Here is a 54,575-nt window from a genome sequence, read left to right as displayed (position 1 = left end):
CGGTGCGGCTGGACGGCGGCCAGTTCGCCGCGATGCTGGTCGACCTGCACCACGCCGACGAGGCCACGCTGGTCGCCAACAAGATCGCGCAAGCCCTCTCGGCGCCAGTCAACGTGGGCGTGGCCCGCATTCCGCTGAGCGCCCGCATTGGCGTGGCCTGGTTCCCGTCGCATGGCGACCAGCTGCTGCCGCTGCTGCAAGCTGCCGAGGCGGCGCTGGCCAGCGTCAGCAGCGAAGCGGGCGGCGTGGCCTGCGCACCGCTGGCCGGGGACTGAGGCCCAAACGACCCGGAGGCTGAGCGCTGCTCAGCCTCTCAGTGGAATTCGCCCTCGCGCAGCCACTTGGTCGCGACCCACTTTTCGCCGGCCAGCACCGGCGCGCCGCCGTGCAGCGTGCGGGTGGCCGGGCTGGGCCGGGAATAGCTGAAGAACACCGCGTTGCCCTTGATCGGGGCGACCTCCAGCCCGACGTCGGGGAAGGTCGTCGAGCCGCCGCGCTCGGGCGTGTTCAGGTACATCAGCAAGGTGCCCAGGCGCTGGCCGCCGCGCGACAGGATGGTCGGCGCGCCGGGCTGGGCCGGGTCGAAATAGTCGTGGTGCGGCAGGTACTGGGCGCCGGGACGGTAGCGCAACACCTGCAGGCCTTCGCCATTGATCACCGGCCAGCGCAGCAGGTCCGCAATGCGCTGCTCGATGCGGGCACACAGCGCGTGTTCGCCGCGGCCGAAGAACATGCCGTCGCTGGTGCGGGCACTGTTGACCTCGCTGCCGCCGGTCGCGTTGACCACGGTTTCCGAGCGCGACAGCCGCGGGTTGGCCAGCGCCACCAGCGCGTCGCACTCTTCGTGTGACAGGAAGCCGCCCAGCACCACCACGCGCGGCAGCGCCATCTGCGCCAGCACCTCGACCTTGCGGTCCGGCAACTGCAGCATGGTGGCGCCGGCTTCCAACGCCGGCTCGGGCAGGCGCTGCGGCTGGGCCAGCTGCGCGGCCACCGCGCCAGGCGCCAGGCGCTGTTGCAGCGCCTCCACTGCCGGCCGGCCGAGGTGGGCCTCCAGGGTGTCTTCCAATGCCGCCATGGCGACCTGCTCGTCCCAGCCGCTGGCGCGCATCGCGTTCAGCACATCGGCCGGCTGGCAGCCGGCTTGCGCCTGGGCCACGATCCAGGCGCGCAGTTCAGGGGTGATGGTCTGCTGCACGTTCATGCCGGCGATTTTGTCATTGCCTCGCGGCCGGGCGCCAGCGCCCGGCGCCGCACTCCGGTTTCAGGCTTCCACGCGGCGACGGAAGACCAGGCGGTCCGGCTCGGAATCCTGGGCGTCGAAGCGATAGCCCTCGGCGTCGAAGGCCGCGAGCGGTTCGACCTGTTGCAGTTCGTGTTCGATCGCGTAGCGCGCCATCAGCCCGCGCGCGCGCTTGGCAAAGAAGCTGATGATCTTGTACTCGCCGTTTTTCCAGTCCTCGAACACGCAGTCCACCACACGTGCCTTCAAGACCTTGCGGCGCGCGGCGCGGAAGTACTCCTGCGAGGCCAGGTTCACGATCACCGGCGCCTTGTCGCGCGCCTGCTGGGTGTTCAGGTAGCGGGCGAGCGTGTCGCCCCAGTAGCCGTAGAGATCGTTCGCCTCGGCGGTGGCCAGCCGCGTGCCCATTTCCAGCCGGTAAGGCTGCAGCCGGTCCAGCGGCCGCAGCACGCCATACAGGCCGGAGAGGATCACCACATGCTGCTGCGCCCAGTCCAGCTGGTCCTCGCTCAGCGTGGTCGCCTTCAGGCCTTCGTAGACGTCCCCGTTGAAAGCGAGCACCGCCGGCTTGCTGTTGTGCGCGGTGAAGCGGTTCGACCAGGCTGCGTAGCGTTTCGCATTCAGCTCGGCCAGCGGCTCGGACAGGTCCATCAGCCCGGCAATGTCCGACACCGTTTGCGTCTTCAGCACCGCGATGAGCGCGGCCGCCTCGGCGACGAACAGCGGCCGCGTGGCGCGTGCGAGCACCGGGGCCGGCACGGGGGTTTCGTAGTCCAGGGACTTGGCGGGGGAAAGCAGGAACAGCATCAGGCGCAGCGCTCGCTCAGTCTTCCTGGTCTTCGGCAGGCAGGCGGCCGGCGAGGCCCGGCACCACGCCCATCGCCGCGGCCCAGGAGCGGTGCGGAATGTGGCTGCGCAGGCGCAGGATGGCGCACTGCAGCAGGTGGCCGTTGATTTCGTGGCCCACGCCTTCGGCGATGTCGATGGTCGCATCACCATGCAGCTCGCCCAGGCGCTCCATGGCGGCGCGGGCGTAGGCCTCGGGAATCACCGCGTCGGCGCTGCCATGGAAGAAGTGCAGCGTGGTGTGCTGCGGCGCCACGTCCGGCAGCGCCGGGTAGCGGCCGGCAAAGGCCAGCACCCGGCCGGCAATGCCGTCATGCGCCTGCACCAGCGAGAGCGCCATGATGCTGCCCTGCGAAAAGCCCCACAGCGCCGTCGCGGCCGGGCCCACGCCGGTTTCCTGCTGCATCGCGTGCACCCAGGCGGCCAGCGCCGGCACCACCTCGGCCACACGCGTCGCGCGGTTCTCCTCGGTCACGCCCTGGACCGAGAACCACTGCCGCGCCTGGCCGCTTGGGTCGCCGTCGAACGGCGAGAAGCCATCCGGCGCGACGATGGCCGCCTGCGGGAACTCCTTCTGCACCAGCCGCGCCAGCGGCGCCATGCCGGCCGCGCTGCTGCCCACGCCGTGCAACAGCACCATCAACTGTTCGGGCCGCCCTTCGGCGGGCAGCCATGTCATAGCCTTGTTCATGGCCCGGATTGTCCTTCGACTCCGGCCCGGCCTGCCAGCCGTCGCGCCGACAACCCTGTACCGCGGCCCGAACCTGCCTCTCCCGGCCCAACACTTCGGCCCGTCTCCCGAATGCGAGCCCGTGGGCACTTCGCTCATCGAAGCCATCCGGCTGCACTACACTTTTTGCGCCCACCTCTCAATGTGCTGACCACCCGAATGCAGTCCTGGCCACGCTTGGCCGCGCTCGCAGCCATCCGCGGCTACCAGCGCTTCATTTCCCCGCACAAGGGTTTTGCCTGCGCCTGGCAAGTGCCCGCTGGACCTCGGTGACTGCTGCGACCTCAGCGGCTGCTGCGATGGCTGCGGCGACTGCGACCGGTCGAGCCGCCGCGAGAAACGCAAGCGAAGGGACAAGATGCAACATGTGCACATCCCGCCAAAACGCCGAAGCCGCTCTCAACCCGACGTGACCGCCCGTCCGACGCCACCATGAACCGCCTGCAAGCCGAATACCTCCGCCTCTACGCACCGCAACCGTCCGCCCTGCCCGCAGGCAACACGACCGCCGCCGACCTGGTGGACCCGCAGGGCCGCGTGCGCGCGCTGGTGCTGGCGCTGGGTCGGCCGGCCGACTGGGGCCTGCTGTCCCAGGTCTGGCGCGGCGTGCAGGCCGACCTGGGCTGGCCCGCGCCGGCCATCGCGGTCTCCGGGGTCGATGCCTTCCAGCTCTGGTTCTCGCTGGCCGAACCGATGCCGGCCGACCAGGCCCACGCGCTGCTGCAAGGCCTTTGCGCCCGCTACCTGCCCGGCGTGCCGGCGCAGCGCCTGGACCAGTGGCCAGCGCCTGCAGCCGGCACCAGCCACCCGCAACACACAGCCCCCGTGCCCGCCGAGCAGGCCGAAACCGGCCTGTGGTCCGCCTTTGTGTCGCAAGACCTGGCGGCCGTCTTTGTCGAAGCGCCGTGGCTGGACATTCCGCCCGGCGAGGAAGGCCAGCTGACGTTGCTGCGCGGCATGCAAAGCGTGTCGCCGCCCGCACTGGTTTCGGCGATGGCTGAACTGCACGCCCCACCGGCCACGGCCCAGGCGGCATCCCCAGGCTTCGCCGGCCCGCCCGTCGCCTGCACAGACCCCCGCCAGTTCCTGCTGGCCGTGATGAACGACGCCAGCGTGCCGCTCGCCTTGCGCATCGACGCCGCCAAGGCCCTGCTGCCCCAGCTCGCCAGGCCCGCATGACGCCCGTCCTGCAGCGCCTCGCGCCGGCGCACGCCGCGGCCTATCGCCAGCTGATGCTGCAGGCCTACACGCTGCATCCCGAAGCCTTCACGTCGACCGCCGCCGAGCGTGCCGCATTGCCGCTGGGCTGGTGGGAGGCCCGGCTGGCGCAAGGCGACGCGCCAGGTGAACTCGTCATCGGCGCCTTCGTCGACGGCCAGCTCGCAGGCGTGGCCGGCCTGGCCTTCGAGGCGCGCGAGAAAACCCGCCACAAGGCCACGCTGTATGGCATGTACGTGCCCGCCGCGGCCCGCCAGCGCGGCCTGGGCCGGCAGCTGGTCGAGGCGGTGTTGGCCCAGGCCCGCGCGCGACCGGGCGTGCGCCAGGTTCAGCTCACCGTCAGCGAGGGCAATGCGGCCGCGCAGGCGCTCTACCGGCGCTGCGGCTTCGTGCCGTTTGGCACCGAGCCGATGGCCGTCTCGGTGGCCGGCGGCTTTGTCGCCAAAGTCCACATGGCCGCCACGCTGCAGCAGGAGCAGGACCCGCCACGCATCGCCACCACCTGCCTGCGCCCGCTGCCGCCCGAGCACTTCGCCAGTTACCGCGAAGCCGCGATTGCCAACTACGCCGAGCAGAACCTGCGCGCCGGCCGCGTCACGCCGGAGCAGGCGCTGCCGCAAGCCCAGGCCGATTTCGCGCTGCTGCTGCCGCAAGGCCTGGCCACGCCGGACCACTTCTTCCTCGAAATCCTCGCCACCGAAAACGGCCCGCTGGCCGGCTGGTTGTGGTGGGCCATCGAAGACCGCGGCAGCAGCCGCAGCGCCTTTGTCTACGATCTGATGATCCTGCCGCCAGCGCGCCGCCGCGGCCATGCCAAGGCGGCATTGAAGGCACTGGAAGCGGTGGTGCAGGCCCACGGGCGGGACCGCATCGGCCTGCACGTCTTCGGCTTCAACCGCGGCGCGCAGGCCTTGTATGCGGCGCTGGGCTATGGCGTCACCGGGCTGAACATGGCCAAGCAGCTTTGCGCCTGAGCCGGCCGCAAGGGATGGCGGCCGGCTCGCCTGCGCCGTACGATGCGCAGCGCCGGTCGCCCCATGCCCCCTGAGCCTGGCCCGGCGTTCATTGACTCCGCGATCGAGACCCGCATGCCCCCTTCATTCCCGTCGCCCCGCCGCACCTGGCTTCTCGCGCTCGGCCTCGCGGCCCTGTCCGGCGCGGCTGCCGCCGCCGATGCCGCCCCGTCACTCGATGCGCCGAATGTCGTGCCCATCACCCCGCGCCTGGTCAGCGCCGGCCAGCCCACCGCCGCCGCGCTGGGCAAGCTCGGTGCGCAAGGCTTTGGCGCGGTGATCTACCTTGCGCCGCCCACCTCGTCCGACGCGGTCAAGGGCGAGGCCGAGATCGTGCGCCGCCAGGGCCTGCAGTTCACCAACATCCCGATCGAGTTCAACAAGCCCGGCGCGCAGGACTTCGCGGATTTCGAAAAAGCCATGGCCGCAGCGGGCGACCGCAAGGTGCTGGTGCACTGCCAGGTCAACATGCGCGGCTCGTCGATGGTCTTTTTGCACCGGGCGATCACCGGCAAGGAAGACCCGGAAGTGGCCTATGCCTCCGTCACCAAGGTCTGGGCGCCCAGCGGCGTGTGGCGCGAGTTCATCGTCAACACCTTGCGCGCCCACAACGTGGACTTCGAGCCATATTGATGTCGACCCCAAGGTCCGGGCTTTGCCCGGTCCGTCCCCCGAGGGGATCAAGGAAACTTGGGGCGGCCCGGCGTTTCCTTGGGCCGCCCCTTCCAAACGAAAACGCTCCGCGATGACACTGGATGCCTTCCTCCGCACCGCCTGGGACGAACACGCCGACGCACCGCAGGCCGTGGCCGAGCGCCTGCCCGGCGCGCTCGAACTGCTGCAGGTGCCGGCCGATGTGAACCCGCTGGTGCGGCTGGCCACGCATGTCTACGGCGAGCACCTGGGCGCGTGGCAGGCGGGCCTGGCGCTGCTGGACCGCATGGGCGCGTTGCCGCTGTGCGCGCAAGACCCTGCGGCCATGCTCGCGGTGCTGCGCGGCCAGGCGGCGTTGCGCGTGGCTTCGGGCGAGCCAGCGGCCGACGCACTCGCCACGCTGCCGGTCAGCGAACATGTCAACGTGCTGGCCCAGGTCGCCGCCATGCACACCGGCCGCGAGAACCTGCCCGCGGCCATCCAGGCGCTGGAAGGCGCGCTGCAGGCCGAGGCCAAGGCCAGCCCGGAAGAAGATGCCAGCGCCGCCCGCCCCGGCTGGCGCGCGATGGCCGTCGCCGGCAACAACCTGGCCGCCGCACTCGAAGGCCACTCCGGCCGCAGCGCCACCGAAACCGAGGCCATGCTGCGCGCGGCCCGCATCGGCCTGACCTACTGGCGCCTGGCCGGTGGCTGGCTGGAAGAAGAACGCGCCCACTACCAGCTCGCCCGCTGTGAACTGGCCGCCGGCCAGCCCGAGGCTGCGGCCGCCAGCGCGATGCAGTGCGTGACGATTTGCGAACGCGAAACCGCGCCTGCCTTCGAGCTGTTCTTCGGCCACGCGGTGCACGCGCTGGCCCTGCGCGCCGCAGGCGACGCCAACGGCCATGCCGCAGCCCGCGTGCTGGCCCTCTCGGCCTACGCCCAGCTCAGCGCGGACGAACAGCCCTGGTGCAGACGCGAACACGCCGAGCTGACCAGCTGAAAGTCCCCGCACGGCTGGCAGGGCCGGCCGCACTGGGAAATACTGCCAGGGCTTGCCGTGAAAGGCCTTGCCATGTCCGCTGCCGCGCCCAAGACCGTACGTCCCTCCGCCCTCACCTCCGCCCAGCTGCATGCCGCGCTGGCCCAGCTGCCCGGCTGGGAGGTGGTGCACACGCCGGCCACCAGCGCCGAGTCCCCCGCCACGCGCGAGCTGTTCCGCAGCTACCGCTTCGCGGCCTTCGAGGACGCGATGGCCTTCATGGCCGCCGCGGTGCCGTTCATCTCGGCGCAGGACCACCACCCACGCTGGGAAAACAGCTGGCGCAGCGTCAGCGTCTGGCTCTGCACCCATGACGCCGGCCACCAGCCCACGCAGCTGGACATCACGCTCGCCGAACACCTGGACAGCCTGCGCCAGGGCTTTGCGCCCGCTCGCAACTGACATTGCCGGGCGCGTCACTACAATCCCGGCTCGGTGCGGTTTCCGCCGTGCCGGTGCGTTCTCAGGGCGGGGTGAAAGTCCCCACCGGCGGTATCCGCGCAAGGGCCTCCCGGCCCGAGTGCGGGAGCCCGCGAGCGCCTGCGGCCTCACGGCGGCAGGGTCAGCAGATCTGGTGCGATGCCAGAGCCGACGGTCACAGTCCGGATGAAAGAGACCGCAACATCCCGGCCGCCAGGCCTGGGCAGCCGCTGCGTTGTCCCGGGCTAGGAGGCCGTGTGGTGGCGCGCGCCCTGATTCTGGCCAACCCCTCATTTTCGAGGTTTCCCATGAATCAGCCTGCTTCTGCTTCTTCCCTCTCCACGTCGCTAGCCAACGCCGGGCCGACCCGCGTCGCGGTCATCTCGGCCGGCTGGCATGCCGACATCGTCGGCCAGGCCCGCGAATCCGCGCTGGCCGAGTTCGAGCGACAAGGCCTGCCGCGCTCGCAGGTCGAGCTGTTCGAGGTGCCCGGCGCCTTCGAGATTCCGCTGCATGCGCAAGCGCTGGCCCGCAGCGGCCGCTTCGACGCGGTCGTCGCCTGCGCACTGGTGGTCAACGGCGGCATCTACCGCCACGAGTTCGTCACCACGGCCGTCATCGACGGACTGATGCGCGTGCAGCTGGACACCGGCGTGCCGGTCTTCTCGGCCGTGCTCACGCCGCGCGACTTCCACGACCACGAAGAGCACCGCCAGTTCTTCCACGCCCACTTCGCCAAGAAGGGCACCGAAGTCGCCCAGGCCTGCCTGCGCACCCTCGCCAGCCTGAACTCGCTGGCGCAACTGCAGCGCTGACGGCAACAGGCGTTTGGCAGGCCCGGTCTACCATCGAGTTTTCCGCCCTGCCAACGCCATGCCGACTGCCCCGGACCCTGCAACGCCCGCCATCCGCGCCCAGCGCCGCCCGTGGCGTCTGACAGCCTTCATGGTCCTGGCGCTGCTGCTGGTCTGGCTGCGGCCGATGGACCAGCTCGCCGAGCGCTACACCGACCAGGGCTGGAAGCGCGCGCTGACCACCTTTGCCGCCGCGCGCCTGCTCAACGGCGCGCTCAGCCTCGCCCGCGAGGTCGAGGTCACCGGCACCGTGCTCGGCGTGGGCGGCTCGTTCCATCCGGGCGCGGTGCTGGCGCCGGTGGACGAACTGGTCGAGCAGTTCTCCTCCCTGATGCTGGGCGCCACGCTGTCGTTTGCGCTGCAGCGCCTGGTGCAGCAGATCTTCAGCGCCTGGCCGCTGTGCCTGGCCCTCAGCGTGCTGCTGCTCGCCTGGCTGGCCTGGGCCTGGCGGCGCCCGGCCGCGCCGCCGCGACTGCTGGCCGGCGCGGCGCTGGGCCTGCTGTGCCTGCGCCTGCTGGTGCCGCTGACCGCGCTTGGCAGCGAGGCCGTCTACCAGGGCTTCCTCGCGCCCGAATACGAGCAGGCCCAGGCCCGCATCAGCGCCGTGAAGACACCCGAGCTGCCGCCCGCCACGGCCGGCGAAGGCTGGACCGACCGTGCCCGCGCATGGCTGGGCCAGGCGCCCGAGCTGGCGCGGCAGCTGGGCGAGATCAAGGCACAGGCCGAGGGCCTCGTCGAGCACCTGGTGCGCCTGGCCGCGGTGTTCCTGCTGCAGACCCTGGTGCTGCCGCTGGCCTTCCTGTGGGCAGCATGGCGCGGCCTGCGGCTGCTGATGCCGCTGGGCCGCAACAGCAAGGGCTGACCATGCTGTCCTCCGTCTTCGTCGAACTGCGGTTCTGGTTGCTGGTGCTGTTCTCGCTGATGGCGGGCGTGGGCATCTACCTGGCGATGCTGCGGCGCAGCGTTTCGCGGCTGGCGGTGCTGGTTTTCGGGCTGGCGCTGGTGCTGATTGCCGGCATCGACGTCTACCTGCTGCAAAGCCTCAGCAACCTGGCCCGCCACACGCCATCGCTGACCGACGACACGGTCTTCCTGTCCGAGCTGTCGATCGGGCTCTATGTGCTGCCTGCGCTGTTTGCCGGCATTGGCATCAACGTCGTCTCGCATGTGCTGATCCAGCACCTCAGCGCAGCCGAGCGCCGCTTCGACCGGGCGCATCCGGCGGTGGATCCTGAAGACCGCCCCTGAAGAGGCACCTCCATTTCCGAGCTTGGGCGTCACTCCGGCTCGATCTTGGCCGCGCGGATCACCGCACCCCAGCGCCTGATCTCGCTGTCCAGCAGCTGAGCGTATTCGGCCGGCGAGCTGGCCGCTGGGCGCATGCCGAGCTTGACCAGCTTCTGCCGCAGCGCGGGCCTGTCCAGTGCATCCCGCACGGCCTTGTTCAACGTCTCGATCACCGCTGCAGGCGTGCCCGCCGGCGCGGCCAGCGCGTTCCACGAGGCCACCTCGTAGCCGGCCACGCCAGCCTCGATGGCCGTGGGCGCCGCGGGCAGCGCCGGGTTGCGCCGGTCCGACGACACCGCCAGCGCCTTCACCGCGCCGGCCTGCACCTGCGGCAGCATCGGCGCAAGGATCTCGACCGCCAGGTCGATCTCGCCGGCCCGCAGCGCCGTCAGCACCGCCGGGCTGGCCTTGTAGGGCACGACCAGCAGGTCCAGCCCGGCGACCGTCTCGAACAGCTTGGCCGCGAGGTGCTGGGTGCTGCCCACCGCGATGGTGCCAACATTGAGCTTGCCCGGATTCGCCTTGGCATGCGCGATCACGTCCTTCAGCGAATTGAAGCGGCCACCCGCCTGCACGAAGAAGCCCAGGTCGAAATAGCCAAAGGTGCTGATGGGCGCGAAGGCCTTCACCGGGTCGTAGGGCAGCTTGTTGAACAGCGCCACGCTGACGGCGTGGGCATTGCTCATCAGCAGCAGCGTGTGGCCGTCGGGCCTGGCCGCGGCCACCGCCTGGCTGGCGACGATGCTGCCGGCGCTGGGACGGTTGTCGATCACGAAGGGCTGGCCCAGCCGCTGGCCCATCACTTCGGCAACGGTGCGGGCGGTGATGTCGGCAATGCCGCCGGGGCCGAAGGGCACGACCAGCTGGATAGGCTTGTCCGGGAAACCTGCCTGGGCCCGCACTGCGCCAGGCAGCAGCGCAACGCCAAGGCAGGCCACCAGTTGGCGGCGGCGCAGGAGGACGGAGGGAGGCATGGCGCCAGTGTGCGACAAGAATACCGCTCGCGCCGCGGGCGCCGCCGCATCCGGCAAACAAGGAAGGTGGCGAGCGCCTACCTCGAAATCCTGACCACCTCTTGAAACCTGTTCATGGCTGCTCCCTGGTACCGGAATGGCGGCACCTGCCGGTAGGATTTCAGGCGGAACCGGGGACCGGATCCTCCCCCTATTCCGAACAATTCCTACGGAAGGTCACGAAACGGCGAGCAGGCCGGGAGCCCGAGCAATGAAACAAGCGTTGGCAGCCGCAGCAGATGAAGAACTCCGGCCTTCCGGCCCGCGGTTGTGGTCTTTCGGAAACTGCACTTTCGACGAGCGCCGGCTGGCGCTCAGCGTGGGTGGCGAGGTGGTGGCCGCCGAGGCCCGGCCGCTGCAATTGCTGGTGCACCTGCTGCATCACGCCGGCGAACTGGTGACCAAGGACGAACTGATCGAGGCGGTGTGGCCCGGCCGCATCCCGTCGGAATCGGTGCTGACCAAGACGGTGGCCAAGCTGCGCCAGGCGCTGCGCGATGAGGACCAGGCGCTGATCCGCACCGTCTACGGCCAGGGCTATCGGCTGGTCGCGCCGGTGTCGGTGAAGGCCCAGGCCGGCGCCGCGCCGGTGGACACGCCTGACTTTGCGCCCGGCCTGGCCGCCGGCGAAACGCCGCCGCTGCGCCCGCACTGGGTGCTGCGCGAGAAGCTCAGCAGCGGCGGACGCAACGAGGTCTGGCTGGCCCGCCATGCCAAGACCGGGCAGCCGCGCGTGTTCAAGTTCGCGCGCGATGCCGACGGCCTGCGCGCCCTGAAGCGCGAAGTCACCGTGTTCCGCCTGCTGCGCGAGGCGCCCGGCGCCGGCGAGCACCTGCTGGAAATCCTCGACTGGAACCTCGACGAACCGCCCTGGTTCATCGAATGCCCCTTCATCGCCGGCGGCAACCTGGCCCATTGGTGCGAACAGGGCGGCGGCATCGCGGCCATCGACCTGTCCCTGCGCCTGGCGCTGATCGCGCAGGCCGCCGACACGCTGGCCGCCGCGCACGACACCGGCGTGCTGCACAAGGACGTCAAGCCCGGCAACGTGCTGGTCGACCTGGACGCCCAGGGCCGGCCGCTGGTGCGCCTGGCGGATTTCGGCAGCGGCCGGCTGATCGACCTGGAGCGGCTGGCGCGCCTGGAGATCACCCGGCTGGGCTTCACCCAGTCGCTGGACCTCCCGGGCGACGACAGCAGCGGCACGCCGCTGTACCTGGCGCCGGAACTGCTCGCCGGCCAGCCGCCCACGCTGCGCTCGGACATCTACGCGCTGGGCGTGATGCTCTACCAGATCGTGGCCGGCGACTTCCGCCGGCCGCTGGCGCCCGGCTGGGAGCGCGACGTGACGGACCCGCTGCTTTGCGAGGACATCCGGGCCTGCGCCGACGTGGACCCCGCCCGCCGGCTGGCCGATGCCCGCGTGCTCGCCCAGCGCCTGCGCGACCTGGCCGCACGCCGCGAGCAGCAGGCACGCGCCCAGGCCGAACAGGCCCGCACCCAGCAACTGCAGGCCCGCCTGGACCGCCTGCGCACACGGCGGCCCTGGCTGGTGGCCAGCATGCTGCTGCTGCTGCTGGGCCTGGCCGTGTCCACCCAGCAATGGCTGCGCGCCAACCGCGCCAACCAGCTCGCGCTGCGCGAATCCGCCCTCGCCGCAGCCGTCAACCGCTTTCTCACCGACGACCTGCTGGCCGGGGCCGACCCGCTGCACGCAGGCCGGCGCGACGTGCGCGTGTCTGAAGTGCTGGCCCGCGCGCAGCAGCAGGCGGCCACCCGCTTCGCGGGCCGGCCCGAGCAGGAGGCAGCCGTGCGCGAAGCCGTCGGCAAAGCCTACGCGGGCCTGAGCGACTACGACACCGCCGAGCGCGAACTGCGGCAGGCCATGAAGCTGCTCGACGGATTGCCGCAAGCCCGCGCGCGACGCGACCAACAGCAACTGGCCTTGATCGAGCTGCTGCTGGCAGCTGAACACATGGACGTGGCCAGCCGGGAAGCCGATGCGCTGGCCGCGCGTGGGCCGCTGGCCGCGGACACCGCGCTGGGCCTGGACACGGCCCGCGCCTGGCTGGACTTTCGCGCAGGCAACCATGCGCGCGCCATCAGCGCCATGGAGGCGCTGCGCGGCCGCCACCTGGCACTGGCCGCCGAGCAACCGGAGCGCACCCAGGCCTTCCTGCAGCGCCTGGGCGAGGCCTACGTGCTGGCCAACCGAGGCAAGGAGGCCATCGAGGTGTTCGGTGATCTGCTGAAGCGGCAGACCGCCCTGTACGGCCAGCGCGATGCGCGCCTGGTCCCGCCGCTGATCGGGCTGGGACAGGGCTTCGAGTGGGCCGACCGCAACGAAGAAGCGCTGCCACTGCTGGAGCGTGCGGCCAGCATGGCGCGCGAAACCCTGGGCGAGGAACATGACCTGACCCTCACCGCCGCGGGCGAGTTGGCCGGCGTCTACGAAACCCTGCAGCGCTTCGACGCTGCCGAGGCCGAGTACCAGCGCCTGCTCGCCATCCTGCGGCGCCGCTTTGGCGAGGACTACCTGATCACGCGCGAGATCACCAGCAACCTGGGCGTGCTCTACGACAACATGGGGCGCAGCGCCGACGCCCTGCCGCTTTTCGAGCAGCTCTATGAGCGGGAGAAACGCATTGGCGGCGAGTCGCACCCCGACACGCTGAATGCCGCGCACAACGTGGGCAACAGCCTCTCCAGGCTCAAGCGCTGGGACGAAGCCCTGCGCTGGCAGCGCCGCACCTGGGCGCTGGCCAGCAAGGCCCTGCCTGCGGACAACTTCCAGCGCGGCGTCATGCAATACAAGCTGGCCGAGAGCCAGAGCCACCTCGGCCAGACGGCGCAGGCCCGCGAGAATTTCGACCAGGCGATTGCCTTCCTGCAGCGCACGCTGGGCGACGAACACCGCTGGACGCGCAAGGCCATCGAGGTACGGGACAACAGCCTGGGCGAGGCCCACAAGTCCTGAGCTTCAGGACGCCTCGCGCGTGCCGCTCACCTCCGTGGTCCCCGAGCAGGATTGGCTGCCTTGGGCCCATGTCCAGGACGAAGACCCGTGGAGGCTCTTGGCATCCGAGGCCACCGTCACCTTCAGTTCGTTCAAGGTGGTGATACCGCCCTCCTCGGGATAGCTGCCGGTCCACTGCACGGTGTCCGTCTGGATCGAGCCGTTGAACACCTGCCCGCCTTCGGTCTGCAGCTGCAGCGAGTTGCCGTTCTGCTGGATGGCGACGCTGTACAGCGTCTTTTCGCCCACCGGGTCCCCGCAGTTGTTGCTGCCCTTGGTTTCGGCGATGTCCCAGGTGCCGGCCACGTTGAGGGATTGCCCGCTGGCGCCGCTCTTGTCGTCATCGCCACCGTCACCGCCACCGCCACAGGCGGCCAGGACCGAAAAAAGAGACCCCAAAGCCAAGCGGCCCAAGATTTGATTCACCGACATGATGATGTGCTCCAAAGCAAACAGGAAAAAGATGCAGGCGCCGGTGCATGCCTTGGCATGGCACCCGGTGGCGCGCTGGACAGCGTCAACAAGTCCTCTTCAACTTGCCGGCGTGATTGAAGCGGCAGCCCCACGCCGGATCCTTCCCGGATTCCGAACAATTCCTACGGAAACTGTCGCGAAGCGGTCGACTGGCCGGCCGGCGCCACATTCCAGCTTCACGGCAGGGTGAGCCGGCCGGCACACCGGCGCAGGCGACGAGAATCGGCCCCATGCCTTCGACCGTTCTCCCCCCGCGCCACTGGCGGCTGGCCGCCACGCTGGCCGCCGCGACCTTCAACGGCTGCGCCGCCGGCCCGGCGGCCACGGCCGCCTCCGCCCCGGCGCCTGCGGTATCTGCCGCGGCCGCCGTGCCCGCCGCTTCCGCCGCCTCTTCACCCGAGGAGCTGGCGCGCCAGCAGGTGGCCCAGCAAGCTGCCTTCGCCCGCTGGGTGCAGGACATGCGCGGCCGTGCCCGCAGCACCGGCATCAGCGAGGCCACGCTGCGCATGGCCTTCGACGAGGTGCAGTTGCTGCCTCAGGTCATCGAGCAGGACCAGGCCCAGCCCGAGCTCACCCGCACGGTGTGGGACTACCTGGACCGTGCCGTGTCGGCCACGCGCATCTCGCAGGGCCAGGAGAAGCTGCAGCAGATCCGAGCCGAAGCCGAGGCCGCCGCAGCGCGCCACGGCGTGCCGTCCAATGTCATCGTCGCCATCTGGGGCATGGAGAGCAACTACGGCAGCCACTACGGCGACATCCCGACCATCGACGCGCTGGCCACGCTGGGCTTCGAAGGCCGGCGCGAGGACTGGGCCCGCGGCCAGCTGATCGCTGCGCTGAAGATCCTGCAGAGTGGCGACATCGCCCGGGCCAACATGATCGGCTCCTGGGCCGGCGCCATGGGCCAGACCCAGTTCCTGCCCACCGCCTTCCTCAGCTACGCTGAAGACGCGGATGGCGATGGCAAGCGCGACATCTGGGGCAGCATGGCCGACGTCACCGCCTCCACCGCCAACTTCCTCGCCCGCTCCGGCTGGATGGCCAGCGAACCCTGGGGCGCCGAAGTGCTGCTGCCCAAGGACTTCGACCCCGGCCGTGCCGACAGCGAGCTGCGCCAGCCCAGCAGCAAGTGGGCCGGCGAAGGCGTGAAGGGGCTGGACGGCAGGCCTCTGCCCCCAATGGCCGAAGCCAGCATCCTGCTGCCCGCCGGCATCCGCGGCCCGGCCTTCCTGGTCGGCGCCAACTTCCGCAGCATCCTGCGCTACAACAACTCCAACAGCTACGCCCTCGCCGTCGGCCTGCTCGCCCAGCGCCTGGCCGGCGGCCCCGGCGTGCAAGGCAGCTGGCCACGCGACCTGCGCGCCCTCACCCGCACCGAGCTGCTGGCGATGCAGGCCGCGCTGAACCAGCGCGGCTTCAACACCGGCACGCCAGACGGCCGCTTCGGCCCCGCGACCCGCGCCGCGCTGCGCGGCTACCAGCGCAGCATCGGCGTGCCACCGGACGGGTTTCCGGACCAGAACCTGCTGGGGCGGTTGACGGCGCAGTAGGCACGCGGACAGGCCAGCGGATTTCGTCACGCCGGCCTGCAATTCCACGATCCATTCGGCTCAGCCTCGCGTCAAATCTGCCGAAATTCGCGAATGGCCCGCGGTGTGCGCTGGCCCTTGATCGGTAACGTGCACCTGCCCTCCTTCGTTTCGCGCTGCTGTGCCAGCCTCTGGCTGGGCCTGATCCTCGGCTTCACCTGGCCCCTGGCGCAGGCAGCCGAGGCCGTGGCGCCTGCCGATGCCGGCCGCTGGCAGCAGTTGGCCGACCCGGTGTTCCGGCATTTCCCCATTCCCACGGCCTTGCAGGCCACGGCCATGGTGCAGGACGACCAGGGCTTCCTGTGGCTGGGCACGCAGAACGGGCTGGCGCGTTGGGACGGCTACCGGTTCCGCCACCACGAGGCCGATGCCAATCGCCCCGGGGCATTGCCCGACAGCTACATCACCACCCTGCACCGGGATGCCCTCGGCCAGGTGTGGATAGGCAGCAGTGCCGGCGGCCTGTCGCGGCTGGCACTCGACCATGCAAGCTTCATCCGCGTGCCCGGCGGGCCGAACGGACTGAGCCACCGGAGCGTGTTTGCGCTGGCGGACGATGGCCAGGGCGGCCTCTGGGTGGGCGGCGGTGCCGGGCTGGACCAGCTCGCAGCCGATGGCCGGCAGGTCCGCCGCCATGCGCAGAACGCGCACGCGCAAGGCCTGCCCGACGGAGCGGTGCAGTCGCTGCTGCGCGACCGCAGCGGCGGCCTGTGGGTGGGCACCCGCATGGGCCTGTTCCGCCGCGCTGCCGGTGCGTCGCGCTTCGAGCCGCTGCTGCTGCCTTGCGCCGACGGCAGCCCCAGCACCGTGAGCCAGTTGATCGAGGACCACGAGGGCCGCGTGTGGATCGGCACGCGGCCGCATGGCGCCTATGTCGTGGCGCCGGGCGACACCCGGGCGGTCACGGTGCAGGACAGCGAGCGCAGTGGTGCGGCCGGCCTGGCCAGCGACTCGGTGCTCGCGCTGGTCGAGGCCGCCGACGGCGATGTCTGGATCGGCACCGACGGCGGCGGCATCGTGCGGGTGGACAGCCGCAGCGGCCGCACCCGGCGGCTGCGCCACCTCGAAGGCGCGCCCGCCAGCCTGCAGGACAACGAGATCGGCATGCTCTACCGGGACCGCAGCGGCACGCTGTGGGTGGGCACCACCAACGGCCTCAGCGCCTACCGGCCGGACCAGCGCGCCGTGCTGACCTGGATGGGCCTGCCGGGCCGCGCCACCGGCATCAGCCACGGCACCGTGAGCCACCTGCTGGCCCAGCCGGACGACCGCGCCTGGCTGGCACTGGGCAATGGCGGGGTCGACATCGTCGATCCGGTGCTGGGCCGCATCGCACAGCTGCAGCCCGACGCCACCCGCCCGCGCGAAGCGCTGCCCAAGGGCCGTGTGCTGACGATGGCCGGCGGCGCCGACGGCGCGGTCTACCTCGGCACCCAGCAAGGCCTCTACCGGGCCGATGCCAACGCTCAGGCGGTGCACCGGGTGGTGGTGCCAGGCCGCGCGGAAAACGCCGCGACCTGGGCCCTGTGCCTGCAGGGCGACCAGCTCTGGCTGGGCGGGCTGGACGGCCTGTGGGGCTTTCGCGTGTTGCCCGGTGGCAGCCTGCAGCCGCTGCCGGGCGCCCGGGCCGACGCGGCGCAGCTGGGCGACGGCCGTGTCACGCGGCTGGCGCTGGCCGAGGGCGACGGGCTGTGGGTGGGCACGCGCGCCGGACTGCTGCGCTATGACCGCGGCCTGCACGAAGTCACCCGGCTGCCCGAGGACACGCCCGCGCGGCTCGGCGTGCCGGCCGCCTACATCAGTGCGATTCAGCGCGACGCGCGCGGCCGGCTGTGGATCGGCTTGTTCGGTGCCGGCATCCGTGTCGTCGAGCCCGCGCCGGCCGACGGCAGCGCGCCGAAGGTGCACCGCATCGGCCTGGCCGAAGGGCTGCCGAACAACGGCGTGGACGCCATGCTGATCGACCCCCGCGGCGACGTGTGGGCCAGCACCGACGACGGCCTGGCGCGCATCGACGGCAGCGACCTCTCCGTCACGCCGCTGCACGCGGCCGATGGTGTCGGCATCCCGTCGTACTGGGTTGGCGCCGGTGGCATCACGCCGCAGGGCGAGCTGCTGTTTGGCGGCAGCGGCGGGCTGACCATCGTGCGGCCGGAACAGCTGAGGCCCTGGAACTTCGAGGCGCCTGTGGTGGTGACCGAAGCGCTGGCCGGCGGCAGCGTGGCCAGCGGCCCGGCCACGGCTGGCGAAGTGCTCACGCTGCCGGTCGGCAAGCGCGAGCTGTCGGTCGAATTTGCTGCGCTGGACTATTCGGCCCCGGAGGCCAACCGCTACGCCTACCGCCTCAAGGGCTTCGACGCCGAATGGCTGCCCACCGACCCCAGCCGCCGCCTGGCCCGCTACACCAACCTGCCCGCTGGCGACTACGTGCTGGAGCTGCGCGGCTCGAACCGCCAGGGCCACTGGTCCGAGCCGCTGCGCTGGCCGGTGCGCGTGCTGCCAGCCTGGTACGAAACGACCTGGTTCCGCATTGCGCTGGGCCTGGCCGCGCTGCTGCTGGTGGCCGGCCTGGTGCAGGGCCGCACGCTGATGCTGCGCCGCCGCCAGCAAGTCCTGGAAACGCTGGTGGCCAGCCGCACCGCCGAGCTGGAGCAGCGCAGCGCCGAGTTGCACGAAAGCGAGCGCCAGCTGCAGCAGATGGCCTATTACGACGGCCTCACCGGCCTGGCCAACCGCCGGCTGTTCAACGAAGACCTGAAGCGCCTGCTGGCCGAGGCCCAGCGCGGCCAGCCCTTCACGCTGCTGCTGCTGGACCTCGACCACTTCAAGCAGATCAACGATACCCTGGGCCACGATGCCGGTGACGCCTTGCTGGTGGCCGTGGCCCAGCGCCTGCGCGAAGCCGTGCGCGAGGTGGACCGTGTCGCCAGGCTGGGCGGCGACGAGTTCGCGCTGCTGCTCACCCGCACCAGCGCCACCGAGGACGTGGAGCACGTCTGCCGCCGCATCATCGACAGCCTGGACCTGGCGGTCGAACACCAGGCCCAGCACCTGCAGGCCAGCGCCAGCATCGGCCTGGCCCGCTGCCCGAACGAGGCCGGCAGCGCCGTCGAACTCTACAAGCGCGCCGACCTCGCGCTCTACGCCGCCAAGCGCGCCGGCCGCCGCGGCTGGCGCTGGTACACGCCAGCCGCCAACTGAGCGGACGCCGGACCGCTCATCAAGTCACTTCAAGGCCTTTGCCACGTCGACGATGTCCACCCCCGACAGCTGGCCCAGCCAATGGTCGAACCACGGCTTGTGCGAGGCGCCGACGATGGACAGCACCCGGGCGCCAGGGCGTTCGCGAAAAGTCTCGTGGATGTTGGCCACCATGCGCAGGTTGCGGATCTCCCAGCCTGCAACCCAGATCTGCGGATAGCCCTCCGGCGACCTGGCGCGCAAGGCCGCGGCAACGTTGACCTCCGCGAGCATGCGCAAGCCTTCGGGATCGTTGAGGAAGCGGTACATCGGCAGCAGGTCAGGGGCCTGGAGCAAAACCTTCTCCCGCTTCTCACGTTCGTTCAACGCCCCTCTTCCCGAAGCCCATGCAGCCTCGATCACCCGCCCGAACGCCTTCGTGTCCGCGACATCGAGGCTGTCCCCGGTGTGGTTGTCCACGGCGAAGACGCGCTGCAGGCCCAGCCGCGCCGCCAGGCGCGCACCCAACTGGTAGTCCTCGTTGTTGCGCGTCCCGATCTGACCGAGCATGGCCACCAGCGGCGCGTCCAGCGTGTCACCAGCGCGCTGCTCGGCAGCCGGCAACTGCAGCCACTGCACATAGGCCGACGCTGGCTCGTTCGCCGCCAGGAACAGCGCAGCCAGGCGCCGCCGCTGTACCGGCGTCGGCTGCGCAGGCCAGGCCTTGAGCGTCTTGTTCACTTCGGCAATGGCGGCCGGCACATCCAGCCCGGTGGCCGCCTTTGCCAGGTCGGTCGGCGCACAGTAGTCCGCGCCGTACTTGGCCGGATGGCGCGCCGCGAGATCACATTCCTCGCCAGGCAGCGCCTCGATGGTGATGATGTCCGGCCTGAAGCCCGCCAACCGGTCCAGCAAGCCCTGCAGCGTGGCCGGATCAAAGCCCTGCGGCAATTCGCGCAGGTGCATCGTGCCCAGCACCAGCACCTGCGCGCGAGGTCCCACCATGTCCCGGTCCAGCGAGGCCAGGTCAACCTGCGCCTGTGCCTGTGTCACGACGGCAAGCGCCACCCACGCCCCGCCCAGCCACTTTTTCCACGTGCCCACTTCGCATGTCTCCCGAGGTTGAAAGCGCAGCTTCGGCAGGGAGAAGCCCCATCGCTTCTTGCCAACCACTTCGCCTCGGCGACTGTAGCGAGCGCTACGCCGCAGCGTCCGCCAGCGCGCGACGAAACGGCCATTTGGCAGGAGGAACCCGCGCTTCTGGCGATGAGCGTCGCCGCCCGCACCTGCGTCAATGCAGCAGCATGCTGGCCGTGATCAGGTCGAGCGAGCCCGTGGGTGAGTTCGCATGGTCGAAGTCGAGCCGGACCCGGCCGACAGCGGCCTGCACCGCCGACCGCTTGCCGCGGACTGGGTGCAACAAGAATTCCGACCTCGATGTCCATCGACCCGCCCCCACCACGTTCATCCAAGTGAGCCGCCGCGACCTCCGTGTTGCCACGGGCCGGAGGCGAACCACCATCGGAGGGGAACAAGGCCATGCACAAGCTGCTCGGTGTGATCGCGATGATCGTCGGCATCGGTGCGGGCACGATGGCGCTTCTGTTGTCGAAGAGGCGACCATGAAAACAAGTGCATCTCGACTCAGCCTGGGCGGCAAAACCCGTGTGGGCTGGGGCGGCCGCGGGGGGGCCGATCTGTTCGGTGTTGAAGGCGGCGTTCTGACCTTGCGTGGTCTGCGGACCTACCGCTTCACGCCCGATCAGGTGGTGGCCATCGAGCCGCTGGGGCCGCGCTGGCTCAGCGGTGGGGTGCGCGTCGTGCACAACCAGGCGGACTACCCGCGCTTGATGAGCTTCTACTGCAGCGGCGGCAGTGCGAAGGTGTTCGAACTGCTGGCCCTTGCCGGCTTCGTGCCACGCGGCACCGGGCCCGCCGCAGGGCGGTCGCGGCTGCGCGCGGCGGTCTTCCCGTTGCTCGTGCTGCTGGTGATCAACGTGATCGTCTCGGGTCTGTTACGGCTGTTGCACTGATCGGCCAACGGGCCGAGGGTCACTCCGCCCCGCGCAGCCAGTACAAGAGCGCAAAACCAATGACCAACCACAGCGCCACCACGAGGACGATCCCTGCCCGGCTGTTCGGCTTCTTGCCGTTGGCTTGCATCCACGCGTCCGCCTGCGCGCGGCATTCGGTGAGGACTTCCGGTGGCAAGAGCCGGATGGCCAACCAGATCAGGCCGGGCAGCAGCAGCACGTCGTCGAGGTAGCCCAGGACGGGAATGAAGTCCGGGATCAGGTCGATGGGACTCAGCGCGTACGCCACGACGAACACCCCGAGGGCCTTCGCGTACCAGGGCGTGCGGGGATGCTTGCCGGCAAACCAGAGCGTCACGCCGTCGCGCTTGATTCGCCTGGCCCAGGTCTTCAGGTGCTTGCTCAGCGTCATGGGAAGCGAAGCGCGGTGGGGGCGCGCTGCTGCTGTTTGTCCCGCACTCTAGTGGACCTGCGTTCCTGCCGGCATGAGACCTTGCCCTCGCCAACGCGGCTCGCGTACAGTCCGCCCCATGCGCAAGCAGTTCGCCATCTTCGCCTTGCTGCTGGGCTGCCTGTTCATGGTCCAGTCCAGCCTGGCCATGGCTGCGGTCTACCGTGGCTGCTGCCTCGAAGATTGCAAGGGACAGGGCAGTTGCGTCGACATGAGTTGCCAGGCCTGCCAGGTCCCGGCTGCGGCGCCCGCCCAGGCGACCGCGCCGTTGCGTGCGGCCACCGCTGCGCGCGCTGCGCCCGAAACCCTGGCGCCTTCGCCCGAAGGCATGATCCACGACGTTTGGCGTCCACCGGATGTGAAGACTCTGCTCATCTGAACCAAGTTTTCAACATCAAGGACGCAATCATGAAATCCCGTTTCCTCAAGCTCTCGGCCGCCATCGCGCTGGCCACCCTGTCCACCGTCGCGCTCGCAGCCAACGCCTGCTGCGGCGACCTGGCCTGCTGCCTGCAGCACCTGGCCTGCTGCCTCTGACGCAGCGCCACGGACATTGAGCACTGAGCGGGCCTGAAGCGCCCGCGGCCGGCGTCGAAAGGCGCCGGCCATCAAAAGACATTGCGCAAGCGCGAGGCCCAGCAGTCAGGCTGCGCGCAGGTAGGGCTCGGAGCGACTGGCCGGTCATCGCGGCGTCGAAGCCTGACGGCTTGGCCAGGCCCAGGCTGTCCAGCACGTCGGACACGTTGCACCATCTCCAACACCGGTCTGGGCAAGTTCAGCGCAGCGTCCGGTTGAACAGCGCCAGCGCACGGCCCCAGGCCTGTTGCGCGGCGGCGGCGTCGAAGCGTGGCGTCGTGTCGTTGTTGAAGCCGTGCTGGGTGCCGGCGTACTTGAAGGCTTCGTACTTCACGCCGGCGGTTTTCAGGCCGGCCTCGTAGGCGGGCCAGGCGGCGTTGATGCGCTCGTCGTTGTCGGCGTAGGCCAGCACCAGTTCGGCCTTGATGCGGCTGACTTCTTCGGCTGGCGGCGGTGCGCCGTAGAAAGGCGCACCGGCCCGCAGCTCGGGCACGCGGGCGGCGAGGAAATTCACCATGCCGCCGCCGTAGCAGAAGCCGATGGCGCCGAGCTTGCCGTTGTTGCCTGGCAGCGTGCGGGCATGGGCTGCTGCGGCGAGGAAGTCCTCGCGGGTCTTGGCCTGGTCCAGCTTGCCGAACAGGTCGCGCGCCTTGTCTTCGTCGCCGGGGTAGCCGCCCAGCGTGAACAGCGCGTCGGGTGCGATGGCGATGAAGTTCTCCAGCGCCAGCCGGCGGGCGATGTCCTCGATGTGCGGGTTCAGCCCGCGATTCTCGTGCACCACCAGCACCACCGGCAGCGGCCCGCTGGCCTGCGCCGGTCGCGCCACATAGGCGCGCACCTTGCCATGGCCGGCGGGCGAGGCAAACTCGACCGACTCGGTCTTGACCCGCGGGTCCGTCGGCGGCACCTTCTGCGCCCGTGCGAAGTCCGGGCTCAGCGCGGCCAGCAGGCCGAGCGACGTGGTGCCGGCTGCCGTGGCGAAGCGGGTCGCACGGTCGAGGAAGCCGCGCCGGTCGATGTCGCCATGCACGTACTGGTCGAACAGGCACCACAGCTCGGGATCGATCTCCAGCGTGGTGACGGTGGGGCTGACGCGCGCAGCGGGCTGAGTCATGGCAGAACCTTGGGTTGAGGAAAAGGTGCGTGCCTTGTACACCTGCGGCAAAGTCGCTCGCGGCGCCAAGGGCATCTCCCGGCGCCAAAGCGGCTTGGCGTGCGGCATCATTTGGCCGTGGCCCACATCGCCTTCACCTCGCAGCTGCAGCGCTTCACCGAAACGCCGGAGTTCGACACGCCTGCGGCGACGCTGGGCGAGGCGCTGGCGGCCGCTTTCGAGCGCAATGCCCGGCTGCGGCCGTACATCCTCGATGAACAGGGCCACTTGCGCCAGCATGTGGTGATCTTCATCGAGGACCGGCGGGCGCAGGACCGCATTGGCCTGACCGACCCGCTGGCCCCGGCCGACAGGGTCTACGTGTTGCAAGCCCTGACGGGCGGTTGACGGAGGGGGCCTGACGCGAAGCGGCGGGTTGGGGGCGCCCTCGACAAGGAGCAGAAGACATGGACGATCGTGCCTGGGTGGCCACCCGCAAAGGCTTGTTCGAGCTCCGCCTTCGGGCGGGTGCCTGGGCGGTGGCGCGCGCCAGCTTTGTTGGCGACCCGGTGAGCAACGTGCTGCCGCCGGACGCATCGGGCCACATGCTGGCGGCCCTGCACCTCGGCCACTTCGGCGTCAAGCTGCACCGCTCGGAAGACGCAGGTGCGAGCTGGCACGAGGTGGACGCGCCCAGCCTGCCGGCCCAACCCGCCGATGCCGAGGGCCCGCCGTGGAAGGTGACGATGATCTGGTCGCTCGAACGCGCCGGCGCATCCGTCTTCGCCGGCACCTTGCCCGGCGCGCTCTTCCGCTCCGGCGATGGCGGCGCCAGCTGGCAACTGGCGCAGGCCTTGTGGCAGCGCCCCGAGCGCCCGTCCTGGACCGGCGGCGGCTACGACCAGCCCGGCATCCATTCGATCTGCCCGCAGCCCGGCGGCACCGTGTTGGTGGGCGTGAGCTGCGCAGGCGTGTGGCTCACGCAGGACGACGGCGCCACCTGGCGCCAGGCGGCCCACGGCATGCGCGCGGACTTCATGCCGCCGGACCAGGCCTTCAATCCCGAGGTGCAGGACCCGCACGCCATCGTGCGCTGCGCGGCCACGCCCGATGTGCTCTGGTGCCAGCACCACAACGGCATCTTCCGCTCCACCAATGGCGGCACGCAGTGGACCGAAGTGATTGCACCGCTGTCGGTGTTCGGCTTTGCAGTGGCGGCGCACCCGCTGGACCCGCAGACCGCCTGGTTCGTCCCGGCCGTGAAGGACCAGTGCCGCGTGCCGGTCAACGGCGCGCTGGTGGTCAACCGCACACGCGACGGCGGTGCCAGCTTCGAGACGCTGCGCGCCGGCCTGCCCCAGCAGGACTGCTACGACCTGATGTACCGGCATGGCCTGGCGGTGGACAGCCGCGGCCAGGGCCTGCTGATGGGCAGCACCACCGGCGGCCTGTGGGCCAGCCACGACGCCGGCGATCAATGGACGGCCCTGCCGGCGCGGCTGCCACCCGTCTACGCTGTGCGCTTCGGCTGAACCAGGCTCACCCAATGAGGTGCCTGAACATCGATTTCAGCCGCGCATCTGGATCATCTTCCAGCCATTGCCGGAAGGGTCGCGGAAGCCGGCGTCCACAGTGCCGTAGCGGTCCGTGGGCTCCTGCGTGAACTCCACGCCCAGGCCCAGCAGCCGGTCGTAGGCGGCGCGGCAGTTGTCCACACGCAGCACCAGCGGCGGCATCGCGCCCTTGGCGACCATCGCGTTCAGCGTCTGCGCGGTGGCGGCGTCGTGCACCGGCGGGCCGGGCTTGAACAGCCCGAGCTGGAAGCCGGGCTGTTCCGGGTGCTGGACCGTGAGCCAGCGGTAGTCGCCATTGCCCACGTCCGCCTGCACGCGAAAGCCGAGTTTCTCGACATAAAACGCGAGCGCCTCGTCCTGGTCGCGCACGTACACGCCGACCACATCAATGCCTGGATTCATTTCAAAGCTCCTGGTTGCCAGGCGCTTTTGTACCGCCGGTGCCACGGCGCCGCTTCTCCGAAACTGCCATCGTGAGATCGGGCCGGTGCGCAGCGCTGAGGATGCAGGCCGGCACGCGGCCGAGGTCATGCCCCGCTGCGCGGGCACGTGCCCGCACCGCGCTGGGCGTCTCACCGGTGATGTCCCGGAAGGTCCGGCCAAACGTGCCCAGGCTTTCCCAGCCGGTGTGGAAGGCGATCTCGGTGACGGGCCAGTCGGTCTCGCGCAGCAGCGCGGTGGCGCGCTCGATGCGCCGCGTCAGCAGGTAGCGGTGCGGCGGCACGCCGAAGGCCTGCTTGAACGAGCGCGCGAAGTGCGCCTCGGACACGCCGCTCACCTGCGCCAGCCGCTGCACCGGCCAGGCCTCCTGCGAGGCGGCGTCCATGCGGTCCTTGGCGCGCAGCAGCCGGCGCAGCAACGCCGGGTCCTGGTGGGAAGGCCCGTCGCCGTGGGGCGCGGGCAGGTCTTCGGAAGCGGTGTTTCGCGGCATTGGTGGGCACCCGGTGCTGCGGCGACTGTAAACAAGTCCTGCCCCTTTCGGCCGAGCATTTCGTGCCTGGACCGGGCCGCAGTTTTCCCTCGCGAACGCGAGATGCCAAGGGCCGGCGCCTTGCGCAACATGGACCTCCGCAAACCCGCAATCTCCATCGCAGAGGTCTCTTCATGACAAGCATCACGAACCGCCGTCCCGGCATGCAAGGCCAGCCCGGCCGCGAGTTCTCCAGCATCGCGCACAAGGTCCGCAGCGTCTTCGCCATCCTGGCGACTGTGTTGTCGATGGCCGCCGCATCGCCCGCACTTGCACAGGCGCCACAGAGCAAGTTCGCCGAGGTCAATGGCGTCAAGCTGCACTACCTGGTCGCAGGGTCAGGTGACCCCATCATCCTGATGCACGGCTATGCCGAGACCAGCCACATGTGGCTGCCGCTGATCAAGGCGCTGCAGAAGAACCACCTGGTGATCGCGCCGGACCTGCGCGGCTTCGGCGAATCCAGCATGCCAGAGACGGACTACACCAAGGCCCAGATGGCGCGCGACATCCACGGCCTGGCCGAGACGCTGAAGCTCGGCCGGGTGCGCATCGTCGGCCACGACATCGGCCTGATGGTGGCCTATGCCTACGCGGCCCAGTACCCGAACGAAGTCGACCGCATCGCGTTGATGGACGCCTTCCTGCCCGGCGTGGGCGACTGGCAATCGGTCTGGCTGCTGCGCGACCTGTGGCACTTCCACTTCTACGGCAAGACGCCGCTGGCCCTGGTGGACGGCCGCGAGCGCATCTACTTCGAGCACTTCTGGAACGACTTCGCCGCGGACCCCAAGCATTCGATCCCCGAAGCAGACCGCGTCTTCTATGCCAACACCTACGGCAAGCCCGGCCGCATGCGCGCCGGCTTCGAAGTCTTCCACGCCTTCGCGCAGGACGCAGTCGACTTCGCGCAGTTCGCCAAGACCCCGCTGACGATGCCGATGCTGGTGCTGACCGGCGAGAAGGCCTCCGGCCAGACCCTGATCACCCAGGCCAAGCTGGTCAACACCAACGTCGAGGGCGTGATCGTGCCGAACTCGGGCCACTGGCTGATGGAAGAGGCCACCGACCAGGTCGTGCCCAAGCTGGTGGCGTTCCTCAACAAGTAGTGCGCTGCGTGGCGGCGCCGCCCATCGCCGATGCAGGCCCGTGTCCCGGAACAAGGCAATGAGGTGCCTCTATCATCCTGCAGAATCGAAAGGAAGGGCGGCGCCAGTGCGGCCAGTGTGAACCGCGCGAGACGCCGCCCTTCGGAACAGCGGGATCAGGCCGCCGGCGCTGCCGTCTCCGGCACCTCTTGGGCCGGTGTGCCGGCCTTGCGCCGGTGCGCCGCCCAGCCCGGCACACCAAGGCCAAGAGAGGTTTGAGTTTCATGTCAGGTCCTGTGTGAAGAAGTGGAATGAAGGCACATCCATCGAAGCACTCATGGCGCCTTCCTTGCCATCGCCTTTCGAATGCCGACCTGGCAGCGGCGTGTGCGCCCTGCGGCGCCCGCGGCGGAACGGCGGGGACCTGCTGGCAAAGGGGTTAAATACCATCCAAGTGGATGGTCGTATGATGCGGCCATGCCTCGCAGAACGGCCCACGCCGCCCCCGCCCTGACGCCCACCGACGAAAAGATCACGCTGAACCTCGGCTACGTGGACCTCGGGCAGATCGACCTGCTGGTGCAGGAAGGCTTTTATGCCAACCGCAGCGACTTCATCCGCACCGCCATCCGCCAGCACCTGGGCAGCCACGCCGAGGCGGTGCGCCAGGTGGTGTCGCGCAAGACGCTGGTGCTGGGCATCCAGCACTACAGCGCAGCCGATTTGCAGGCGGTGCAGGCGGCCGGCCAGCAACTGCAGATCCGGGTGCTGGGCCTGGCTTCGCTGGGTGCGGACGTGACGCCGGAGCTGGCGCTGGCCACCATCGAATCGCTCACCGTGCTGGGCGCGCTGCGTGCCAGCGGCGAGGTCAAGCGCGCGCTCGCAGAACGCATCCGCTACAGCTGAGCGCCGCCTCTTTTCCTTGTTGAAAGCCCCTTGATGCCCTTGCCCTTTCAGGACACCCTGGCAGAAGCCACGCGGCTGACCCGCTCAGGCCAGCTGCAGGCGGCCACCGAGCTGCTGCGCAAAAGCTTGGGCCGACCATGGGGCCCAGCCGCCCCGGCCCACAGCGCTGCGCCGCAGGACGTGATCGACGTGGAGGCCACCGAGCTGCCACGCGAACCAACCGGCGCCACCCCATCGCCCGGCGGCACGGCCCGCTTCCTCGCGGGCCAGCACGAATGCGCGGCAGGCCAGCGCAGCTACAAGCTCTTCGTGCCGCCAGGCGCAGGAGAACGCGCCATGCCGCTGGTGGTGATGCTGCACGGCTGCACCCAGCACCCGGACGACTTCGCCGCCGGCACCGCGATGAATGCCGCAGCGGTCGAACAAGGCTTTGTGGTGCTGTACCCGGCGCAGTCCCAGCAGGCCAACCCGCAGCGCTGCTGGAGCTGGTTCAAGCACAACCACCAGCAGCGCGGCCGTGGTGAGCCGGCGGTGCTGGCCAGCATGACGCAGCAGGTCATTGCCGAACACGGCATCGATGCGAGCCGGGTGTATGTGGCCGGGCTGTCGGCCGGCGGTGCGATGGCGGCCATCCTGGGCGCGCTTTACCCCGAGCTGTTTGCTGCGGTGGGTGTGCATTCCGGCCTGGCGGCAGGCGCCGCGGCCGACCTGCCTTCCGCGCTGGCGGCAATGAAGGGCCAAGGCGGCGCGGGCCGGACCAGGTCCGTCGCAGCGCCCATCGCCGTGCCCACCATCGTCTTCCATGGCGACGCCGACACGACGGTGCACCCGAGCAACGGCGCCGCGGTGATCGCCGCCTGCGTGGGCGCCGGGGCTGTCGCCGAACAACAGTCGCTCAGCGGCGCATCGGGGCGCGATTGCACCCGCAGCGTCTATCGCCAGCCCGATGGGCGCACGCGCGCCGAACACTGGCTGGTGCATGGCGCCGGCCACGCCTGGTCAGGCGGCCAGCCGGCAGGCTCCTACACCGACCCCCGCGGACCGGACGCCACCGAGGCCATGCTGCGGTTTTTCATGCAGCACCGTCACACGCCGTGAGCTCGCGACCGCCGCTGTTGTTGTCGCTGCCGGCATTGCCGCCGTCCCTGGGCAGCAGGCGCTCGTACTCCGCCCTGACCGCGGCATAACACTCGCAGGTGCGTTGCTCCAGCCCGGGGCGGTCCAGCACGCTGATGTGGCCGCGGCGGTACTGGATGAGCCCGGCGCGTTGCAGGTTGGCCGCCGCCTCGGTCACGCCCTCGCGGCGCACGCCCAGCATGTTGGCGATCAACTCCTGCGTCATCACCAGCTCCGAGCTTTGCAGGCGGTCCAGGCTGAGCAGCAGCCAGCGGCACAGCTGCTGGTCCAGCGAATGGTGGCGGTTGCAGACGGCCGTCTGCGCCATCTGCGTGATCAGTGCCTGCGTGTAGCGAAGCAGCAGGTGCATCACTGCAACCGAGCGGTTGAACTCGGCCTTCAGCAAAGGGCCGCGCATGCGAAAACCGGCACCGGCGCTCTGCACCACCGAACGGCTGGTGGTGGTCTCGCCGCCCATGAACAGCGAAATGCCGACGATGCCGTCGTTGCCGACCACGGCGATCTCGGCTGCGTCGCCATCCTCCATCACATAGAGCAGCGAGACGATGGCAGTGGTGGGGAAGTACACATGGGCCATGCCCATGCCGGACTCGTAAAGCACCTCGCCCAAGGGCAAATCCACCGGTTCCAGCATGGGCAGCCAGCGGGCCCATTCATCGGCAGGCAGCGCCGCGAGCAGGCGGTTTTGCTTCGGATCTGGACTGCTTGCCATGGCGCCTCCCGCAGGGGCCAGCACCGACGGGCGCCGACGCGGCAACCCGGGCCGGACTGGCCAGGCAGTATGGCAGCACAGGCCGCAAACGCGGTATCGCGTACTCCGGGCCCACCAGCGCCCTGGCCACCAGGTGACACCTGCGGCCGTTGTCGCTCAGCTGGTCACGCTGTCTGTCTGTGGCGCACACAGGCTGCGAACTGCGGGGGACGGCTGCGCTAACCGCCTGCGAAGGGCGCTGCCTGGCGCCGGATGCGCAACAGGATGCGCTGGGTCTGCCAGGCCACCAGCGAGCGTTTCAGCACCAGCAGCCGGCTCAGCGCCTCGCGCCGGTCGGCATGCAGGCTCACCGTGGCCAGGTGCAGCTGCAACTGGTCGATGTGGACCTCGATCTGCTGTATTCGGGCGTCCAGCGCTTCAAGTGTGAAGACTTGTTCCATGGCCATCCTTTCGACCGAATCATTCTGCGCTTTCATGTGCCTCTTCAGGCCAACGGCAAACCCTCCCCAGCCCGCCTTGGCAGTCACATGAAGGTACGACAGCGCACAGACGCCGATGCGGCGCAGATCGCCGAAACCATGGGCTTCAGGGCTGCGGCAACTGCCAGTCCAGCTGGTAGAAATGCTGGCCGTCGCGGATGTCGATGTTCATGGTGCCACCGAGGCCCGCCAGCTCGCCGGTGCCTGAGTCCGGCACGACGCGGATGGTCAGCGAGGGCTGGCCCCTGTCCATCACGCCGAAGTGCATCAGCACGAAGCTGCCGCGGCGTCCGGCCAGCTGGCCTTCCACCCGCTCCATCGCCACGTAGCCGGCAGAGCCCGGCGTGGCCGTGCCGGCCGCCAGCATCTCGCCCAGGCTGGTGGCTTGCAGGTCACCCTGGAAGGTCTTGTGGATGGCCTTGCGGCCCAGCTGCGCCGCCTCGGTGCCGGCGGCGACCGGCTGGTTGGACAGCTGGACTTCGAATGTTCCCTTGGCTTGCATCTGTGCTCCTGTTCGGCTGGTCTGGGCGACACTGGGTGCTGCCACGCTCAAGCCGATGCTGCCTGCGGCCACGGCCCGCAGCCAGCATCGGCGATCGATCAACGGGTTCATGTTCACCTCCATGCGCCGCATTGCAACGCAGCGCCGCCGACCATGATTGGAAAAACGCGACCTGCCTCACTCCGAGCCGTCCCTGGCCCGGCCCGCGGCGTGCTGAACCAGCGCCTGGACCCGGCCCGCTTCAGCCACCTGCGCGAGGCGCCGTCCGCGGCGCTGGCACCCTGGATCGACCACTTCTGGCACGTGGGCTGGGACCTGCGAGGCCTGCCGGACCAGCAGCAGCAAACCCTGCCGCACCCGAATGTGCACCTGGTGGTGGAAGACGGCCAGGTGCGGCTGTGGGGCGTACACCGGGCCCGTTTCAACAAGCGGCTCTCCGGCCACAGTTGGGCCTTCGGCATCAAGTTCCGCGCGGCGGCTTTCCAGCCGTTCTGGGGACAGCCGGTGAGCCGCCTGACTGACCGCTCGGCGCCCGCCGCGGAAGTGTTCGGACCGGCTGCCGAACGCCTGGCCGCGCACGCCGAATGGCCCGGCATGGCCACGCTGTGCGCACAGGCCCAAGCGCTGCTGCTCGCCCACCTGCCGCCGCCGGACGCCCGCGCGCAAACGCTGAGCCAGCTGGTCGAGCGCATTGCCGCGGACCCGGGCATCACCAGCGTCGAACAGCTCGGCGAGATCGCCGGCATGGGCGTGCGCCAACTGCAGCGGCTGTTCGGCCAGCACGTGGGCATCGGCCCCAAATGGATCATTGCCCGCTACCGGCTGCACGAGGCGCTGGCGCTGCTGCAAAGCGGCGAAGCCAGGCCAGACGCTGAACTCGCGCTGCGCCTGGGCTACTTCGACCAGGCCCACTTCATCCGCGATTTCAAGCGCATGGTCGGCCAGGCACCAACCGCCTATGTGAAGACGCAGGCCTGAGGCCAAACCGCCTCAAACCATCGCCAGCGGCGTCTTGCGCGTGGGGGGCGGGAAGGCGGCGTCGATGGCGGCGAGTTCGGCTTCGGTCAGCATGAGGTGCAAGGCCGCGAGGTTCTCGGCCAGGTGGGCATGCTGGACGGCCTTGGGGATGGCGACCACGTCGCCGTCGCGCAGCGTCCAGGCCAGCGCGATCTGTGCCGCGGTGGCGCCGCGGGCGGCGGCGATTTCGGCCAGCGCAGCGCTGCCAGCCAGGCTGCCCTGGCCCAGCGGGCAGTAGGCCATCAGCGGCATCTGCCGGGCCTGGTGCCAACCGCGCAGGCCGAAGTCCGGGCCGCGTTCGTCGAGTGCGTAGCAGACCTGGTTGGTGGCGCAGCGCAGCAGGCCGTCGGCGCTGCTCGCAACAGCCAGGCCTTCGAGTTCGACCAAGTCGTGCACGTCGAAGTTGGACACGCCCCATTCGCGGATCGCGCCCCTGGCCTTCTCGGCCTCGAAGGCGTCCACGGTTTCGGCCAGCGGCACGCCACCGCGCCAGTGCAGCAGGTAGACGTCGATCACTTCCAGCCCCAGCCGCTGGCGGCTGCGGTCACAGGCTGCCGGCACGCCCTTGCGGCTGGCGTTGTGCGGGTAGACCTTGCTGACGATGGTCAGGTCTTCACGGCGGACCTCCCCCGCGCGCAGCGCCTCGGCCAGCGCCTTTCCGAGCACCGTCTCGGCGCCGCCTTCGCCGTACATCTCGGCGGTGTCGAACAGCCGGTAGCCCAGCTCGATGGCATGACGGATGGCGGCGACCTCCAGCGCTGCTGCGCGCGTGGACTCGCCCATCTTCCAGGTGCCCAGCCCGAGGGCCGGCACACGCTCGCCGGTGGGCAGTGAAACGGTGCGAACAGGGTTCATCGGAATGCGGAGCTTGGTTTGGGTTTGAGCAGGTAGGCCGACTGCGCCGCAGTGACCGTGTTGAACGCGGTGCCGGTGATCCAGCCGTTTTCATTGATGGCCGCCGCGTTGGCCAGCACCCAGCCGGCCTGGCGCGTGGCCAGCGAAAGCACGCTGTTGAGGTCGGTGGTGGCGCCGTCCTGCCACAGCACCGCGTGCGAGGCGGCGTTGGCCAGCGTGAGGCTGTAGCCGACGATCTGGCCGGTGTTGTTGATGTCCGTGGCTTGGCTCAGCGAGCCGCCCAGCGTGCCCAGGTCCACAGGGGTGTCGTCCTGCCACCAGGTGGCCGTCTGGCCGTTGGAGCCGACCACCTCGCCTGCGTCGTTGATGCCGTAGCCGTAGCCCGGGCCCAGGTCGGTCGGCACGCCGCCGGTCCAGCGCACCGCGTGCACCGCCGTGTTGCCGGTCACCGCGCTGTGGCCCGCCACCTGGCCGCTGGTGTTCACCGCATAGGCGCCGCTGTAGCTGCCGCCCAGCGTGCCCAGGTCGGTCTTGCTGCTGCCCTGCCACACGGTGGCGTGGCTGTTGTTCGGGTCGCTCGGGCTGAAGTTGCTGAAGCCCACCACCAGCCCCTTGGGGTTGATGGCCAGCGCGGTACTGGTGCGGCCGCCCAGCGTGCCCAGGTCGGCGGCCACGCCGTTCTTCCACAAGGTGGCGTGGGTCTCGCCCTGCACCGTCATGCTCTTGCCAGCCACCCAGCCGCGCAGGTTCACGCCCTGCGCCACCGAAGCGCCTGGACCGCCCAGGCCAGGCAGCGCCGCCGGCGCGGCCTGCTTCCAGCGTGTGGCCTGCGCCGGCCCATCGTCCCCGAAGCCGGTCGAACCGACGACCTGCCCCAGGTCGTTCAGGCCATTGGCCCCGCTCTGCACGCCGCCCGCCAGCGGCGCCAGCAAGCTGAAGCTGTAGCGCTGCTGGGCATGGGCTTGTGCGCCCGCGAGGACAGTGGCCAGCAGCAGCGATGCGGTGACAGCGAGGTGTCGACTCATGGGGGCTCCTTCAGATGCAGACCACGGATTCAGCAGGCCAGTATGGGCCGCCACGCAAGGGCCGACAAGCTGACGAACGCGGGATGCGAAAGACGCACCGTGCGCGCAAGCGCGTGCTGCGCCGCAGCGTCACGCCTGCGCGCCGCCGCCCGCGCTCAACTCGGCCCAGTCCAGTTCCTGCACCAGCACCCGGTAGGCGTCGTCGCCAATCACCTCGTCGCGCCGCATCTCGAAAGCGCGCTGCCGCGCAACGGCAATGGCACGCCGCCGCAGCGGCCCGCCAGGCACCTCGCCAACCGCCTCGTTGTGGGACTGACTCGCATTGAGTTCGACGATGGCGCCGTATTCCTTTCGCAGCAATTTTGCGTCCAGCGAGTCGTCGTCCTTGATCGCTTCCAGCAGTGCCTGGTAGGCCTGGGTTCGGCCGAGCCGGATCTCGCGGCCCACAGGGTCGTCGTCCGTCAGGCCCACGCGCCGGATCAGCGGCTTCATCGTCAGGCCTTGCAGCACCAGCGTGCCCAGCACCACGGCGAAGGCGCAGAGCAGGATCAGGTCTCGGTAGGGGAACGGCGCACCGCCCGGCAGCGTCTCTGGGATGGCAAATGCGGCCGCCAGGGTGACGATGCCGCGCATGCCGGCCCATGACAGCACGACCGCACCGCCCACTGCTGGCTTCGGCTGCGGCCCCTCGCTCGCCCTGCGGCGAAGCCGCGGCAGCAGCAGCTTGTAGCCCATCACCCAGACGAAGCGCGCCGCGATCGCCACGGCCAGCACCACCAGCGCGGTGATGACCGCCTCGGTGCGCGCGCCGCCCGCTTCCAGCCGGCCCCAGATCGGCCGCAGCTGCAAGCCGATCAGCACAAACGCAAACGCGTTCAGCACAAAGACCACCGACTCCCAAACCGCAAAGATCGGGATGCGCATGCGTGCTGGCATCTGGATGCCGCCGCGCCGGGCCATGGTCATCGCGAAAGCGACGAGCGTCAGGATGCCTGACAGGCCCAGCGCTTCGGCCGCGATCCACACGCCGAAGGTGCTGACGAACTGCAGAATCAGCGAGGTTGGCACGTCGCTCACGCCGCGCGTCAGCCAGGGCATCAGCCGCGCGCACGCCACGCCGACGACCAGGCTGCCAAATACCGTCAGCAGGAACACCGGCGCGTAGCTGCCAAAGCCGAGGTGGCCGGTCATCATGCTCATGATGGCAAGCCGGTAGATCAGCAGCGCGCTGGCATCGTTCAGCAGGCTCTCGCCTTCCAGGATCTTCAGCAGCTTGTGCGGCAGCTTGACCTGGCGCATCACCGCGGTGGCCGCAGCCGCGTCGGGCGGCGCCACGATGGCGCCCAGCGCAATCGCCACCGGCCAGGGCATCTCCGGCACCAGCCAGCGCACCGCCAGCGCCACCGCCAGCACCGTGGTGCCCACCGCGGCAATCACCAGCCCCGCGATGGGCCGCCAGTTTGCCCGCAGGTCACGCAAGGAGGTGTCGTAGGCAGCGTCCAGCAGCACCGGGGCGACAAACAGCGTCAGCGCCAGTTGGGGGTCCAGCGTCCAGCCCGGACTGGATGGCAGAAAGGCCAGCAGCGCACCACCCAGCGCCAGGAAAGTCGGGTAAGGCGCGCCGAGCTTGCGTGCAATCGTCGCAAGCACCGCTGCGCCAAGCAGCAACAGGATGATCCATTCGAAGGTGGCCATGGGTCGGGTCGTCTTTGCGCGAAGCGCCGATGGTGACAGACCTTGGCCAGAGACATCGGCAGCTGGCCTCGGCATGGCGGCCGGGCGCAACCGCATCGAACAGGGCTGAGCGCCCTGTTCGATCACGGTGCCGATGAACGCTCAGGCACCACCCGGCAGCGGCGCCGCAGGATGCACCAGCCCGGCCTGGCGCAGCTCGCGCCAGAAGTCTGCCGGCACCACCTCGTTCAGCGCAGCCCGGTCTTCGGCGATGCGGCTGGGCTGGCTGGCACCGGGGATGACGGCGGCCACCGCGGGGTTGGCCAGCGAGAACTGCAGGCCTGCAGCCTTCATGCTGACGCCGTGGCGGTCCGCGATGGCCTTGATCTTCGCGACCTTGGCGAGGATGGCGGGCTTGGCCGGGGCGTATTCGAAGTTCGGGCCGCCGACCAGCGCGCCCGAGCTGTACGGGCCGCCAACGACGATGCCCAGGCCGCGTTCAGTGACCTTGGGCATCACGCGCTGCAGCGCGAGGTCATGGTCCAGCAGCGTGTAGCGGCCGGCGAGCAGGAAACCGTCGGGCCGCGGGGCTTCGAGGTCGAGCAGCAGTTCGATGGCTTCCACCTTGTTGACGCCCAGCCCCCAGGCCTGGATGACGCCTTCGTCGCGCAGCCGATCCAGCGCCTTGAAGGCGCCCTTGCGCGCACTCTCGAAAGCGGCCAGCCATTCGTCGCCGTAGAAGTCCTGCGCCAGGTCGTGCACGAAGACGACCTCGATGCGGTCGGTCTTCAGGCGCTTCAGACTGTCTTCGATCGAGCGCAGCGTGGCGTCGGCCGAGTAGTCGTTGACGATCTTGTTGGGCCGGCCGTGCTTGAAAACGCCGCCCTTCTCGCCCATGTCGCGCGCGTTCACGTCCTCGACCTCATCGAGGATCAGCCGGCCGACCTTGGTGCTGATGACGTATTCGCTGCGCGGCTTGCCCTCCAGCGCCTGGCCCATGCGGATCTCGGCCAGGCCGGCGCCGTAGAGCGGCGCGCTGTCGAAATAGCGGATGCCGTCGTTCCACGCGGCCTCCACCGTGGCCTGCGCCTCGGCTTCGGGAATGTCGCGGAACATGTTGCCCAGCGGCGCGGTGCCAAAGCCGAGCTTGCCTGGGAAAAGGTCCTTGAATGCCATGGTGATGTTTCCTTGTGTCGATGCGGGTTGATGTGCTCAGGCGGCCTCGGTTTCGGTCGCTTGCGGGAACGGGTGGGCAAGGCTAAAGCGGGTGTTGCCCTCGGCGCCACCACCGGAGAAGGCAGGCGCGAGTGCCTCGAACAGCGGAGTGTTCTCTCGCAGGCGGGTGGGAGTGAACGGAATGTCGGTCGACATGGCGGGCGCTCCGTGCAAGTGGAGGATTCGTTGGCTTGGAACGAATGATGGAGACGCCGGCTAAATTCATCCAATTTATCTGTTGAATTCCAGACATTCACCAAGCAATATATCTGGATGCGCTACGACCTGAACCTGCTGCCGGTGTTCCTGACCCTGATGGAGGAACGCAGCGTGACCCGCGCGGCCGAGCGCCTGGGCATCACCCAACCGGCGCTGTCCAACGCCCTCACCCGCCTGCGCACCCTGCTGCAGGACCCGCTGTTCATCCGCGAGCGCTATGGCATGCAGCCCACGCAGAAGGCCGAGGAACTGGCCCCCGTGATGGCGGCCGCGCTGGCCAGCCTGGACGACCTGATCCTCGGCCAGCAGGCTTTCGACCCGGCCAAGGCCCAGCTGCAGCTGACCCTGGCGCCGAACAGCTACGTGGAATACGTGCTGATGCCGGCCCTCGTTGCCCGGCTGCGCGCGCAGGCGCCCGGCATCACCCTGCGCCTGGCGCCCTTTGGCACCGACCTGGCCGAGACCGGCGTGATCTCGGGCAGCACCGCGCTGGTGATGGGCCGCTTCGTGGACCCGCCGGACAACCTGATCGTGCAGCACCTGATGGACGACGGCCTGGCCTGCGTGGTGCGGGCGGACCATCCGCTGGTGACCGGCCGGAAGATCAGCAAGAAGCAATACGAGCAGCTCAAGCATGTGAACGTGCTGCCGCCCGGCCGGCTGCGCGCGGGGCTGTTCCAGGCGCTGCAGCGCGAAGGGCTCAAGCGCGAAGTGGCCGTCTCGGTCACGCACTTCCTCTCGGTGCCCGAGATGGTGGCGGTGACCGACTGCTGCGCCACGCTGCCCGGCCTGATCTGCCGCCGCCTGGCCAGCGACACACGGCTGAAGGTGCTGCCGACGCCGGTGGACCTGGGCACGTTCCCGGTCGAGATGGCCTGGCACCTGCGCTGGCGCAATGACCCGGCGCACCGCTGGCTGCGCGGGGTGATTGCCGAGGTGGCGGCCGAGGTCTCGCAGGCGGCTGCCTGACGCCAGGCGCCGCCCTCGCCTTCAGGCCCGCACGTCCGCCAGCATCGTGCCCAGCGCCCGGCCAAAACGACATGGGCATCGCCCGCGAGGAAATCTTCGGCCCGGAGGATGTCCGCAGCGCTTGCCGGCGACCACCCGGACCCGGGCCCGCGCCCTCTTGACGACGACTCGCTGGGCCTCCAGGCAAAATCCAGATGATCGGGGCGAGCCTGGCGTCAGGCCTGCCGGGAAGCCCACCTTGAAGAATGGAGCAGCATCAATGGCACTGACGAAGAAGGGCGAGTTCTGGTACGGAACGACGTCCGGCGACACCCAAGCCGAGCTGCGCAGCTACAGCGTTGCGAATTGCCATGAGGCCGTCCGGTTCGCCGCGTCCAAATGCGATTGCGGGTGCCGGACCTTCGCGCTGCAGACCGATGAAGAAGCCGGCGTGGCGATCCGCACCTGCACAGACTGCGGGCAGGAACACCTGATGGGCGACAGCGCGGACCACGTTGAAGAAGCCGCGCCCGAGGCACACGAGTGCGTGTGCGAGAACGAGGTGTTCGAGCTGATGTCCGGCGTCTCTGTGTACGAGGGCACACATGATGTGCGCTGGTACTACATCGCCTGCCGCTGCGTGGAATGCAATCTGGTCGGCGTCTTCGCAGACTGGAAGTGTGAAGCGGGTGATGCGGCGGCCTTCCTCGCCAGGGTATGAGCGGCCGGAGCCCACAGAGATCAGGCTCGCAGGCTCGGGCTCACGCGCGAACGTTGGACGACTGCCCTCGCCCCGCAACTTTCAGGTTGCAAACATCGCCTTCCTTTTGCCTGTGACCGGGGCGCATCAGCAGGTGTGCGCCGCACACCGTGAGGCACCGGCTTTCACCACCGACCGCCGCGGGCCGGGAGTTCACATGAAATTGCGCGTGTGCAGCGCCGCCAGCCGCTCGGCCTCTTCGTTTGCAAAGCCCAGGCGGGCCAGCCGGGCGCGGCGGCCGGTGGCCATGTCGGACTGCAGGCGCGAGACGGCCTGGTGGCCGCGGGCGACGGCGGCGGGCGTGAGGCTGCCGGAGGCGATCACGACCAGTGCGTCGAAGACTTCTTCGTTCAGGCCTGTCGTGTTGGCCAAGGCGTCGTAGCGCTGCTCCACGGCGTTGCGCAGGCTGTTGAGAAAGTCGAGCTGCACGGCCAGGCGGTGTTCCAGGTGGGCCATGCCAAATGCGACGTGGCGCGCTTCGTCGCGTGCGGCCAGGCGGGCGATCTGGCGGGTCACCGGGTCGGGCGCGTGTTCGTGCAGGAAGTTCAGCAGGTTGACAAAACTGCCCTCGCCCAGCACGGCCAGCAGGAAACTGGCAATCGAAAAATCAGGCACCCCAAACAGCGTCTGCAGCGAGGCCTGGCTGCCAGCGGTGGACAGCCCGGGCTCGGCGCCGCGCAGCGTGGCGCGGCGGGTGAACACTTCCACGTGGCGGGCCTCGTCGGCGCACTGCAGCGCCAGCAACTGCATCACCTCGCGGTAGTGCGGGTGGATCTGGCCGAGGTAGCGCGCGGGCACCAGCAGGGCCGCGTTTTCGTTCTCGATCAGGTAGGTCATGACCTGCACGACCGCGGCTTCCAACTCGGGTGCGAGGCTGAATTCAGCCCGCCAGTCGACGGCGGTCTCAGGGTCCCACTGGGCCGCCGCCGCTTGCCGGTACAGCTCGCCGGCGCTGGCGGCCCACAGCTCGTCCCGCTGGCGAAGCGCGAAATCAAAGGGCGGGCTGCCGGCTTCCACCTGGGCACCACGCGCGGCCAGGCCCCAGCTGGGCGAGGCTTCGGCGGCGGGCGACTGGCCGGGCGACAGCTGTGCGTGGCCGGTGTGCTGCGCATCGCGCCAGCGGCCCTCGGCCTGCACGTTGCGGGTGAGCACCGCGGCGGCAACCGCGCCGCTGCCGTCGGTCTCGAAGCGCACGGCGTGGCCCACGCTGCGGCACCACGCGGCCAGGTGCAGGTCCCACTCGGGCGCACGACCGACGACGCGCAGCTCGCCGCCCAGCGGCACCCGCGCCAGCGCGCGGCGCAACAGCAGCAGCGCGCCCTGGTCCAGGCCCAGCGCCTCAATATCGATAGTCGGCGGGGAGGATGCGGCCATCGGCACTGTAGAACTGTTCGTCATCCACGCCCCGCGCCAGCAAGGCATAACCGCTGGTGCGGCCGACCCGCCACTCGCGCAGCCCTTCCAGCTCCAGCAGCGGGCGCACCTGCGGGTCGTCCCAGCGCATGGCCAGCAGCAGCGCGGTGAAGCGTTCGATCAGCTCGGGCGGCGCACCCGGGCTGGTGGTGAAGTTGCAGTGGTCGTACAGACCGGTGCGGGCCAGCACGCGGGTGCTGCCCGCCGGTAGCGTGCCGTCCAGCCCGAAGGCCAGGTGGTTGCCGTCGATCAGGCAGCAGGCGTCCACCTCACCGGCCATCAAGGCCTTGGCGGCGTCGCGCTCGCCGCCGATGTGGTCGCCATGCTTGCCGCCCAGCACGTCGAAGCGGCGCACGGTGAAGTCGCGCCCGCCCACCAGGCCGGCCTGGCGCAGGTGGTCCAGCGGAATCAGCGTGGCCTGCGGCGAATCGATGGCGCCCACGCCCAGCGTCTTGCCGCGCAGGTCGGCCAGTTGCTGCAGCGGGCTGTCGGCCTTCACGACGACGACCGAACGCAGGTCGCAGTCGGTGTCACGCATGGCAATCGCCTGCACATCCAGCCCGCGGCTGGCGGCGATGCGGTGGGCCCGCACCCAGGCCAGCGGCGAGTTCCAGGCCAGGTGGATGCTGCCGTCGAACTGGGCTTCCACCTGGCGCTCGTAGTTCGAATACAGCACGTAGTCGAAGCTGAGGCCGTGCTGCGCGAAGAAGGCCTTGAAGCCTTCCCAGATGGTGACCACCTTGGGCGCGTAGGCCACGGCGCCCATGACCAAGGTTTGTGGTGTCGTTTCGCTCATGCGGGCGCTCCTCAGAACAGCGGCAGGCCGGTGATGGCCTTGCCGATGAAGTCATAGGCCACGTCGGACGTGGGGCCCATCACGCTGGCGGCCCGTGCGTCGCGGAACAGGCGCTCGATGCCGGCCTCCTTGCGGAAGGCGGCGCCGCCGCAGACGCGCATGGCGATGTCGGTCACCTCCAGCGCGGTCTCTGCCGCTGCGGCCTTCACCTCCAGCACGCGCAGCATGGTGTCGGGCCGGCTGGTGGCAATGGCGTCCACAGTGTCCTTCAGCAGCGCCTGCGCCATGTCGGTCTTGATGCGGGCCTTGGCGAGATAGGCGCGGATGGTCGGCAAGTCGGCCAGCGAGCTGTCCAGGTGCAGGTGGCGGGTGCCGCTCACGTGGATGATGGCACGCGACAGCGCGCCTTCCATCAAGCCGGTGGAGCAGGCAGCGCTGAGCGTGGAGAACCAGGGCAGCACCACACCCATCATCGCGTCGAAACCCTTGCCGTCTTCGCCCAACTGGTCGTCTGCAGAGACGACCACGCCGGTGGCGGTGATGGGCGTGGAGGCGTTGCCGCGCAGGCCCAGGCCGTCGTAGCCCGACTGCTGGCTCAGACCCGGCAGCCTGGCGTCCACCAGCCACAGCGTGCTGGCGCCCTCGGCCGCCAGCGGCTTGCTGGACCAGACGTAGCTGTCGGCCTCGAAGGCGGAAGTGACCCAGCTCTTGCGCGCGTCCAGCAGCACCTGCGCGCCGCTGGCCCGGGCGGTGCCAGTGGGCGCCCAGAAATGGCTGCGCGAATCGGCCTCGGAGAAGGCCAGCGTGGTCAGGTGCCTGCCTTGCGCAATGGCCTGGCGCACCGGCAGCTTGCCAAAGGATTCCAGCACCACCGCGCCGCAATAGTGCATGCACACCACCATGGCGGTGGACGGGCAGGCCTGCGCGATGCGGCTCACCACCTCGGTCGCTTCACGCAGCCCCAGACCCAGGCCGCCCACCTCGGTGGCCGAGACCAGCCCCAACAGGCCTGCCTCGCCCAACGCACTGATCGCCTCTCGCGGGAAACGTCCCTCTCGGTCCGTCTGCAGGGCGCGCGGTTCGATGATGCCGGTGACGATGGGGGTGAGGGTTTCGGCGAAGGTCATGGTGGGCGGAGGAAAGTGGAGCCCGCATTGTCGTCAATGACGGGGCCAACCACCGCGGGAAATTCCTTCGCTCGCCAGGTGCCCGCACCACCGACGGTGCGGACACCGGCTGCCGCTCAGCGCACTTCGGTGACGAACTGGTCGAGGGGCCGGCGAACCTTCGTCAGGTTGACCAGCCAGTCGCCTTCCGCCTGGCGGTAGCCCAGCGGCAGGATCACCGCGCTGCGCAGGCCGCGCGCGCGCAGGCCGAGGATCTCGTCAAGCTTGGCCGGATCGAAACCTTCCATCGGCGTGGCGTCCACCTTCTCTTCGGCAGCGGCGATCACCGCGGCGCTGAAGGCGATGTAGGCCTGGCGCGCGGCGTGCTGGAAGTTGACTTCTTCGGGGCGCTGTGGGTAGGTGTTGAGCAACTGCTGGCGGTAGTTCTCCCAGCCTTCGTTGCGGCTGCCACGGACCTCGTTCGTCAGGTCGAACATGTGGTTGATGCGGTCCGCGGTGTAGTTGTCCCAGGCGGCGAACACCAGCAGGTGCGAGCCGTCGGTGATCTGCGCCTGGTTCCAGGCGATCTCCCGGATGCGGGCGCGAACCTCGGGATTGGTCACCGAGATGATCTCGAACGGCTGCAGGCCGCTGGAGGTCGGCGCCAGGCGCGCGGCCTCGATGATGCGATCGACCTTGTCCTGCGGCACGGCGCGGGACGGGTCCATCTTCTTGGAGGCATAGCGCCAGGTGAGCAGTTCGATGAGGTTCATGGCCTGAAGGGGAGAGTGGTGTTTTTGAATTCTCCGCCCTCCGGGAAAGGGCCGTTGGCAGCACGAATGCGCGGGTTGTGTTAGTCCGCCAGGTGCAGCAGCGCTTCCTTGGCGGACGGGAAGACGGGGTCGATGCGCAGCGCGTGCTGGTAGCTCTCGCGGGCCATGGCCTTGTTGCCCTGGGCGAGGTAGGCGGCGCCCAGGCTGTCCCAGGTGTTGGCGGCGTTCGGGTAGAGCTCGGTGTTGATCTTGAGCACGGCCAGGCCTGTGTCCACTTGACGCTGCGTGACCAGGTTCATGCCAACCTCATTGAGGTAACTCTCTTTGCCGGCGTCATCCTTGGCGTCCCGCAGCGCCTGGTAGGCCTTCAGCGCGGCCTCGTATTCGCCGGCCAGCAGCAGCTCGCGCGGCAGGCGTTCGCCGTCGCGCAGGCGCGGCAGCCGCTCGGTCTTCCCTTCCGGGCCATGCTGCAGCAGGGCTTGCACGCCATCGGCGCCCAACTCGAAACTGCGTTCACGCGGCTGCTCGCGCTGCAGGTAGCGGTTGGCGCCAATGGTCACCAGCTCGCTGCTCGGCAGGCCGGCAAGGCCCAGTTGCAGGCGGTCGCCGTCGCGGGTCACCACAGCGACCTGTTCGCCATTGACGCGGTAACGCCCTGGCGCGCTGGCCAGGGCCTGGGCGCTGGTGGGCAAGGCCGCTCGGTCCTTCACGCCAGGCCAGCCGTAGGCAAATGCCACCGCTTGCTGCAGCTCGCTCATCAAGGCGGGCTGGTTGGCGTTGATCATCACCACCACGCCCTGGCCGCTGGTCTGGCTGCCGATGAGCATCGTGCAGAAGCCTTCGTCCCAGCCGCCGTGGGCGAAGTATTTCTGGCCGTCGAAATCCGGCATGCCCAGGCCCAGGCCGTAGCCGCTGCCCAGGCGCGGCGTGAGCATGTCCTGCGCCAACGCGGCGGACAGGCGCGGGCTCTGGCCTTTGAGCGCCTGCTGGATCTCGATCAAGAACCTGGCCAGGTCCTGCGAGGTGGTCCACAGGCCGGCCGCGGCCATTTCGGGGTAGGTGTTGCGCTTGCCGGTGAGTGCACTGCCGTCGGGCAGCACGCCTGCGGCGGCGCGCGGCAGTTGCGCGGGCGGCAGGGGGTTGCTGAAGCTGCTGTCCACCATGCCCAGCGGGCCCAGCACGCGTTGCTGCATCAGCACCGGAAAGCTCTGCTGGGCCACGTCGGCCATCAGCAGCTGGGCCACGGTGTAGCCGCCGCCGGAGTAGCGCCAGGCGCTGCCGGGCAACAGGTCGACCCGCACTGGCGCGGAGTTGGCAGGCGCTGCGCCGTTGAGGATGGCCACCGTGTCCGGGAACGGCGTGCCCGCCGTGTAGCCGTTGAAACCATGCACCGTGAGCCCACCGGTGTGGCTGAGCAGGTGGGCCAGCGTCACCGGCACCTTGTCGGTGAATTCGTTGGCCGGGATCTGCCAGGATTTCAGCCGCGCATTGACCGGCTGCTGCAGGTTCAACTCACCGGCCTGCACCATGCGCAGCGCACCATAGGCTGCCACCGGCTTGCTGACCGAACCGGCCAGCAGCAAGGTGCTGGCCGTCATCGGCGTGCCGGCCTCCCGGTCCGCCAGGCCGTAGGTGCGGGTCCAGGCGATGCTGCCGTTGTTGACCACCGTGAGGGTGACACCCGGAACACCGTAGTGCCGCATGCGTTCGGCCAGCGACCACGGCTTGTCGCCTTCAAAGCTCACCGGCGGACGCAGGCCGTTTTCGACGGCAGCCACCTTGGCGGCCACATCGTCAGCGGCCCAGACCGGGCTGGCACCGATGGCGAACACGGCGCTCCACAAGGCGGCCGACAGGCGGGGCAAGGTCATCGGGGGCATTGCGGGCATGGTGCGCGGGGGTTGGTGTTGATCCGGTCGAGCTTAGCGACACCCCCTCATGTACAGGCGCGTTTGCGACGAACGGCCGCGTGGGCGGACCAGTTGCAGCGGCGTGCGATCAACATCGGCTGCAGCGCTGGCGATTGCCCGGGATCACGCTTGGGGAGCGGCGTTGTCCCTCGCTTGTGCCCCCTCGGGCACCGGCCTATGCTGGCTCGTTCATCACGCGAGCCTGCCCGGCTCGCCACGGCAGGAGACAAGGCCATGGGTCGCATTGCAGCAGCTGTTCTCTCGCAACTTTCTGCGCCCCGCCCTGCGCGCGTTGTGGCGCACGGTCTCCTGGTCGCGGGCCTGTGCCTGGGCATGCAGGCGCTGGCGGCAGAGTTTCCCGCCGGCCAGGTCACCCTGCTCCCGCTGCCGGCAGGCGCGCTCCAGGGCAGCGGCGTGGGCTTGAACGATTGGGGGCTGGTGGCGGGCACCAGCGGCGCGGGCGGCGCTTCGCCTGTGCATGCCACGCTCTGGCAGCACGGCGTGTCCATCGTGCTGCCAGGCCTCAGCAACCAGGGCTACGCGACGGCCAACGGAGCCAACGAGCGTGGCTGGGTGGTGGGCGTCAGCGTCGCCGCCAACGGCGACCCGCATGCCACGCTGTGGCGCCGCAGCAGCATCGGCTACCACGCGCAAGACCTGGGCACCCAAGGCACCGGCCGCTACAGCACGGCAGTCGCCGTCAACGCCAACGGCCTGGTGGCCGGCTACAGCACCTTCGTGGTGACCAACACGCTGGACGCCCGCGCCACGCTCTGGCCCGCAGGCGGCCAAGCGGTGGACCTGGGCACGCTGGGCGGCAGTTTCAGCAGCGCCTACGGGCTGAACCGCGCCGGCCAGGTGGTGGGCGCCAGCGCCACGGCGGACAACAGCGCCATCCACGCCGTGCTCTGGCAAGACGGCAGCATGCGGGACCTCGGACCTGGCTACGCCAACCAGATCAACGACAGCGGCCACATCGCCGGCATGGACGACGCCAGCCGGGCCGTTCGCTGGCTGCCCGACGGCACGCGCGTTTGGCTCGGCACGCTGGGCGGCAGCTTCAGCAGCGGCGCGGCCATCAACAACGCCGGCCAGATCGCCGGCTGGGCCAGCATTCCCAGCGACACGCTGTTCCACGCCGTCTACTGGCAGGACGACGTGGCCGTGGACCTGAACGACTTCCTGGACGACGAGGCCCGCGCCGAGGGCTGGTACCTCAGCTATGCCAACGGCATCAACGCCGCAGGCCTGGTCACCGGCGCCGCGTTCCGCGCCGGCACCCCGGAGATCCGGCCCTTCGTGGTGAGGCTGCCGAGGGCAGCGAGGCAGTGAGGCCGCGCGAGGCAGGCCTGGCGGCAGGCCCTACCTGAAGTCCCGGCTTGTCGTGCTCTCCGCCAGCCGCCCCAGCATCGGGCTCAGGTCCTCGGCGTAGGCAATGATCAGGTTGCAGACGTCGCCTTCGCGCTGCCAGTGGCCGTAGAGCATCAGCAGGCGAGCACGCAACAGCGGGGTGCGAAAACGTTCCCGTTGGCGTTGCCAGCAGATGGCTTGCACGACGCCGGTTTCGTCTTCAAGTGAGACGAAGATGGTGCCGTGGGCGGTGGGGGGCTGCTGGCGGGTGGTGACGATGCCGGCGTAGCGAACGGGAGCGCCATCGGGTTTCTCGCGCAGCATTTCGGCGGTCAGCAGGCGGCGCTTGTTGAGCTGTGGGCGCAGCAGTTCCAACGGGTGGCGGCGCAGCGTGAGGCCGATGCTGGCGTAGTCGAAGACGATGTCTTCGCCCTCGGGCGCCGCGGGCAGTTCGAGCAGGTCTTCCTGGACTGGGGCGGGCTGCAGCAAGGCTGGCGGGCGGCGCAGCGCGGCGGCGTCCCAGACCTGCTGGCGGCGGTGGCCGGCGAGGGAGGCCAAGGCGTCCCCGCCCGCGAGCAGGCGCAGCTCGCCTTGTTCGAGTTCGGCGCGGCGCGCAAGGTCGCCGGTGCCAGTGAATGGGCCGTGCTGCAGGCGGCTGGCCTCGATGCGTTTGGCCGCTTCTTCGGACAGGCCACTGATGCGGTGCAGGCCCAGGCGCACAGCGGGGCTGTTCATCAGGTCGCCTTCCAGCCGGGTTTCGAAGCCGCTGTGCTGCACATCTGGCGGCAGCACTTTCACTTCGTGGCGGCGCGCATCCTGCACAAGCTGTGACGCGGAATAAAAGCCCATGGGCTGGGAGTTCAGCAAGCCCACGAGAAACTCGGCCGGGTAGTGGCGCTTGAGCCAGCAACTGGCGTAGACCAGCAGTGCAAACGACACCGCGTGGCTCTCCGGGAAGCCGTAGGAGCTGAAGCCCTTGATCTGCTCGAAGACGCTTTCGGCAAAGTCCAGCGGCAGGCCCTTGGCCAGCATGCCGCTGATCAGGCGATCCCTGTATTTCCCGACGTCGCCATGGCGCTTCCAGGCAGCCATCGCGCGGCGCAGGCCATCGGCCTCGCCGGGGCTGAAGCCGGCGCCGAGGATGGCGATCTGCATGCACTGCTCCTGGAAGATGGGAATGCCCAGCGTGCGGTGCAGCGCGTCTTTCAGCAGGTCGCCGCCTGGGGTCTCGAAGGTCAGCGAGGGGTCTTCGCGCCGCTGCTGGCGGCGCTTCAGATACGGGTGCACCGCGCCGCCCTGGATCGGCCCCGGCCGCACCAGCGCCACCTCCACCACCAGGTCGTAGAAATTCTCCGGCCGCAGGCGCGGCAGCATGCTCATCTGCGCCCGGCTTTCGATCTGGAAGACGCCGACGGTGTCGGCCTTGCAGATCATCTCGTAGGTGGGCGGGTCGCCTTGCGGGATCTTGTAGATCTCCAGCGTTTCGCCGCGGCGCCGGCTCACCATGTCCAGCGTGCGGCGGATGGCGCTGAGCATGCCCAGGGCCAGCACGTCGACCTTCATCAGGCCCAGCGCGTCGAGGTCGTCCTTGTCCCACTGGACGACGGTGCGGTCCTTCATGGCCGCGTTTTCGATCGGCACCAGGCGCGAGAGCGCGCCGCTGGTCAGCACGAAGCCGCCGGTGTGCTGCGAGAGGTGGCGCGGGAAGCCCATGACCTGGGTGCTGAGCTGCAGCCATTGGCGCACGGCCAGGTCGTTGGTGTCGATGCCGGCTTCCTGCAAGCGGGCGCGCTGGGTCTGGGCCTGGACGCTGTCGTCGTCGCTCTGCCAGTCGTCCCAGTGGTGCAGGTTGATGGTGAGCTTCTCGATGGTGGCCAGCGGAATGCCCACGGCCTTGCCCACGTCGCGCAGCGCGCTGCGCGGGCGGTAGCTGATCACCGTGGCAGTGAGTGCGGCGCGGTCGCGGCCGTACTTGTCGTAGAGGTGCTGCATGACCTCTTCGCGGCGCTGGTGCTCGAAGTCCACGTCGATGTCCGGCGGCTCGCCGCGCTCCCTGCTGATGAAGCGCTCGAACAGCATCTTCAGCGTGGCCGGGTTGGCCTCGGTGATGCCCAGGCAGAAGCAGACCATGCTGTTGGCGGCGCTGCCGCGGCCCTGGCAGAGGATCTTCCGTTGGCGGGCGAAGGCGACGATCTCGCCCACGGTCAGGAAATAGTGTTCGTAGTTCAGGTCCGAGATCAGGGCCAGCTCATGCTCGATGAGTTCAAGGTAGGCCTTGGTCAATCCGTCAAATTTGAAGCGCTCCAACGCGCCCGCGTAGGTCAGCTGCCGAAGATATTGCGCGGCGCTCAGCCCCTTGGGAATGAACTCGTCCGGATAGGTGTACTTCAATTCGGTGAGCTTGAAGCTGCACCTTGCCGCCACCACCAGCGTCTGCGCCAAAAGGTCTGGCGGGCAGCTGAGGCCCAGCCGGGTGCGCGAGCGCAGGTGGCGCTCGGCGTTGGGCTGCAGGTCCAGGCCGCACTCGGTCAGCGGGGTGTTCAGGCGGATGGCGGTGAGGACATCCTGCAGCGGCTTGCGCGAGCGCACGTGCATGTGCACGTCACCGGCGGCCACCAGCGGGATCTCGGTCTGCGCGGACCATTCGCGCATCTTCAGCAGCCAGCTTTCGTCGTCCGCCAGGCGCAGCAGGTGCACCGCGAACCAGCAGTGGCCGGTGAAGTGGCGCAGCAGCCAGCGGCCGATGGCCAGGCCTTGCTCGGGCGTGCTGTCGCGCGCCGGGGCGGCCAGCACCACGCAGTCCGCCAGTTCGCCGCGTTTCAAGTCCTCCGGGACGGCGCGGTAGTGGCCCTTGGGGCTGCTGCGGCGCAGCCGGGTGATGTACTGGCTGAGGTTGCCATAGCCGCGCAGGTTGCAGGCCAGCACCACCAGCGTGAACGGCCAGTCGCCGCCAAACTGGAACTGGCTGCCGATGATGAGGTGCTGCAGGCCAAACTCCTTGACCTTCTCGTGCGCACGCACCACGCCCGCGACCGAGCATTCGTCGGTGATGGCCAGCGCCGAATAGCCCAAGTCCGCAGCGCGCTTGACCATTTCCTTGGGCTGGCTCGCACCGCGCAGGAAGCTGAAGCTGGTGGCGCATTGCAGCTCGGCGTAGGCGGGGAGTTCGCGTGCCATTAAAAGAAGCCGTGCAGGAACCAGTTGAACTCGGCCCCCTGCCGGCTCTGGAACAGCCACAGCAGGCCGGCGCGGTCGCTCCAGGCAACCCAGTAGTCGCGCCGCGCCTGGCGGGTGTGGGCCGCGTCGCCCTGGCCGGTGCGATCCCACCAGCCGGCATCCACGCGGTTGGGGCCCATCAGCAGCAGCAGCGGGCCCTGGTAGGTGGGTTTGTTGTGATGCATGGCCAGCGGCAGTGGCGCGGCCAGCAGCCAGGCTGGTTGTGGCAGCGGCGAGATGCGGGCCCGGCCGCGCGACAGCGGCGCCACCGCGCTGACCCATTGCTGCGTGCACTCGGGCCGGTGGTCTTCGCGCAGCAGCGGGCGGCTGACACGCTCGTCGCCCAGGCGCGCAGCCAAGCGCTCCAGCACCGGGATGATGCGGCCCCCAAGGCTGGGCTGCGCCCAGCCGCCCCCCCGAGGGGGATGAGGAAACTTGGGGCGGCCCTGCGTTTCCTCATGGGCCTCGGCTTGCCACGCGGCGTCAGGCAACAACGAACCGCTGGGCGGGGCGATGGGCGCCAGGGTCTGCACGCTGAGCGCCAGGTCCGACACGGGTGCGGCCAGCGTCAGGTGCTGCAGGTGCTCGGCCAGCAGGCGCGTGAGGTGGTTCGGGTCGCGCGTGGGCTGGGCGGTGCGCAGCTGCAACTCGCCATGGGCCTCCACGTCCCGTGCGCGCATCGAGTCATGTGACCAGTGCAGCGTGCAGGCGCTCACGCCCAGGTGGCGCGCGGCCAGCCAGCCGCAGAGCTGCAGCAGCAGCCGGCGCGCGCCGCCCATCAGCGCCGGCGCCTGGTCCACCCGCTGCATCAGCTCGATGCGGGCGCGGAAGCTGGCCGGCAGCGCCTGCCAGGCATGCACCTCGGGCTGCGCACCGTAGGCCTGGTCCAGCGCCTGCAGCATGGCGGCGTCGAACCGGCGCGCCAGGCCGCTGCGCGGCAGGCGGCGCACGTCGCCCAGGCGCGGGCAGCCGATCTGCGCCAGCGTCAGCGCATGCGGGCGCAGCGCGCTGAGCGTGGCCACGGGCAGCGGGTCCAGCCGTTCGGCCAGCGGTTGGGCCGTCGTCTGCTGCACACCGGCGCGTGCCAGCGCCAGCGCGGCCAGCCCGGTGCCGGCCCAGCCCACGGCCTGCGCGCCCATTTCGCGCGCCCCCGCCCGCACCCGCAGGCGCAGCGCGCGCTGGCCACCAAACAGGCGCAGGCTGCCGGCCACCTCCATCAGCACCGCCTCGCCATCGGCCAGCGCCACGCGCGGCGTGAACTGCAGTGCCCATTGCGCCAGGGCTTGCAGTGCCTCGGCCTGCCGGCGCAGCTGCTCTTCGGCAGGGATGGGGGTGCCAACGGGCTCACCCGCCTCGAACGCCCGCGGCGGCGGCAACAGCAGCGCGGCCCAGAGCATGGACATGCGCATCGGCAGGCTCCTCGTCACACAACAGCGAAGCGGCGGACAGCACGCCGGGCTCGGCCAGCACACCGGCCGCAGCCACGCCGGCCGGCACGCCGCCGGGGCGCTGCGGCCACAGCAGATGCGGCTGCCGCAGCCGCGGCGTGAGCAGCCCGGCCATCGCGGCCGGCACGGCGGGCAGCGCAAGCCAGCCCTCGTGCTGCGGACCGCGGCGCTTGAGCACCCGCACCGCCAGCGACCAATCTTCGCCCGGCCGCACCAGCAGCCGCAGCGGCGCGGCCGAGGCCTGCTCGGCCGCGCGCTCGTGGCGGCACAGGAAGGTCGGGCCTTCGTGGCCGAGCGCGGCCACTTGCAGGCGGCGCATCTGCTCGGGCCTGGCCTGCGGCAGCCAGGCCAGCAGCGCGCCGCAGGCATTGGCCTTGAGCAGCTGCTCGGCGCACCACAGGCGCTCGGCGCTGGTCCCGGCCTGTATCCAGACCAGCTGCCGCTCATCGAGCCCGGCCTGGCGCCAGCCGGCCAGGTGCGGCGCGAGTGCGAGGCGACCTTGCATCGGCGTGCCGACCAGCACCACCGGCTTGCCCGCAAACGTGATGCGCTGCAGCGCAGGCGCCAGCAGCCGGCATTCCAGCACGCCTTCCAGCGGCTGCAGCAGCTCCGTCAACCCATGGCCGGGCCAGCCGCCACCAGGCAACTCGCCGTCCAGTGCGGCATGGCCGCTGGGGCAGCAGCTGGCTGGCGCGCGGGCCCATTCGCTGCCGCGCCAGAGGGTGTCCAGCGGGTTGGGTTTGTTGGCAGTTGCCGGACGCCCAGGCGCTGCTAAAGGACTGTCGCCTTCCGGCTCGGGCAAGGCCCGCAGGACAAATTCTTCGATGGCGGCGGCTGGCATCAGGGAAAAACCGGAGGGGCTTGGATGGGGGAGACTGGAAACACCCGCGAATGGCAGGCAGCGTCAAAACACTGTACACGCATCCAGTGATCTGAAGTGAATTCCCGACCCAGGCAGCGGTGATGGATCGCACGGCCAAGCGCCTGACCGGGTGGGTCAGTGAGCGGCTTGCCAGGCCCGCCAGCGGTGTCGCTGCCAGGGCAAAACCATGCCCCCGAGCACGAGTTGCGACTGGGCACATCCCTCCGGGAAGACACCTGTAACAGAAAAAGCACGACCGTTCTGTAATGCGCACCACCACGTCGGCAAGCGCTGCTTCTCAGCTTTTCCAAGGCCGTGACTTCGGGGCGTGGAATCTCAAACCCAGCTGGAGACACGCATGACCAAACGCTTCACCCCTGCCCTTGTCAAAGGCCTGATCGCCGCCGCCTGCATGGCCATCACCGTGCTGCCTAACACGGTGCAGGCCGCCGACACCTACACCCAGACCAAGTACCCCATCGTGCTGGTGCACGGCCTGTTCGGCTTCGACGCCATCGGCCCGATCGACTACTGGTACGGCATCGTCTCGCCGCTGCAGGCTGGCGGCGCCAAGGTCATCGTCTCGCAGGTCTCGGCGGCCAATTCGACCGAGGTGCGTGGCGAGCAGCTGCTGTCCGAAATCAAGCGCTACCAGGCCAGCTACGGCTATCAGAAGTTCAACCTGATCGGCCACAGCCATGGCGGCCCGACGGTGCGCTACGTGGCCGCCGTCGCGCCCAGCCTGATCGCCTCCATCACCAGCGTGGGCGGCCCGCACACCGGCAGCCCGGTGGCCGACGACATCAAGGCCGGCACCACCGCCACCGGCACCACGGCATGGGTGGCCGCGGTGTTCGACGCTTTTGCGGCCGTCATCAGCCTGCTCTCCGGCAACCCCGGCCTGCCGCAGGACTCGGAAGCGGCGATGAACTCACTGACCACCGCCGGCAGCGCCGCCTTCAACACCAAGTACCCGGCCGGCATGCCCACCAGCAGCTGTGGCTCAGGCCCTGAGCTGGTGAACGGCGTGCGCTACTACTCGGTGGGCGGCAACTGGGTGCTGACCAATCCGCTGGACATCAGCGACGCACTGCTGGCGCTGACCTCCGTCAGCTTCAAGGGCGGCGCCAGCGACGGCCTGGTCGGCCAATGCTCCTCGCACTGGGGCACGGTGCTGAAGGACAACTACAGCTGGAACCACCTGGACGAGATCAACCAGGCCTTCGGCTTGCGCGGCCTGTTCTCGCAAGACCCGGTGGCCTTCTACCGCGGCCAGGCCAACCGGCTCAAGACGGCAGGGCTGTGAGCATGGCTTCGATGCTGCGGCGGCGCCCGCTGGTCGCGGGGCTGCTGGCCGCCGGGGCCGGCGCGGCCCTGGTGCTCGCGCTGCATGCCGGCCAGGACGGTGCGGGCGCCGTCCTGGCCGGCACTCGGCAGGACGGCGCCGCGCCGCTGCGCGTGGCGCCGAACTCGCCCGTGCCGCTGGCCGACGCCGCCAGCGGCGCACCGCGCAGCATCGAGGCCTTGCAGCAGGCCTTGTACGTGCACGGCCCGCTGCGCAACAGCCAGCCCGACGGCGGCTGGGCGGTGGACGGCGGCGGCACGCTGAAGCCCGGCATCGGCCTGCGCCGCCGCTTCGACCACCTGCTCAGCGCGATGGGCGATGCCTCGCTGCCCGAACTGGGCCTGCTGCTGCAGGACCAGGCCGGCCGCGAGCTGCCGCCCGCCGCGGTGGCCGAGGTCATGCGCCTGTGGCAGCGCTACCTGGACCTGCAGCAGCACGCCTTCGCCCACAACGCCGACCTGCGCGACGTGAGCACCTGGCAGCCCGCGCTGGACGAACGCATGCGCGTGCGCCGCGAGCTGCTGGGCCCTGCCTGGGCCGATGCGTTTTATGCCGACGAGGAAAACCAGTTGCGCAGCCACATCGCTGCACGCTTGGGCCAGCCGGCCGTGGCGACCGACAGCGCATCGCCTGCAGACCTGCGCGTGCCTGACGTGGCCCGCGCGCCGCAACCCGGCGAAGACCCGCAAGTCGTCTTCCAGCGCCGCCAGGCCGCACTGGGCCTGGAAGCCGCGCAACGCCTGCAGCAGCTGGACGAAGAGGAAGCCCGCTGGGCCAGCCGCATTGCCCAGGCGCGGGCGCAAGTGCAAAGCCTGAGCCAGGCGCCGGAGCTTTCGGCGCCGCAGCGCAGCGAGGCGATTGCGCGTTATGTGGAAAGCAACTTCAGTGTGGAAGAACGGTTGCGCGCGGAAGCGATGCTAGGGCTGAATACCCCGCGGCGAGATTAGCGCAACACCCCACCATTCAACCATATTCGATGATGGCAGATAATTTTACCACTCAGCCTTTAGCTAATACATAAACATCTAAAATCAAACTAACTTCAAGAATCAAGATGCACCAACCGGCTTCCAATTGAATGCTCGGGCATACAACACCAAGTGAAATGATGCATGCCTTTGTTAATCTTTCTGCGAAGATCAATATGCATCACAGTCTGAAAATTGGAGAGTAATTTTCCCAGTCGATCTATAGTATAAGCATCGGTGACTTTTATATAGTGGCCTGCATATTTAAGTGGCAATTGCCACTCCGACTGTATCAATTGCCCATGCTGATACGATTCCAGCATTAGCCAGTGTGCCGTCGCGTCGCCTACGCTATTGCAATAGTAATAATTATCCCAAGCAGGCAAGTGATAAAAATTTCCTTGTTCAAGTGTTCCATCAAAGCCTAAAGGAGTCTTATTTACCGGCACTGATGCAATCGTTTCACCATTTACAGTAACGAGATCATAGCGAGTATTCAGCGCAGCAATCAACCTGCGCTCCAACTTTGGCTTCCCATCAAATGGGGCCAATTGCACAGACCAGTCAAATTTGACCATACCCACGGAAATTGGGTCCGTGTATTCTGGATACAAGTTGAATGTTGTTCCAGTTGGAAGCACGATTTCCGCCTCACCTTGATCCGAGTCCTTTTTCAGCAGCCTCCACCAGGCATCAATCAAATCTTCAGGACGATCTGCACTTTCTATACCTATAGAATCCGGCCTCTGCAGACATGCCGAATTTCGGATAAATTCTTCCTTCCCTTCAGACTCAGAAAAATCAAAATCCTCGCCAGCTGTGATTGATAATCTGAAATTCGATATCACCAGGACAGGCTCAACCCTTCCAGCAACACCCTCCGATATTGAAGCCTCGTCAATGATCTTATTCAGAACTATCAACTCAATACCATGCCTTACCGCGACCACCCGCGCCCCAGATTGAAAACCCTTTGTCGTCAGAATAATAGCCCTATCTATACCCGCATCTCTTGTCTTTGTCACAAAAGCATCGACTTTTTCGACCGAAATATTACTTTTGTAATCCTTACATTCAATAGCGGTAATATATGTTTTACTTCCAAACTTGGAAATTACCGCAACGTCAAACTGACGCCCCCCAACTTTATAGTTCCATTGAATCTTCGCCCCGGGAGACAACACTGACTCTAACGCCGCGGCCAGTCGTTCGAAATTTCGACCGGGAGGCGCCTTTGGCTTCAACCCTAAAGACGCCAATCGGACACGTTTAGATTTAGGTTTAGGCGACACCAAATATCCAGTCGAGAACAATGCCTAATGATGCACCAGCCGATGGTTGAGATTTATGGATAATTTCAATTACTCGCCCAAATACGCCGCCCGCACCTTCGGATCATTGAGCAGCTGCTGAGCCGGCCCATCCATCGTCACCTCGCCGCTCTCCATCACATACCCCCGGTTGGCCAGGCTCAGCGCCCGGCTGGCGTTCTGCTCGACCAGCAGGATGGTCACGCCCTGCTTGTGGATGGTGTCGACCACCTCGAAGATCTTGTCGACCATGATGGGGCTCAGGCCCATGCTGGGCTCGTCCAGC

The 54,575-nt window shown here is 69.0% G+C and carries 53 protein-coding genes, 1 pseudogene and 1 riboswitch (1 of these 55 running past the window's edge); of the genes and pseudogenes, 26 read left to right on the top strand and 28 right to left on the bottom strand.

The window, feature by feature from the left end:
• A protein-coding gene (locus ACAH41_RS24095) for a diguanylate cyclase domain-containing protein (protein WP_325648226.1) crosses the window boundary here: on the top strand, positions 1-275 show its 3' end. The gene continues 697 nt to the left of window position 1, outside the view; the window shows 275 of its 972 coding nt (coding positions 698-972); the start codon falls outside the window, past its left edge; the stop codon is at positions 273-275.
• A 38-nt stretch (positions 276-313) separates the two neighbouring features.
• Here the strand turns inward: ACAH41_RS24095 and ACAH41_RS24090 are convergent, their stop codons facing one another.
• Genes ACAH41_RS24090 through ypfH form a run of 3 tightly spaced genes read right to left on the bottom strand, consistent with a single transcriptional unit; the run spans position 314 to position 2,780 of the window.
• Positions 314-1,204 (bottom strand): 2OG-Fe(II) oxygenase, encoded by an 891-nt coding sequence (locus ACAH41_RS24090; protein ID WP_325648227.1) that lies wholly within the window; start codon positions 1,202-1,204, stop codon positions 314-316.
• Between the two features lie 60 nt (positions 1,205-1,264).
• Complete coding sequence (yaaA, locus tag ACAH41_RS24085; protein WP_325648228.1) at positions 1,265-2,050, bottom strand: peroxide stress protein YaaA; 786 nt, start codon at positions 2,048-2,050, stop codon at positions 1,265-1,267.
• Positions 2,051-2,066: 16 nt separating this feature from the next.
• Positions 2,067-2,780: an esterase gene (gene ypfH, locus ACAH41_RS24080; protein WP_370538568.1), complete on the bottom strand. Its 714-nt coding sequence runs from the start codon at positions 2,778-2,780 to the stop codon at positions 2,067-2,069.
• 471 nt (positions 2,781-3,251) lie between these two features.
• Between ypfH and ACAH41_RS24075 the strand changes: the two genes are divergently transcribed.
• The 8 genes from ACAH41_RS24075 to ACAH41_RS24040 all read left to right on the top strand — a co-directional run bounded on the left by ACAH41_RS24075 (position 3,252) and on the right by ACAH41_RS24040 (position 9,247).
• Positions 3,252-3,998 (top strand): hypothetical protein, encoded by a 747-nt coding sequence (locus ACAH41_RS24075; protein ID WP_325648230.1) that lies wholly within the window; start codon positions 3,252-3,254, stop codon positions 3,996-3,998.
• A complete protein-coding gene (locus tag ACAH41_RS24070) occupies positions 3,995-5,011 on the top strand; it encodes a GNAT family N-acetyltransferase (RefSeq protein ID WP_325648231.1) in 1,017 nt (338 codons plus the stop codon). Before ACAH41_RS24075 ends, ACAH41_RS24070 begins: the two co-directional genes overlap by 4 nt.
• 114 nt (positions 5,012-5,125) lie before the next feature.
• Positions 5,126-5,683 carry a protein tyrosine phosphatase family protein gene (locus ACAH41_RS24065; RefSeq protein WP_325648232.1) on the top strand — a complete coding sequence of 186 codons (558 nt, stop codon included), beginning with the start codon at positions 5,126-5,128 and terminating at the stop codon, positions 5,681-5,683.
• Positions 5,684-5,795: 112 nt separating this feature from the next.
• Entirely contained in the window at positions 5,796-6,686 is an 891-nt protein-coding gene (locus ACAH41_RS24060) for a hypothetical protein (protein ID WP_325648233.1), read from the top strand.
• Positions 6,687-6,758: 72 nt separating this feature from the next.
• Positions 6,759-7,127, top strand: a complete 369-nt coding sequence (locus ACAH41_RS24055) for a 4a-hydroxytetrahydrobiopterin dehydratase (RefSeq protein WP_325648234.1) — start codon at positions 6,759-6,761, stop codon at positions 7,125-7,127.
• Positions 7,128-7,180: 53 nt separating this feature from the next.
• Positions 7,181-7,347, top strand: a riboswitch (FMN riboswitch).
• Positions 7,348-7,453: 106 nt separating this feature from the next.
• The gene (locus tag ACAH41_RS24050) at positions 7,454-7,960 is read left to right on the top strand and encodes a 6,7-dimethyl-8-ribityllumazine synthase (protein ID WP_325648235.1); all 507 of its coding nucleotides are present in this window, start codon (positions 7,454-7,456) and stop codon (positions 7,958-7,960) included.
• A gap of 58 nt (positions 7,961-8,018) precedes the next feature.
• Positions 8,019-8,861, top strand: coding sequence for a hypothetical protein (locus tag ACAH41_RS24045; RefSeq protein ID WP_325648236.1), 843 nt, complete (start codon positions 8,019-8,021; stop codon positions 8,859-8,861).
• Between the two features lie 2 nt (positions 8,862-8,863).
• Positions 8,864-9,247 (top strand): hypothetical protein, encoded by a 384-nt coding sequence (locus ACAH41_RS24040; RefSeq protein ID WP_325648237.1) that lies wholly within the window; start codon positions 8,864-8,866, stop codon positions 9,245-9,247.
• A 29-nt stretch (positions 9,248-9,276) separates the two neighbouring features.
• Here the strand turns inward: ACAH41_RS24040 and ACAH41_RS24035 are convergent, their stop codons facing one another.
• Complete coding sequence (locus ACAH41_RS24035; RefSeq protein WP_325648238.1) at positions 9,277-10,260, bottom strand: tripartite tricarboxylate transporter substrate binding protein; 984 nt, start codon at positions 10,258-10,260, stop codon at positions 9,277-9,279.
• Between the two features lie 307 nt (positions 10,261-10,567).
• Here ACAH41_RS24035 and ACAH41_RS24030 point away from each other — a divergent pair, with 307 nt between their 5' ends.
• Positions 10,568-13,276: a tetratricopeptide repeat protein gene (locus tag ACAH41_RS24030; protein WP_325648239.1), complete on the top strand. Its 2,709-nt coding sequence runs from the start codon at positions 10,568-10,570 to the stop codon at positions 13,274-13,276.
• A 3-nt stretch (positions 13,277-13,279) separates the two neighbouring features.
• On the opposite strand, the gene ACAH41_RS24025 is transcribed toward ACAH41_RS24030, so the two are convergent.
• Positions 13,280-13,762 carry a hypothetical protein gene (locus ACAH41_RS24025; RefSeq protein ID WP_325648240.1) on the bottom strand — a complete coding sequence of 161 codons (483 nt, stop codon included), beginning with the start codon at positions 13,760-13,762 and terminating at the stop codon, positions 13,280-13,282.
• Between the two features lie 257 nt (positions 13,763-14,019).
• Here ACAH41_RS24025 and ACAH41_RS24020 point away from each other — a divergent pair, with 257 nt between their 5' ends.
• The gene (locus ACAH41_RS24020) at positions 14,020-15,339 is read left to right on the top strand and encodes a lytic murein transglycosylase (protein ID WP_325648241.1); all 1,320 of its coding nucleotides are present in this window, start codon (positions 14,020-14,022) and stop codon (positions 15,337-15,339) included.
• Positions 15,340-15,468: 129 nt separating this feature from the next.
• Positions 15,469-18,579 (top strand): diguanylate cyclase domain-containing protein, encoded by a 3,111-nt coding sequence (locus ACAH41_RS24015; RefSeq protein WP_325648242.1) that lies wholly within the window; start codon positions 15,469-15,471, stop codon positions 18,577-18,579.
• Between the two features lie 24 nt (positions 18,580-18,603).
• On the opposite strand, the gene ACAH41_RS24010 is transcribed toward ACAH41_RS24015, so the two are convergent.
• Positions 18,604-19,662, bottom strand: a complete 1,059-nt coding sequence (locus tag ACAH41_RS24010) for a DUF5694 domain-containing protein (RefSeq protein ID WP_325648243.1) — start codon at positions 19,660-19,662, stop codon at positions 18,604-18,606.
• A 200-nt stretch (positions 19,663-19,862) separates the two neighbouring features.
• Between ACAH41_RS24010 and ACAH41_RS24005 the strand changes: the two genes are divergently transcribed.
• A complete protein-coding gene (locus tag ACAH41_RS24005; RefSeq protein WP_325648244.1) occupies positions 19,863-20,591 on the top strand; it encodes a hypothetical protein in 729 nt (242 codons plus the stop codon).
• A 19-nt stretch (positions 20,592-20,610) separates the two neighbouring features.
• On the opposite strand, the gene ACAH41_RS24000 is transcribed toward ACAH41_RS24005, so the two are convergent.
• Entirely contained in the window at positions 20,611-21,003 is a 393-nt protein-coding gene (locus ACAH41_RS24000; RefSeq protein WP_325648245.1) for a YkvA family protein, read from the bottom strand.
• A gap of 118 nt (positions 21,004-21,121) precedes the next feature.
• Between ACAH41_RS24000 and ACAH41_RS23995 the strand changes: the two genes are divergently transcribed.
• Positions 21,122-21,421: a hypothetical protein gene (locus tag ACAH41_RS23995; protein ID WP_325648246.1), complete on the top strand. Its 300-nt coding sequence runs from the start codon at positions 21,122-21,124 to the stop codon at positions 21,419-21,421.
• Between the two features lie 29 nt (positions 21,422-21,450).
• On the top strand, positions 21,451-21,579 hold the full coding sequence (locus tag ACAH41_RS23990; protein ID WP_325648247.1) for a hypothetical protein: 129 nt from the start codon (positions 21,451-21,453) through the stop codon (positions 21,577-21,579).
• 238 nt (positions 21,580-21,817) lie between these two features.
• Here the strand turns inward: ACAH41_RS23990 and ACAH41_RS23985 are convergent, their stop codons facing one another.
• Positions 21,818-22,732, bottom strand: coding sequence for a dienelactone hydrolase family protein (locus ACAH41_RS23985; RefSeq protein WP_325648248.1), 915 nt, complete (start codon positions 22,730-22,732; stop codon positions 21,818-21,820).
• A gap of 117 nt (positions 22,733-22,849) precedes the next feature.
• On the opposite strand from ACAH41_RS23985, the gene ACAH41_RS23980 reads away from it, so the two are divergent.
• A complete protein-coding gene (locus ACAH41_RS23980; protein WP_325648249.1) occupies positions 22,850-23,119 on the top strand; it encodes a MoaD/ThiS family protein in 270 nt (89 codons plus the stop codon).
• A 59-nt stretch (positions 23,120-23,178) separates the two neighbouring features.
• On the top strand, positions 23,179-24,243 hold the full coding sequence (locus ACAH41_RS23975) for an exo-alpha-sialidase (RefSeq protein ID WP_325648250.1): 1,065 nt from the start codon (positions 23,179-23,181) through the stop codon (positions 24,241-24,243).
• A gap of 36 nt (positions 24,244-24,279) precedes the next feature.
• Here ACAH41_RS23975 and ACAH41_RS23970 read toward each other — a convergent pair whose 3' ends face one another.
• Positions 24,280-24,687 carry a VOC family protein gene (locus tag ACAH41_RS23970; protein ID WP_325648251.1) on the bottom strand — a complete coding sequence of 136 codons (408 nt, stop codon included), beginning with the start codon at positions 24,685-24,687 and terminating at the stop codon, positions 24,280-24,282.
• A gap of 1 nt (position 24,688) precedes the next feature.
• Entirely contained in the window at positions 24,689-25,216 is a 528-nt protein-coding gene (locus ACAH41_RS23965; protein WP_325648252.1) for an AraC family transcriptional regulator, read from the bottom strand.
• Between the two features lie 287 nt (positions 25,217-25,503).
• Between ACAH41_RS23965 and ACAH41_RS23960 the strand changes: the two genes are divergently transcribed.
• The 3 genes from ACAH41_RS23960 (at position 25,504) to ACAH41_RS23950 (ending at position 28,347) form a co-directional block, all read left to right on the top strand.
• Complete coding sequence (locus tag ACAH41_RS23960) at positions 25,504-26,364, top strand: alpha/beta hydrolase (protein ID WP_325648281.1); 861 nt, start codon at positions 25,504-25,506, stop codon at positions 26,362-26,364.
• A gap of 456 nt (positions 26,365-26,820) precedes the next feature.
• Entirely contained in the window at positions 26,821-27,249 is a 429-nt protein-coding gene (locus tag ACAH41_RS23955) for a CopG family transcriptional regulator (RefSeq protein ID WP_325648253.1), read from the top strand.
• Between the two features lie 33 nt (positions 27,250-27,282).
• Entirely contained in the window at positions 27,283-28,347 is a 1,065-nt protein-coding gene (locus tag ACAH41_RS23950; RefSeq protein WP_325648254.1) for a PHB depolymerase family esterase, read from the top strand.
• On the opposite strand, the gene ACAH41_RS23945 is transcribed toward ACAH41_RS23950, so the two are convergent.
• The 3 genes from ACAH41_RS23945 to ACAH41_RS23935 all read right to left on the bottom strand — a co-directional run bounded on the left by ACAH41_RS23945 (position 28,322) and on the right by ACAH41_RS23935 (position 30,190).
• The gene (locus tag ACAH41_RS23945; RefSeq protein ID WP_325648255.1) at positions 28,322-29,098 is read right to left on the bottom strand and encodes a Crp/Fnr family transcriptional regulator; all 777 of its coding nucleotides are present in this window, start codon (positions 29,096-29,098) and stop codon (positions 28,322-28,324) included. The two genes, ACAH41_RS23950 and ACAH41_RS23945, sit on opposite strands and share 26 nt — an antisense overlap.
• Before the next feature lie 218 nt (positions 29,099-29,316).
• Positions 29,317-29,538 carry a hypothetical protein gene (locus ACAH41_RS23940; protein ID WP_325648256.1) on the bottom strand — a complete coding sequence of 74 codons (222 nt, stop codon included), beginning with the start codon at positions 29,536-29,538 and terminating at the stop codon, positions 29,317-29,319.
• 145 nt (positions 29,539-29,683) lie between these two features.
• The gene (locus tag ACAH41_RS23935) at positions 29,684-30,190 is read right to left on the bottom strand and encodes a DUF3224 domain-containing protein (RefSeq protein WP_325648257.1); all 507 of its coding nucleotides are present in this window, start codon (positions 30,188-30,190) and stop codon (positions 29,684-29,686) included.
• 99 nt (positions 30,191-30,289) lie between these two features.
• On the opposite strand from ACAH41_RS23935, the gene ACAH41_RS23930 reads away from it, so the two are divergent.
• Positions 30,290-31,057, top strand: a complete 768-nt coding sequence (locus ACAH41_RS23930; RefSeq protein ID WP_325648258.1) for a helix-turn-helix transcriptional regulator — start codon at positions 30,290-30,292, stop codon at positions 31,055-31,057.
• Positions 31,058-31,069: 12 nt separating this feature from the next.
• Here ACAH41_RS23930 and ACAH41_RS23925 read toward each other — a convergent pair whose 3' ends face one another.
• The 5 genes from ACAH41_RS23925 to ACAH41_RS23905 all read right to left on the bottom strand — a co-directional run bounded on the left by ACAH41_RS23925 (position 31,070) and on the right by ACAH41_RS23905 (position 36,021).
• Positions 31,070-31,951 (bottom strand): aldo/keto reductase, encoded by an 882-nt coding sequence (locus tag ACAH41_RS23925; protein ID WP_325648259.1) that lies wholly within the window; start codon positions 31,949-31,951, stop codon positions 31,070-31,072.
• Positions 31,948-32,976 carry a hypothetical protein gene (locus ACAH41_RS23920; RefSeq protein ID WP_325648260.1) on the bottom strand — a complete coding sequence of 343 codons (1,029 nt, stop codon included), beginning with the start codon at positions 32,974-32,976 and terminating at the stop codon, positions 31,948-31,950. The genes ACAH41_RS23925 and ACAH41_RS23920 overlap by 4 nt, the downstream gene beginning before the upstream one ends.
• A gap of 129 nt (positions 32,977-33,105) precedes the next feature.
• Positions 33,106-34,671 carry a Na+/H+ antiporter gene (locus ACAH41_RS23915; RefSeq protein WP_325648261.1) on the bottom strand — a complete coding sequence of 522 codons (1,566 nt, stop codon included), beginning with the start codon at positions 34,669-34,671 and terminating at the stop codon, positions 33,106-33,108.
• A gap of 141 nt (positions 34,672-34,812) precedes the next feature.
• Complete coding sequence (locus ACAH41_RS23910; RefSeq protein WP_325648262.1) at positions 34,813-35,826, bottom strand: aldo/keto reductase; 1,014 nt, start codon at positions 35,824-35,826, stop codon at positions 34,813-34,815.
• A 36-nt stretch (positions 35,827-35,862) separates the two neighbouring features.
• Complete coding sequence (locus tag ACAH41_RS23905; protein ID WP_325648263.1) at positions 35,863-36,021, bottom strand: hypothetical protein; 159 nt, start codon at positions 36,019-36,021, stop codon at positions 35,863-35,865.
• Positions 36,022-36,138: 117 nt separating this feature from the next.
• Between ACAH41_RS23905 and ACAH41_RS23900 the strand changes: the two genes are divergently transcribed.
• Together ACAH41_RS23900 and ACAH41_RS23895 are read left to right on the top strand one after the other, a co-directional pair.
• Positions 36,139-37,053, top strand: a complete 915-nt coding sequence (locus tag ACAH41_RS23900; RefSeq protein ID WP_325648264.1) for a LysR family transcriptional regulator — start codon at positions 36,139-36,141, stop codon at positions 37,051-37,053.
• A 259-nt stretch (positions 37,054-37,312) separates the two neighbouring features.
• Positions 37,313-37,753, top strand: a complete 441-nt coding sequence (locus ACAH41_RS23895) for a hypothetical protein (protein WP_325648265.1) — start codon at positions 37,313-37,315, stop codon at positions 37,751-37,753.
• Between the two features lie 192 nt (positions 37,754-37,945).
• Here ACAH41_RS23895 and ACAH41_RS23890 read toward each other — a convergent pair whose 3' ends face one another.
• From ACAH41_RS23890 to ACAH41_RS23870, 5 genes are all read right to left on the bottom strand, one after another.
• Positions 37,946-39,166, bottom strand: a complete 1,221-nt coding sequence (locus ACAH41_RS23890) for a ferritin-like domain-containing protein (protein WP_325648266.1) — start codon at positions 39,164-39,166, stop codon at positions 37,946-37,948.
• Positions 39,132-40,001, bottom strand: coding sequence for a PhnD/SsuA/transferrin family substrate-binding protein (locus ACAH41_RS23885; protein WP_325648267.1), 870 nt, complete (start codon positions 39,999-40,001; stop codon positions 39,132-39,134). The genes ACAH41_RS23890 and ACAH41_RS23885 overlap by 35 nt, the downstream gene beginning before the upstream one ends.
• Before the next feature lie 11 nt (positions 40,002-40,012).
• Positions 40,013-41,128: an acyl-CoA dehydrogenase family protein gene (locus ACAH41_RS23880; RefSeq protein ID WP_325648268.1), complete on the bottom strand. Its 1,116-nt coding sequence runs from the start codon at positions 41,126-41,128 to the stop codon at positions 40,013-40,015.
• Positions 41,129-41,244: 116 nt separating this feature from the next.
• Positions 41,245-41,880, bottom strand: coding sequence for an NAD(P)H-dependent oxidoreductase (locus ACAH41_RS23875; protein ID WP_325648269.1), 636 nt, complete (start codon positions 41,878-41,880; stop codon positions 41,245-41,247).
• 80 nt (positions 41,881-41,960) lie between these two features.
• Positions 41,961-43,769 (bottom strand): serine hydrolase, encoded by a 1,809-nt coding sequence (locus ACAH41_RS23870; protein ID WP_370538567.1) that lies wholly within the window; start codon positions 43,767-43,769, stop codon positions 41,961-41,963.
• A 315-nt stretch (positions 43,770-44,084) separates the two neighbouring features.
• Between ACAH41_RS23870 and ACAH41_RS23865 the strand changes: the two genes are divergently transcribed.
• Positions 44,085-45,122, top strand: coding sequence for a hypothetical protein (locus tag ACAH41_RS23865; protein WP_325648271.1), 1,038 nt, complete (start codon positions 44,085-44,087; stop codon positions 45,120-45,122).
• A 30-nt stretch (positions 45,123-45,152) separates the two neighbouring features.
• Here ACAH41_RS23865 and ACAH41_RS23860 read toward each other — a convergent pair whose 3' ends face one another.
• Genes ACAH41_RS23860 through imuA form a run of 3 tightly spaced genes read right to left on the bottom strand, consistent with a single transcriptional unit; the run spans position 45,153 to position 50,645 of the window.
• Entirely contained in the window at positions 45,153-48,317 is a 3,165-nt protein-coding gene (locus ACAH41_RS23860; RefSeq protein WP_325648272.1) for an error-prone DNA polymerase, read from the bottom strand.
• The gene (locus ACAH41_RS23855) at positions 48,317-49,765 is read right to left on the bottom strand and encodes a DNA polymerase Y family protein (RefSeq protein ID WP_325648273.1); all 1,449 of its coding nucleotides are present in this window, start codon (positions 49,763-49,765) and stop codon (positions 48,317-48,319) included. Before ACAH41_RS23855 ends, ACAH41_RS23860 begins: the two co-directional genes overlap by 1 nt.
• Positions 49,701-50,645, bottom strand: a complete 945-nt coding sequence (gene imuA, locus ACAH41_RS23850) for a translesion DNA synthesis-associated protein ImuA (RefSeq protein ID WP_325648274.1) — start codon at positions 50,643-50,645, stop codon at positions 49,701-49,703. The genes ACAH41_RS23855 and imuA overlap by 65 nt, the downstream gene beginning before the upstream one ends.
• A gap of 379 nt (positions 50,646-51,024) precedes the next feature.
• Between imuA and ACAH41_RS23845 the strand changes: the two genes are divergently transcribed.
• A complete protein-coding gene (locus ACAH41_RS23845) occupies positions 51,025-51,972 on the top strand; it encodes a triacylglycerol lipase (RefSeq protein ID WP_325648275.1) in 948 nt (315 codons plus the stop codon).
• 2 nt (positions 51,973-51,974) lie between these two features.
• Positions 51,975-52,958 carry a lipase secretion chaperone gene (locus ACAH41_RS23840; RefSeq protein ID WP_325648276.1) on the top strand — a complete coding sequence of 328 codons (984 nt, stop codon included), beginning with the start codon at positions 51,975-51,977 and terminating at the stop codon, positions 52,956-52,958.
• 95 nt (positions 52,959-53,053) lie between these two features.
• On the opposite strand, the gene ACAH41_RS23835 is transcribed toward ACAH41_RS23840, so the two are convergent.
• Complete coding sequence (locus ACAH41_RS23835; protein ID WP_325648277.1) at positions 53,054-54,271, bottom strand: restriction endonuclease; 1,218 nt, start codon at positions 54,269-54,271, stop codon at positions 53,054-53,056.
• Positions 54,272-54,340: 69 nt separating this feature from the next.
• Positions 54,341-54,575 (bottom strand): annotated as a pseudogene (locus tag ACAH41_RS23830) (ABC transporter ATP-binding protein); the annotation flags it as partial.

This window comes from Ideonella sp. (assembly GCF_041287625.1).
Lineage (GTDB): Bacteria > Pseudomonadota > Gammaproteobacteria > Burkholderiales > Burkholderiaceae_C > Ideonella.
Note: the sequence above shows the minus strand (reverse complement) of the source record. Positions and strands in the feature narration are given on the sequence as shown.

What these genes read in the sequence shown, in the direction of transcription:
- ACAH41_RS24090 (WP_325648227.1), bottom strand. Translation starts at nt 1,204, where the DNA reads ATGAACGTGCAGCAGACCATCACCCCTGAACTGCGCGCCTGGATCGTG.
- yaaA (WP_325648228.1), bottom strand. Translation starts at nt 2,050, where the DNA reads ATGCTGTTCCTGCTTTCCCCCGCCAAGTCCCTGGACTACGAAACCCCC.
- ypfH (WP_370538568.1), bottom strand. Translation starts at nt 2,780, where the DNA reads ATGAACAAGGCTATGACATGGCTGCCCGCCGAAGGGCGGCCCGAACAG.
- ACAH41_RS24075 (WP_325648230.1), top strand. Translation starts at nt 3,252, where the DNA reads ATGAACCGCCTGCAAGCCGAATACCTCCGCCTCTACGCACCGCAACCG.
- ACAH41_RS24070 (WP_325648231.1), top strand. Translation starts at nt 3,995, where the DNA reads ATGACGCCCGTCCTGCAGCGCCTCGCGCCGGCGCACGCCGCGGCCTAT.
- ACAH41_RS24065 (WP_325648232.1), top strand. Translation starts at nt 5,126, where the DNA reads ATGCCCCCTTCATTCCCGTCGCCCCGCCGCACCTGGCTTCTCGCGCTC.
- ACAH41_RS24060 (WP_325648233.1), top strand. Translation starts at nt 5,796, where the DNA reads ATGACACTGGATGCCTTCCTCCGCACCGCCTGGGACGAACACGCCGAC.
- ACAH41_RS24055 (WP_325648234.1), top strand. Translation starts at nt 6,759, where the DNA reads ATGTCCGCTGCCGCGCCCAAGACCGTACGTCCCTCCGCCCTCACCTCC.
- ACAH41_RS24050 (WP_325648235.1), top strand. Translation starts at nt 7,454, where the DNA reads ATGAATCAGCCTGCTTCTGCTTCTTCCCTCTCCACGTCGCTAGCCAAC.
- ACAH41_RS24045 (WP_325648236.1), top strand. Translation starts at nt 8,019, where the DNA reads ATGCCGACTGCCCCGGACCCTGCAACGCCCGCCATCCGCGCCCAGCGC.
- ACAH41_RS24040 (WP_325648237.1), top strand. Translation starts at nt 8,864, where the DNA reads ATGCTGTCCTCCGTCTTCGTCGAACTGCGGTTCTGGTTGCTGGTGCTG.
- ACAH41_RS24035 (WP_325648238.1), bottom strand. Translation starts at nt 10,260, where the DNA reads ATGCCTCCCTCCGTCCTCCTGCGCCGCCGCCAACTGGTGGCCTGCCTT.
- ACAH41_RS24020 (WP_325648241.1), top strand. Translation starts at nt 14,020, where the DNA reads ATGCCTTCGACCGTTCTCCCCCCGCGCCACTGGCGGCTGGCCGCCACG.
- ACAH41_RS24005 (WP_325648244.1), top strand. Translation starts at nt 19,863, where the DNA reads ATGCTGGCCGTGATCAGGTCGAGCGAGCCCGTGGGTGAGTTCGCATGG.
- ACAH41_RS24000 (WP_325648245.1), bottom strand. Translation starts at nt 21,003, where the DNA reads ATGACGCTGAGCAAGCACCTGAAGACCTGGGCCAGGCGAATCAAGCGC.
- ACAH41_RS23995 (WP_325648246.1), top strand. Translation starts at nt 21,122, where the DNA reads ATGCGCAAGCAGTTCGCCATCTTCGCCTTGCTGCTGGGCTGCCTGTTC.
- ACAH41_RS23990 (WP_325648247.1), top strand. Translation starts at nt 21,451, where the DNA reads ATGAAATCCCGTTTCCTCAAGCTCTCGGCCGCCATCGCGCTGGCCACC.
- ACAH41_RS23985 (WP_325648248.1), bottom strand. Translation starts at nt 22,732, where the DNA reads ATGACTCAGCCCGCTGCGCGCGTCAGCCCCACCGTCACCACGCTGGAG.
- ACAH41_RS23975 (WP_325648250.1), top strand. Translation starts at nt 23,179, where the DNA reads ATGGACGATCGTGCCTGGGTGGCCACCCGCAAAGGCTTGTTCGAGCTC.
- ACAH41_RS23970 (WP_325648251.1), bottom strand. Translation starts at nt 24,687, where the DNA reads ATGAATCCAGGCATTGATGTGGTCGGCGTGTACGTGCGCGACCAGGAC.
- ACAH41_RS23965 (WP_325648252.1), bottom strand. Translation starts at nt 25,216, where the DNA reads ATGCCGCGAAACACCGCTTCCGAAGACCTGCCCGCGCCCCACGGCGAC.
- ACAH41_RS23960 (WP_325648281.1), top strand. Translation starts at nt 25,504, where the DNA reads ATGGCCGCCGCATCGCCCGCACTTGCACAGGCGCCACAGAGCAAGTTC.
- ACAH41_RS23955 (WP_325648253.1), top strand. Translation starts at nt 26,821, where the DNA reads ATGCCTCGCAGAACGGCCCACGCCGCCCCCGCCCTGACGCCCACCGAC.
- ACAH41_RS23950 (WP_325648254.1), top strand. Translation starts at nt 27,283, where the DNA reads ATGCCCTTGCCCTTTCAGGACACCCTGGCAGAAGCCACGCGGCTGACC.
- ACAH41_RS23945 (WP_325648255.1), bottom strand. Translation starts at nt 29,098, where the DNA reads ATGGCAAGCAGTCCAGATCCGAAGCAAAACCGCCTGCTCGCGGCGCTG.
- ACAH41_RS23940 (WP_325648256.1), bottom strand. Translation starts at nt 29,538, where the DNA reads ATGGAACAAGTCTTCACACTTGAAGCGCTGGACGCCCGAATACAGCAG.
- ACAH41_RS23935 (WP_325648257.1), bottom strand. Translation starts at nt 30,190, where the DNA reads ATGAACCCGTTGATCGATCGCCGATGCTGGCTGCGGGCCGTGGCCGCA.
- ACAH41_RS23925 (WP_325648259.1), bottom strand. Translation starts at nt 31,951, where the DNA reads ATGAACCCTGTTCGCACCGTTTCACTGCCCACCGGCGAGCGTGTGCCG.
- ACAH41_RS23920 (WP_325648260.1), bottom strand. Translation starts at nt 32,976, where the DNA reads ATGAGTCGACACCTCGCTGTCACCGCATCGCTGCTGCTGGCCACTGTC.
- ACAH41_RS23915 (WP_325648261.1), bottom strand. Translation starts at nt 34,671, where the DNA reads ATGGCCACCTTCGAATGGATCATCCTGTTGCTGCTTGGCGCAGCGGTG.
- ACAH41_RS23910 (WP_325648262.1), bottom strand. Translation starts at nt 35,826, where the DNA reads ATGGCATTCAAGGACCTTTTCCCAGGCAAGCTCGGCTTTGGCACCGCG.
- ACAH41_RS23905 (WP_325648263.1), bottom strand. Translation starts at nt 36,021, where the DNA reads ATGTCGACCGACATTCCGTTCACTCCCACCCGCCTGCGAGAGAACACT.
- ACAH41_RS23900 (WP_325648264.1), top strand. Translation starts at nt 36,139, where the DNA reads ATGCGCTACGACCTGAACCTGCTGCCGGTGTTCCTGACCCTGATGGAG.
- ACAH41_RS23895 (WP_325648265.1), top strand. Translation starts at nt 37,313, where the DNA reads ATGGCACTGACGAAGAAGGGCGAGTTCTGGTACGGAACGACGTCCGGC.
- ACAH41_RS23890 (WP_325648266.1), bottom strand. Translation starts at nt 39,166, where the DNA reads ATGGCCGCATCCTCCCCGCCGACTATCGATATTGAGGCGCTGGGCCTG.
- ACAH41_RS23885 (WP_325648267.1), bottom strand. Translation starts at nt 40,001, where the DNA reads ATGAGCGAAACGACACCACAAACCTTGGTCATGGGCGCCGTGGCCTAC.
- ACAH41_RS23880 (WP_325648268.1), bottom strand. Translation starts at nt 41,128, where the DNA reads ATGACCTTCGCCGAAACCCTCACCCCCATCGTCACCGGCATCATCGAA.
- ACAH41_RS23875 (WP_325648269.1), bottom strand. Translation starts at nt 41,880, where the DNA reads ATGAACCTCATCGAACTGCTCACCTGGCGCTATGCCTCCAAGAAGATG.
- ACAH41_RS23870 (WP_370538567.1), bottom strand. Translation starts at nt 43,769, where the DNA reads ATGCCCGCAATGCCCCCGATGACCTTGCCCCGCCTGTCGGCCGCCTTG.
- ACAH41_RS23860 (WP_325648272.1), bottom strand. Translation starts at nt 48,317, where the DNA reads ATGGCACGCGAACTCCCCGCCTACGCCGAGCTGCAATGCGCCACCAGC.
- ACAH41_RS23855 (WP_325648273.1), bottom strand. Translation starts at nt 49,765, where the DNA reads ATGCGCATGTCCATGCTCTGGGCCGCGCTGCTGTTGCCGCCGCCGCGG.
- imuA (WP_325648274.1), bottom strand. Translation starts at nt 50,645, where the DNA reads ATGCCAGCCGCCGCCATCGAAGAATTTGTCCTGCGGGCCTTGCCCGAG.
- ACAH41_RS23845 (WP_325648275.1), top strand. Translation starts at nt 51,025, where the DNA reads ATGACCAAACGCTTCACCCCTGCCCTTGTCAAAGGCCTGATCGCCGCC.
- ACAH41_RS23840 (WP_325648276.1), top strand. Translation starts at nt 51,975, where the DNA reads ATGGCTTCGATGCTGCGGCGGCGCCCGCTGGTCGCGGGGCTGCTGGCC.